The sequence below is a fragment of the Pseudoclavibacter helvolus genome (assembly GCF_049707175.1).
In the GTDB taxonomy this organism is placed as follows: Bacteria; Actinomycetota; Actinomycetes; order Actinomycetales; family Microbacteriaceae; genus Pseudoclavibacter; species Pseudoclavibacter helvolus_A.
Window position 1 is genome coordinate 1 of record NZ_JBNAFM010000010.1, and the last position, 56,848, is coordinate 56,848.

Genomic DNA, 56,848 nt, shown 5'->3' on the forward strand with positions numbered 1-56,848 from the left:
TTGGGCCCAGCTGCGGGCGGCGCCCCCCCCCCACCAAAAGGCCCCCAAAATTTTTATCGGCGGGGGGGGGGGGGGGGCGCCCCCCCCCCGGGGGCGGGGGGCCCCCCCCCCCCGACCCCGACCTCGGCGCCCAGCCCCACGGTTTCGGGATGGGTTTCTCATTTCAGGATGGGTTGCAAGTCATCCCGAGATGAGAAAGCCATCCCGAGACCTACCGCGGGCAGGCGCGGGCAGGCGCGCTACTGCGCGAAGACCTTGCCAGGGTTGAGGAGGCCCCGCGGGTCGAAGAGCCGCTTGATGCCCCGCTGCAGCTCGTACTGGCGCTCACCGAGCTCCTCACCCAGCCACTGGCGCTTCAGCACCCCCACCCCGTGCTCACCCGTGAGCGTTCCCCCGATCGAGATGGCGTACGTGAAGAGCTCGTCGGCCGCATCCCACACCGCCTGCGGAACCACTGGCTCGCCCCGGTCGTAGATGAAGGTCGGATGCAGGTTGCCGTCCCCGGCGTGCGCGACGGTCACGATCGTGGTCCCGGTCCGCTCGGCGACCTCGTCGATCTTCGCGAACATGTCCGGCAGGCGGTCGCGGGGTACGGAGACATCCTCGACGAGCACCTTGCCGAGCGCCTCCTTCGCCGCATACGCCTGGCGGCGCACATCCACGAGCGTGAGCGCCGACTGCGGATCGGTGGTCATCGACGCCGTGCCGCCGTTGCTGCGCAGCACCTCGACGATCGACTCCGCCTCAGCGACCGCATTCGCCCCGTCGGTCTGGATGAGCAGGTACGAGTCGCCGTGCGAGGCCAAGTCCACCCCCGTGTACGCCGAGACCGCGCGCAGCACTCCCCCGTCCATCAGCTCCATGATCGCCGGCTGAATGCCAGACGCCGTGACCGCAGCGGATGCGCGCGCCGCGCTCCCCACATCCGCGAAGTACGCGCCGATCGTCGGCACGACCCCCGTCACCAGCGGACGCAGTTTCAGGGTCGCCTCGACGATCACGCCGAGCGTGCCCTCGGAACCGATCATGAGCGCGCACAGATCGAGCCCCGTCACGCCCTTCACCGTGCGGTGTCCGACATCGATGACCGAGCCGTCAATGAGCACAACCTTGAGCCCGAGCACGGCCTCGCGCGTCACCCCGTACTTCGCGCACAGCAGACCGCCCGCGTTCGTTGCGATGTTGCCGCCCACCGACGAGATGTGCTTCGACGCCGGGTCTGGAGCCCACCAGAAGCCGTGACCCTCGAGCTCCTCGTTGAGGGCGCCGTTCAGGATCCCGGGTTGCACGACGGCCAGCTGGTTCGCCGCGGAGATCTCGAGAATGCGGTTCATGCGCAGCGTCGACAGCACGATCTCGCCCTCGCCGCCAGCACCGCCACCCGCGAGACCCGTCCCGGCTCCCCGCGTGACGAGGGACACCCCGAACTCGCTCGCGATGCGGCACACGGCCTGCACATCCTCGACCGACTCAGCCTCGACAAGCGCAAGCGGTACCCCGGTCGCGACGACACCCGAGCGGTCAGTCCGCAGCGGCTGGAGCGCGGCTGGGTCCGTCACCACCCTGCCGGGAAGATCGCGGGCGAGAGCTTCGAGAGCACGAGCCGGCGCAGAAGTCTGGGCTGCTTCAGGGACTCCATCGACATCGACAGTCATGCGCTCGATCGTAGGCGACAGGCATCGAAGCGGCGAGGACACCCGCATCCGTTCGCGCATCCCTGCGAGGGTCGCACAGCCGCGCGACGGCTGGGCTCACAGCCGTCCAAGTACGGCCACTCCCAGCGACCGGTCTGCAACGTTGATGGATCTTGCGGATACGCGTGATGGGTTTCTCCAACCCGTCATGGGGAAAAAACCATCACGGTCAGAAAAAGTCCGCAATGTCGGTGAACGGACTCGCTCGGAACCTCACAACTGATCAGCGCGACCTCTCCAACCCGTCGGGTTTCGCGGATACGCGTGATGGGTTTCTCCAACCCGTCATGGGGAAAAACCCATCACTGTCAGAAAAAGTCCGCAAAGTCGACGGGCGCCCGCGCGACCCGATGTAGTCGACTCGAGAGGCTGGTTTGCACGGTGCCTGACCAACGAGAGTGCAGAACCGCAGCCTGAAACTTTTCAATCACTCCAGGAGTCCAAGATCGCACGGTGGTTGGACAGTCGAAGCTCGAACCACCCCGGAGGCGTCGCGCGAACTACCCGCGGGACTTGATGGGGCCTTGCGTGATGGGCGCGTCGGGGTCGATGGTCTGCTCGTACGGGAAGAGCTGCTGCATGCGCCCGTCGGGATGCCCGTTCCGGTGCGCGGTGATGGAGATCGCCTGCTCGCGGAGGAATGGCAGTGCCTCGATGCGGCCGGCCGGGGTGACCTCGTCCGACCAGATGGAGATGTCGGGGTCGCCTTGGAGGGCGTCGCAGAACTCGCGCCGCTTTCCGCCGATGAGGCGCACCCGAAGTGTCTCGATGCCGCCACCCCTGGCCCGTTCCGCGAACTGCGCGTCGGTCTCGCGCTGCACGGTGAGGTCTTGCGCCTGCAGTTCGGCGAGTACCTCGTCGGGCACCTCGATGCCTGACGTGATGATGGGTTTGGACCGCACGATGCGGGCGGCGACGATGACGCGGATGAGGTCGGCGAGCGTCGCGTCCTCGGCCGCGCGGATCGTGGCGCGCGCCGGGATGTAGCGCATGAGGTTGCGTTCGAACTTCAGGTTCGTGACGTCGGAGACCTCGCCGAACTCCTCGTTCCACGCGATCTGGTCGCTGAGGGATGCGCGGCGGAGGCGGTCGAAGGTCTCGTAGTCCATGAACGGCGCCGCCGATTCGATGAGCGCCGTCGCCTGCTCGTCGATGCCTCGCAGGTGCAGGGTCTGCGACTGCTCGCCGTGGTTCGCGCGCCACGTGCCGAGGGAGAGCAGCGAGTTGGGACCGCCGAACTTGTTGGCGGTGCCGACCATGGAGCGCAGCCAGCCCCCGAATGGCTGTCGCTGGGGCGTGTTGCCTAGGATGTCGCGGTTGACGTACAGGTTGCCGGCTTCGACGCGGCGCAGCCATTCGGCGATCTCGGTGCGGTCGAGCGAGTGGATGCCCGCGGTCAGTCCGTACTGCGTCGAGTTCTGCAGGCGGATGGCGTCGTCGAGGGTGTGCGTGTGCATGACGCTGAGCACTGGCCCGAAGAACTCGGTGACGTGCTGGTAGCTGCCCGGCTTGACGCCGACGCGGATGCCCGGCGACCAGAGGCGACCCGTGTCGTCGAGCTGGCGTGGCTCGACGAGCCATGACTCGCCCTCGCCGAGCGAGGTGAGCGCGAAGCGCAGCTGCGAGTCGGGCGGGGAGACGAGGGGGCCGACGACGGCGCCGGGGTCGCTGGGGTAGCCAATGCGGAGGGATGCGACGGCGTCGGCGAGCTGCTCGTGGAATCGCTTCGAGCGGGCCACGGACCCGACGAGGATGACGGTGCCGGCGTGACCTGGGCGCTGCCCGGCGCTGAGGAACGCGCTGCGTGCGACGTCGAGGGCGGCGCGGTCGAGGTCGGCGCTTGGCGTGATGATCATCGAGTTCTTGCCGCTGGTTGCCGCGATGAGCGGCAGGTCGGGACGCCAGCGCAGGAACGAGCGGGCCGTCTCCCAGTTGCCGCTGAGCAGCACCCGCTGCACGCGGTCGTCGGTGATGAGCATCTGCCCGAGCTGCTCGTCGGAGAGCAGGCTCTCGTCGCAGATCGCGAGCTGCACGAGGTCGCGCGGAATGTCGGCGTCCCACAGCACTTCGGCGAAGACCGCCGCTGTGCGGCGCGTGCGCGGTGACGGCTTCAGCACAACCGCGCTGCCGGCCGCGAGGGCCTGCGCGGTATGCCCCGCGCTGCCGGCAACCGCGGGAACCCAGGACGGCGTGACGACAGTGACCGCGACGGGTTCGAAGTCGGCTCCCTGCATGCGGTCGAGCTGGCGTGCGAGGTGCGCGTAGTAGTTGGCGAGGTCCACGCAGCGGCTCACGTCGGCGTCGACGTCGGGCAGCGGCGTCCCAGTTTCCGAGACGGCCACTTCGATGAGGCGCGCCCGGTTCGCTTCGAGCGCTTTCGCCACCTTCTCGAGCACTGCCGCCCGCTCCCAGCCGGGCTTCTGGCCCCACGGCTCGGCGGCACGCTCCGCCCGCGAGAGCAGCGCATCCACGTCGCTGGGTTCGTGCAGCAGGTGACGCTCGACCTCGTCGATGCCGAGCTCGCTGCGCGGCACCCGCCGCTGGATCGAGAGCAGCCACTCTCGGTTGCTGGCGAGCGACGGGTCGGTGCCCGGCGCGTTCCGGAACGTGTTGCGCAGCAGCCTGCCGCGCTTCAGCCCAAGCACCACTTCGGTGAGGCGGGGGCTCGGCCCCGTGTCCGCAGGGTTCTCGGTGACCTCTTCGTCGTCTTCGATGATGGGCTTCGATGCCGGCTTGAGCCGCTTCACTCGTGCTGGCCGCTCGGCGGCGGGCTCTTCGTCTTCGAAGAGCCCCTCGGGGAAGAGCTCCAGCTGGATGCTCGCGGTGACGGTCGCGGCGTCGTCGGCGAGCACGCGGTCTTGCTGTCGATTCGGGCCGGAGTCGATCTGACGCATGCGCGCTGTGGCGCTGAGCAGGCGTTCGTCGTCTGGATGCAGGGCGTCGGCGCCGACGCCAGGAGCGGTCGCCGGAGTCACCTCCGCCAGTTCGGTGTGCAGCTGTCCGGCACGCACGTCCACGCGGTGTTGCAGATAGCTGGCCGCGTGCCGCTGCGTTGGCTCCACGACTGCCGGCGTGCGCTCCACGAGTTCAACCCCGGCCGAGCGGATGCGCTGGAGCGTGGCCTCGTCGGTCGAGCGCGGCACGACGACTCGCACGGGCTTCGGCAGCCCGCGCGCCTTCGCGATGGCGGCGGCGAGCGCGACGTCGCGGCGTGCATCCGCTTCAACCTCGACCCGGAACGCCGCGACGTGGTCGATGGCGAGCGCCTCGTCGAGGAGACGCGCGAAGTTGGCGTCGACATCGGCTTCCGAGGCATAGGTCGCGAGGCGCCAGCCGTTGATGACGGCGTCGGCGCGCTCGAGCTCGTGGTTGGCGTCGCGGGTGATGGCGACCGTGATGTCAGAGCCGAGATCTTCGCGCCGCATGTGCGCCCACCCGCCAATTCGGCGGAGCAGGCCCGGCGTCTCGGGGAACTGGGCCGGCAGGGCGATACCGACGTGCAACCCGCGCAGCTCTTCCTGTTCGAAGGCGCGCATGAACGCCTGCACCGTCAGCTCGAGATCGGCGGACGACTGAGCGCGCAGCATGATGAGCGGTGTCTTCGGGGCGGTGAGCGCGGCGCGTCCGAGCGCGGACAGCTTGAAGACGACGCGCTCGAGGGTGCCGTCGAAGTCCCAGAGGGCCGGCTGGGCTTCAATGTCAACGACCCGCAGCTCGACCTCCTCCACGTCGCCCGACGCGAGGAGCTGCGTGTAGGTCTCGAGGCTCGCGTTGGATCCCCGCTCGCCGAGCACCGCATCCCCGAGCAACCGGATGCGCGACGCGGCGCCCCGAGCTCGTGCACGCTCGGTCGCCGCAGCAATCTCGGCCGGCGCGCTGCGCACAGTGTCGTCGCCGAAGAACGCGGACGTCGCCCGCCGCATGAGCGGAACCGCAAGCCAGGGAACACCCGGACCCGCGAAGGCGCCCAATTGGAACGCGCGCTTCGTCCCGGGCGAGAGGCTCGCGGGCAGCTTCGGGGCGAGATCGCCGAGCCCGTTGCCGGCCGCGATGGCGTCGTCGGGGCGGATGACGTCGTCGATCAGTGAGCGCAAGAACTCTTCACCGTCGGGTCCGCTGAGGACGCGGTCGAGCTCGGAGGTCGTATCGGCGCGGCGCTTCGCGCGGGCACTCGACGCCGCTTCGACCGCGGCGGCCCGCTGCTCGTCGGCGGCAGCGACCTGCTCGCGCCAGCCGCGCAGCAGGGACAGCGCATCCGGCAGCGCCTCGGAAACCGGAACGTCGCGCAGCTGCGTCACCACAGGAATCGCGGCGGTGGGCGGCGCCGCGTCGACGGGTGGCTTGGCGTTGGGATCCGGCGCACGAACCGGCCCTCTGGCGCCGGCGACGGATGCGTCAGCGGATGCGTCAGCGGGTGCACCGGCCGCGGGTGCGCTCGCGGATGCGCTCGCGGAGTCGCGGTCGCCCGTCGCCAGGCGACCTTCGGCGCGAAGGGCGGAGACGATCGAGTCGTCGACGGCGACGGTCTCGTCGGCGCGCGGGGGCTGGTCTGCGCGCGGGGTAGCCGCGGCGGCGTCTGCGTCTGCGTTGTCGGCGTCGCGGTCTGCGGATGCGGTCCGGCCCTCCGCGCGCAGCGCCTCGACGATCGAGTCGTCGACGGTCACCGTCTCGTTCAAGCCGGGCGAGGTAGTAGAGGTAGCAGCGGGCGACGCGTCGCCCGCGGGTGCCGCATCCGTCGGCGCGCCGTGAGCCGAGGCAGCCTCAGGCGACGCATCAGCACCGGCATCGGCATCGGCATCGGGTGATCGGCTCGCATCCGCCCCGCCCTCGCGCTTGGCTAGCACCTGCTTCACGAAATCGGCGCGCTGCACCCGACGGGCGTCGACCTCCTCCAGCCCGCGAGCGCGGCGATCGAGGTCGCCACGGCCACCTGCGCCGCCGGCCCCGGCGCTCGCACCAGTACCACCGGCCGCACCGCCTTCAGGAGGAGTCGCGCCGTCTTGCCGTGATTCTTCACCTGGGTCCGACGGGATGCGCATGCGAACGAGAGTAACCAGCGCACCTTCGGGGCAACCCGAGCCGCGCCGCGACACGCCGCAGTGATCGGGGCAACGCCAATACGATCAGAGCGTCGCTGATCTTTCCGAGAGGAAGCACCATGCCCCAGCAGAAACAGTCGAAAGTCGCAATCGTCGGGGCCGGCAGCGTCGGCACGTCACTGGCCTACGCGTGCCTCATCCGCGGCGTCGCCCGCGAGATCACCCTCTACGACATCGACACCAAGAAAGTGGAAGCCGAGGTCCTCGATCTCGCCCACGGCACCCAGTTCACCGGGTCGAGCGTCATGACCGGGTCGAGCGACATCACGACCGTCGCTGGAGCCGACGTCGTCATCATCACCGCAGGCGCCAAGCAGAAGCCGGGCCAGACCCGCCTCGACCTCGTCGGCGTCAACGTCAGCATCCTCGAATCGCTGATGCCCCAGCTCGTCGAGCTCGCCCCCGACGCCGTGTTCGTGCTCGTCACCAACCCGTGCGACGTGCTCACCGTCGTCGCACAGCGCATCTCAGGGCTGCCACCCGGCCGCGTCATCTCCTCTGGCACGGTGCTCGACACGTCGCGCCTGCGCTGGATCATCGCGAAGCTCGCGGGCGGCCTCGCGCCCACCAGCGTGCACGCAACCATCGTCGGCGAGCACGGCGACAGCGAGTTCGCCCTCTGGTCGCAAGCCACGATCGGCCCCATCCCCATCCTCGACTGGGAGCGCGACGGCGAGCGCCCCTTCACCGAGGAGACGCTCGAGAGCATCACCCACGACGTGCGCACCGCCGCCTACAGGGTCATCGAGGGCAAGGGCGCCACGAACTACGCCATCGGCCTCTCCGGGGCGCGCATCGCCGAGGCGATCATCAACGACGAGCACGCCATCATGCCCGTCTCGACGCTCCTGCAAGGGCAGTGGGGCATCGATGACGTCGCCATCTCCACGCCCGTGATCGTGAGCGCCAAGGGCGTCGAGCGTATCCTCGACACCCCGATGTCACCCAGCGAGCTCGAGAAGTTCCTCGCGTCGGCGGAAGAGATCCGTTCGACGGTGCGCTCCGTCAGCTGACCGCGCGGCGACACGGAGCCGCCGCCCGGATCCGCCGCGCCGATCCGCTCCCGCCGAGCGCGCGCGCCAGACACGTCCACCTCTTGCGGAGTGGACCGAGAGGCTCGCGGCCCCGACGGGCTTAGATGAGCGGATGCGCTCCATCGTCCGTCTGCCACGTCGCGCCACGCAGCTCGTCATCGGCATCCTGCTCTACGGCCTCGCCATCGCCATGATCGTGCGCGGCCAACTCGGCGTCTCGCCGTGGGACGTGCTCACCCTCGGCATCCAGGTCCAGTCCGGCCTGCCCTTCGGGCTCATCACGGTGCTGATCAGCGTCGTCGTGCTGCTCATCTGGATCCCGCTCCGGCAGCGCCCCGGTTTCGGCACCCTCTTCAACGCGCTCCTGGTCGGCCCCTGCGCCGACCTGGGCCTCTGGCTGATCCCCGAAGACCTCGACCTCTGGTGGCGCATCCTGCTGCTCGCCGGCGGCATCCTCACCCTGGGCCTCGCGACCGGCCTCTACATCGGCGCCCTCTTCGGGCCCGGCCCGCGCGACGGTCTCATGACCGGCCTGCACCGGGTGACGGGCTGGCGCATCTGGATCGTACGGACCGCCCTCGAGGTGACCGTTCTCGCCGTCGGATGGTTCCTCGGCGGCGACGTCGGCATCGGCACCGTCGCCTTCGCGCTGCTCATCGGCCCCATCTGCGGCGTCACGATCCGCTGGTTCACCGTGGACACGAGCGGCGCCAGAGGGGCAGGCAACGGCCCGGAGGCGGAGGGCCACGCCGAGCGAGAAGTGCGCGGCAACGTCGCCCCGAGCGACCCCGAGACCCTCCCAGGAGACTCGCCCGCGAGCTGAGCCCGCGACGGTGCAGGACGCGCCGCACCCCGTGCGCACCCGGATGCGCCCCCTCCGGCAGCGCCCGCACCGCGCATCCGCCGCCCCGCGTCACTTATGAACACAAGGTGAACGGCGCGCGCCACACGCCCTACCCTTGCTCAGTACCGACCCGAGGCGACCGCCGCGCCCCACCCCCAAGTGCTGAGTCTTCAGCGAGCGCGCGTCGCCCGGTTCCCTTTCCCAGGAGAAACGTGATCCATGACGTCCCCAAGCGCTGACGGCCAGACACCAGAGGGCGCAGCAGCGCCACACACCGAGGCCGTCTTCACCGAGAAGAGCCGCGACCTCAGCGAACGCGGCCACCAGCCCGGCCGCGGCCCAGCCGTCGAGCAGGGCGAGGCCCTCGCCAACACCCTCAAGCCTCGACACCTGTCGATGATCGCCCTCGGCGGCGTCATCGGCGCAGGCCTGCTCGTCGCCTCCAGCACCGCGATCCTCGCCGCCGGCCCCGCCGTGATCCTCGCCTACGCGCTCGCCGGCGTCGTCGTCGTGCTCGTCATGCGCATGCTCGGCGAGATGGCCTCCATCTCGCCAGAGACCGGCTCGTTCTCGGCGTACGCGACGCGCTTCATCGGCCCGTGGGCAGGCCTCTCCATCGGCTGGCTCTACTGGTGGTTCTGGGTGGTGGTCGTCGGCATCGAAGCCACCGCGGCCGCCGTCATCATCAGCGGCTGGCTGCCTGAGGTTCCCCAGTGGATCCCAGCGCTCGTCATCACGCTCGTCTTCCTCATCGCGAACCTCATCAGCGTGAAGTCGTTCGGCGAGTTCGAGTTCTGGTTCGCGTCGATCAAGATCGTCTCGATCATCATCTTCATCATCGTCGGCGCGCTCCTCATCGCGCACATCATCCCGAACAACACGGCGACGTTCGGCAACCTCGCCCCGGCCGACGGCGGCTTCGCGCCGTTCGGGGTCGCCGGCATCCTCGCGGCCCTCCTGCCGGTCATCTTCTCCATGTTCGGCGCCGAGGTCGCGACCATCGCCGCCGGTGAATCCGAGCAGCCAGCCCAGGCCGTCCGCAAGGCCGTCAACTCGGTCGTGTGGCGCATCCTGCTCTTCTACATCGGCTCGATCCTCGTGGTCCTCATCGTGCTGCCCTGGAACCAGATCACGGCAGGCGTCAGCCCGTTCGTCACCATGCTCAACGCGGCGGGCATCGGCTGGGCGGCCCTCGCGATGGACATCATCGTGCTCTCCGCGCTGCTATCCACCCTCAACGCGTCGCTCTACACCGCCTCCCGCATGGCCTTCTCGCTGTCGCGCCGCGGCGAAGCGCCCAAGGCGTTCCGCAAGGTCTCGAAGCGCGGCACCCCCTACGTCGCGATCCTCGCATCCGCGGTCGTCGGCCTCCTCTCGGTCGTGCTCAACTACACGACCCCCGAGTACGTCTTCTCGTTCCTCGTGAACTCGACCGGCGCCGTCGCGATCTTCGTGTGGATCGTGATCGCCGTCTCCCAGCTGCGCTCGCGCCGCATCCTCGCCGAAGACGCCATCGCGGCCGGCAAGGACCCTGTCGAGGCGACCAAGGGCGGCATCCGCATGTGGGGCTTCCCCTGGCTCACCTGGGTGGTCATCGTCGCGCTGTCGGCGCTGCTCATCTACATGTTCTTCGCCGGAGAGACGCGCCTCATCGAGGTCACGACGAGCTTCATCATCGCCGGCCTGTCGATCGTCGCCGGCGTCTACGTGCAGCGGAAGCAGAAGCGCGAGCGCGCAGCCGCGGAGTAGGTGCGCTTTCGGGATGGGTTCGTCATCTCGGGATGGGTTGAAAGCCATCCCGAGATGAGAAACCCATCCCGAAACCTCACCACCAGGCGGTCGGCCGGGGCTCGGTTAGGCGTCGGCGGCGGGCGGCAGGTCGTCGTCGGCAGCGAGGAAGCTGCCCGTGACGCGGACCGTGGCGGCGGCGACGGCCATGGCCCGCTGCAGGATGCGCCGCGCATCCGCAACCTCGCTCGGAACACCGCCTTGGACGATCGACGCGACGGCCGTTGCGAACACGGCGTCCCCCGCCCCCATCGTGTCGACGATGTCGCCCGGCAGGTCGACGATGGGCTCGGCGACGTCGATGCCGGCCCGGTTGACCCAGCGCCCGCCCCGGTTGCCTTCGGTGGCGAGCACGTGTGTCGCGCCGAGGTCGAGCAGGTCGCTGGTTGCCTCGTCGAGAGGCGCTTCGAAGAGCAGGTCGGCGTCGTTGTCGGAGAGGTGCGCGAAGAGGGCGCTCGAGACGTGGCGTTCGAAGTTGTCGACGAACGCGACGGGGTCTTCGACGAGCCCGAGGCGTGGGTTCGGGTCGAGGAGCAGTCGCTCTTGCGGGCGAATCACGGCTTCGAGGAGGCGCCGGTGCTGCTTCTTGTCGTCGAACGCGAAGCCTGAGATCGCGACGAAGGGGGCCGAGCGGATGAGCGCGACCTGCTCGTCGTCGAAGCGGATGCGCCGCGCCCTCGCCGCGTCGTCGAACGTGTACAGCGGCTCGTCGTCTGTGGGCTCGCCGACGGCCCGCCCAGTGCCCGCGAGCGACACCGACGGGGCGAAGCGGATGCCGTGCTTGCGCAGGTGGTCGCGGATGCGCAGCCCGTCCGGGTCGTCGCCGATGCTCGAGATGAGCGCGACGGGAACGCCGAGGCGCGCGAGCGCCATCGTGACGTTGAGCGCGGAGCCGCCCACGTAGCTGCGGCTCGTGAGGCCGCCACGTGCCTCCGTCTCCCGCAGTTCCGTGACGATGGCGTCGCCGATGACCACGACGGGCGCGTCAGACGTGGGGCGGGCCTTCGCTGTGGGTTTGCTGCTCATGTGTCCGATTGTGCCTTGCATGGATGGACCCTGACTGTCCGTTCGAAGTGCGCGTTTATCCTCGTTGCATGTCCACTCCAGCAACCAGCCGGGAAGCCGCGCATGTGCTCCTTGACGCCGTCTCCGTCACGGAAGTCTCGCCAGATGCCGCGGCGCTCGCATACGAACGGCTCGTCGAGGTCGGTGCGTTCGTCGTGAAGGTCGAGCAGGGCCAGGGGCTCGATGCGGATGCGGACGCCGAGCTGCCGGCCGACGGCGGCCCCAACCAGGTGAAGGTCAACATCGAGCTCTCGAACCTGCTGCACGCCAACTACATGACCCTCGATTGGCTCATCGAGGAGCTGGCGCACGCCCGCAACACGACCCGCGACGACATCATCATCGCGCTCCGCGAGCACCTCGACAGCGTCGCGGCCAAGTAACCTCGCACCCCTCTCCTCTCCCTCCCTCCTCTCCCCCTCCAGCCCAGGGCGCATCCACACGGGGAAGACAGGCTCGTTCCGCCACGAACATGGATCTCTCGTGTGGATGCGCAGAGTGAAGTGGGCGAGAAAAGGCGGGGCCAGTGAGCGCCGCCTGAACTCAGGCGGTGCGGCGACGCAGGGTGAGCGAGCCGAGCACCAAAGCTCCGATCGCGAAGGCAGCGATCACGAGCACCGGACCCCAGAGGTCCCAGCCGGATTCGGCTGCGGTGACGGCGTTGATCGCGTCGATGGCGTAGCTGAGCGGCAACCAATCGGAGATGGCGCGTAATGCCTCCGGCATCTGGTCGCGCGGCATGAGGACGCCCCCGAGCAGCACCTGCGGGAACACGAGTACGGGCATGAACTGCACGGCCTGGAACTCGGTGCGCGCGAACGCGCTGGCCAGCAGGCCGAGGGCTGTGCCGAGCAGCGCATCCACGACCGCGACCAGCCCGAGTTGCCAGAGCGGCCCGTCAACGGCGAGTCCACACACGAGCACCGCAAAGGCGACCGTGACCACCGCCTGCACGATCGCCGCGACGGCGAACGCGAGCGCGTAGCCGACGATGAAGTCGCCCTTCGCGAGGGGCGTCGTCATCAGGCGCTCGAGCGTGCCGGATCGGCGCTCCCGGAGGGTCGTGATGCTCGTGATGAGGAACATGATGATGAACGGGAAGAGGGCGAGGATGGCGGGACCGAGCTGCTGGAAGACGCCGTCCTGCTCGGAGAAGAGCCACGAGAACAGGCCAACGAGGAGGCTGGGCGCGACGACCATGAGGGCGATCGAGCGGGGGTCGTGGCGGATCTGCCTGAGCACGCGGCCGGCAGTGGCGAGCGTGCGCCGCGGGCTCACGACGCCGCCGCTTCTTGGTCGCCAGCATGCTTGCCCCGGTGGCGAGCTCGCCCGTGACCGCCGCGTTCGATGAGCGCGAGGAACGCGGCGTCGGCGTCGTGTGTCCTCGTCTCGCGGAGCAGCTCGGGCGGGGTCGTGTCGGCGATGATGTCGCCGTCTCGCAGGAGAATGAGGCGGTCGCAGCGCATGGCCTCGTCCATGACGTGGCTGCTGACGAGCAGCGTCGCGCCGCCGTCGGCGAGCGAGCGGAACAGGGTCCAGAGGTCCTCGCGCAGCACCGGGTCGAGTCCCACAGTCGGCTCGTCGAGCACGAGCACCTCGGGGCGCCCGAGCATCGCGACGCCCAGCGAGACGCGGTTCTTCTGCCCGCCGCTCAGCGACTCGACCTTCTGCTTCGCCTGCGCCGAGAGCCCCACCCGGTCGATGACCGCATCCACGTCCGAACGCCCCACACCGAGCACGCTCGCGAAGTAGGTGAGGTTCTGGGTGACGGTCAGGTCGTCGTAGACGGATGCGGACTGCGTCGCGTACGAGACACGCGAGCGCAACTGCCGAGAACCAGCCGGCTCCCCGAGCACGGTCACCGATCCGCCGGCGGTCTTCTGCACTCCGACGATCGCGCGCATGAGGGTCGTCTTCCCGCACCCGGAGGGGCCGAGGAGGCCCGTGATCTGGCCACGAGGAACCGACAGCTCGAGCCCGTCGAACACCGCCTTCGCGCCGCGATCGACGCGCAGTCCACGCACAACGACGGCCACCCCGTCCGTCGCCGCCAATCTATTCATCATGCGATGAATAATCCTCGCGAGGAGGGATGGTGTCAAGCAGATCCATAGACAGTGCACCCGCGGACGACCCGCACCATCACTCCTCGAACAAGTACCGGTCGATGGTCGGTCCGACAAGGTCCGCGACCTCGTCGAGCGACGCAGAGCTCAAGGGTTCCAGGTGCAGGATGTGCCGCGCGAGGAGCACTCCGATGATCTGCGAAGCGACGGCGTTAGCGCGCAGTTCGGCGTCGGCTCGGTCACCGACCGCTTGGACCATATGCGGCAACACCTCTCGACTCAGAAACCCTGCCAGCAGCGGAGTCACCTTGCGGCTGCCGAGGGCGGAACGCAGGAGCAAGATGCCGCCACGCTGCACTTCGGGCTTCTCCCAGACGCCGAGTATGAAGCGGAGAAGCCGGGCACCCAGCCCCTGCCGAGGCCCCGCAAGGAGCCGGGGCAACTCGAGGTCAGGCCGCGCCGGGAAGCCGAGCGCGGTCGCGAAAAGCTCTGCTTTCGTACCGAAGTAGTGGTGCACAAGAGCCGAGTCGACCTTGGCCCGTGCCGCAATCCCTCGTATCGATGTGCCGTCGTAGCCGTGGTCGCCAAACTCCACGACCGCGGCGCCGAGGATCTCACTCCGTGCATTCGACGAGCCGTTCCTCGGTCGCCCGCGGCCGCGCTTCTTGGCGCCTTGCGACGATGGATCGCCAGTCGAGGTCATACCAGAACCCTACGAGGCGCGCCGAGCACAAACCGAACGTTAGCGCGCGTGCCCGAAGTACATGAGCTCCCACACACCGTCATCAGTGGCCTGATCGATCAAGTCAGAGCGACGATACTGCTCGACAGTCACGTCGCCAGCAAAGCGTAGGTAAGCCCCATCGAATCGGGCGAGTTTGGCGGCGATCTTCTTGGGGCCACTGAGCGTGTCAATGAGCCGCTCCCCTGCAATCGTCTTCCGGCGGCGGAAGCTCACGACGTACCTATCGTCACCGTCGGTGTAGATATAGCGCGTGATGTCAGCCACAGGCTTGCCCGTGTGCTCGTCAGTGGCTACCGCTTCACGAACAAACTCGACCTTGTCGGCATCATCGGCGATGACCTCGCCATCCTTTGCAAGCATGAACAGCGGAATAGTGTCGTACCCGTAGTCCTCAGCAGCCGTGATGAACGAAGCAATGACCGAGTAGGGCCCGGCTTCGCCGCGCGCCCAATACCAGTCGTGCACCAGCGTGGAGAGCGCCGTGTTTCCCCAGTTGTGATCGTGATACCCGACACCAGTGGTCTCCGCGACAGCCCCGTCAACCGTGTATCGCGCCACGACCTCACCTTGAGGCACCGAGGGGAGCCATCCGAACTCCTGCTCCTGACTCGCCCCGAAGCGCATGATGCCAGTCGCGGGTCGCCAGGCGGGCACTTGACCATGGATCTCGACCTCGGCGCTCACATCACCGAGATCTACCGAAATTCGATAGGTGTGGAGGTCTCCCACGAAGCGGTTCTTCGCGCCAATTCGCACGTCGGCTCCGTCTGTCGCAGCACTCCATTCCGCGGGGTCGAAGCGCTGCAACCTATTGATCTGGCGCCCATCCGGCAACGTCAGTTCGAAACGGATGAGTGGGTCCAATCCCTTCCTTGGCACTGTGAAGTCCTTGTTCTGGAACACGATCACGAGGACCGATCCATCAGCGAGGTGCGCATCGAAGTACCACCACTCGTAGGTGCCGGCCCGATTGTCAGTGCGTGCACCGTCCTCCCACGCCGCAATGTCTCGCGAAAGCCCAAACTTCGCGTACTCACTGTCAGAGTTGGCCAGCCTGGCCAGTCGTGTGCTGCTCACCGATTCCACCCCTTTCGGAAGGCAACCCCTGCCACCTTCCTGAACATTTGTACCGAACTGAAGCTACGGTACATTTGTACCGAATGCAAGGAGGGTTCATGGGACCGAAGCTGAGCAAAGGCGAAATCCGAAGACAAGCGATCCTGACCGCCGCCGTCACCGTCGTCGCCGAGTCAGGCGCCGGTAGCCTCACGCACCGAGCCGTAGCCGCGGAAGCTGCTGTCTCGCTCGCCTCGACGACCTACCACTTCGCGAGCATTGACGAGCTCCGCCAGATGACGTTCATCCACGCCGCCGATATCGTCGGGGAGCAGTTCGAAACTGCGCTCAACAGCGCCCGTTCACCAGCACAGCGCCTCGATGACGCCGCGACCAGGTGGGCAGAGGTGCTCATCGAACAACGGTCCGCATTTGTCACCGTGCTCGAGATGCTCGTCGCCGCAACTCGAGACACCGAACTTCAGGCGGTCTCAGCCGAGCTGCTGGCACAATCAGGTGCAACGTTAGAGCGTGCCGGCTTCACAGCTGCGCAAGACCTCGCGTCAGAACTCATCGGCCTCGCTCTCGTTCACCTGACCGATCCTGATCGCCACGAGCGAGCCTTCCGAAACGCGGCGCTCGCCTCCATGCACAGACACGCCGCGTCGCACTCGATCACGACCGGCTGAACGCACCAAGACCTCCGGCACATCGCGGGCCTAAACTTGCTCCGCCATGGCCGAGTCCCGCGCGTCCCGCGTCGCCCCCATCGTCGCCACCGTCGTGCTTGTCGTCGCGGCGGTCGTCGTCGCGGCCACCGGCGTACTGCCAGCTCCCGAGCTGCTGGAACTCGGCGAGCGGGTACTGCCCGTGCTCGCCTTCGTCGTGGCCATCACGATCGTCGCCGAGCTCGCGAGCGAGGCAGGCGTCTTCTCGGTGCTCGCCGACCGTCTCGCGAAGCTCGGGCGAGGTCGGCTCTGGCTGCTGTGGCTCTTCGTGCTGGTGCTCGCCATCGTCAGCACCGCCTTCTTGTCGCTCGACACAACGGCGGTGCTCGTGACGCCGGTCGTGGTGCTCCTGGCGGTGCACGTCGGCGTCTCCCCAATCCCGTTCGCCCTCGCCACGGTATGGCTCGCGAACACCGCCTCCCTGTTCCTGCCGGTCTCGAACCTGACGAGCCTCCTCGCGGCACGCTCCTTCGAGGGCGGGCCGTTGCAGTTCCTGGCCCTCACCTGGGCCCCCGCCCTCGTCGGCGTCGCTGCGAGCGCCGCCATTCTGTCGTTCGTGTTCCGCCGTCAGCTCGACCGCAGGTACCGGATGCCCGTGCCCACGAGCATCCCGGACCGGCCGCTGCTTATCTTCGCGGCGGTCGTTACTGCGTTGCTGCTGCCGTTGCTCGTGTCCGGCATCGAGGTGGCGGTTCCGGCCGGCGTCGCGGCGGCCCTGCTGCTGCTGGCGTTCGCCGCCCGCCGGCGCGAGTCGCTGAGGTTCGGGCTCGTGCCCTGGCAGGCGCTCGGCATCGCTGGTTCGCTGTTTGTGCTCGTCGAGGCAGCACACGCGCACGGTCTGAGCGAGCTGCTGGCCTCCGTCTCGGGTCGCGGCGATGACCCCCTGAGCCTCCTCCAGCTCGCAGCGATCGGCGCCGCGAGCGCCAACGGCATCAATAACCTGCCCGCCTACCTGGCGCTTGAGCCTGTCGCCGACACCCCGGCCAGGCTCGTGGCGCTGCTCATCGGCGTCAACCTCGGCCCACTGGTCACGCCGTGGGCGTCGCTCGCGACGCTGCTGTGGCACGAGCGGCTCGTGGCGCTCGGCGTGACCATCTCGTGGTTGCGATTCGTGGTGCTCGGGATGCTCGGGGTCGCGATCATCGTGCCCCTCGCGACCCTGGCGCTCGCCGCAACCGTCTGATCGCTACCGCTTCTTGCGCGCCATATCGTCGAAGGCTGCCTGGAGAGCGATCGCGAAGCCGACGCCAATCGCGACGCCCACCACGATGAACGCGACGGCGAAGACGGCGCCCAGGTCGAACATGAACGACATCAGTACGCCGAATCCGATGCCAATTACGATGCCGAGCGCCCACGGCACAAGCCTGGGCCGGTAGCTGCTCACGGGGTCTTTGCCTTGCTTCGGTGCGGTCACGGTCGTCTCCGGTCCTCGTCGAAAGCGGTGCTGTGCGCCAATTCTGGCGGGACCGTCGCGGCAGGAGCGCACAGGAGGCGAACAGTCAGGTGTTCTGGGGCCGATCCACAGGCGCGCGCGAAGGCCACCGCCCGAGCAACAGGATCGCGGCGCTCAGCAGCACGGTGCCGATCGCCGCGAGGGTCAGGTCCATGAAGAACTGCAGCACGAGGAACGACGGCACAAACGCGCAGACGACGGCGAGCGCCACGACCCAAGCTGGCGGGGTGCTGCCCACTTCGCGCGGCGCCTCCCACCGCCCGACCACGAACGACAGCCCGTACACGGCCACGAGTACGACAACGAAGTACGGGATGCGGCTCCACCACCAAGCGGTCGACCCCGGCTCGGGCGCAGCGCCGGGAATCATCAGGCCCACGCCCGAGACCAGCAGGATGACGGGTAGGTGCCAGAGGTAGATCGTCATGAGCCGCGAACCCACGAGGAACACGACCGCGCGGGCCGCAGTCGTCTCCATGAGCCTCGCCAGCGCGGGTTTCAGCAGGCGCAGGATGCACGCCTGCGCGACCGCGAGCACCACGAGCGGAAGCGTCGCCGGGTTGAGGTTGAACAGCATGTCGGGCGAGTACGGCCCGAGCGTGGTGAGCGGCACGAGCGATGCGTAGGCCAGGACCGCGATGCCCGCGAGCGTGGCCGGGTGCCGCCGGTCGAACCACCCGTCGGCGTACCAGAAGCCCAGCTGCTGCACGAGGACCCAGACGAAGAACAGGTTGAGGAGCCCGACCTCGGTGATGCCCGTCGCGAAGCGAGCAGCGTCGACGAGGACCACCCCGGCGAGCAGCACCAGCAGCGTTGCGCGAGGTGCGCGAGCGTGCCAGCCCGCCATCCACGGCACCACCGCCTGGCAGAGCGTGTACGCGGCGAGGAACCAGAGCGGCGTCGCCGCGCCCGACGCGGCCATGTCGACCAGCGCCGGGTCGAGTCCCGCAAGCGTCGCCCCGCCGAGAGCCACCAGGTAGAAGGCGTAAAGGGGCAGCGCCGGCTGCGCGAGCCGAAGCACTCGGGAGCGCACGTAGTCGCTCGCCATCGACCCGCGGCGTACGGCGCTGCGCCACGCGGTGATCGAAGCGAAACCACCGACAACAAAGAAGAGCGGCATGATCTGCCCCGCCCAGGTGGCGAGCGCGAACCACGACTGCGCCTCGAGCGGCCGCGTCGCAACCAGCTGACCGGATGCATCCACCCCGATCGCGACCATGAGGAGGTGGATGACCACCACGAGCAGCACACAGAAGACGCGTGCGAGGTCGAGGGTCAGGTCGCGCTTCGACAGGTCGATTGCCGCCGCTGGCTGTCTCGTCTCGGCCACGTCGCCGCCCCTTCCCCTCGTGCTGCTGAGTCCAGAACCTACCGGCAACCACCCCCGAACGGGATCGACCTGTGGATGCGCGGCACACGCCTCGGGTAGTTTCGCGTCATGCAGAAGACCAGGTGGGCGATCCTCGGGCCGGGCGCGATTGCGGAGTCGTTCGCGAAGTGGCTGCCGGTCTCTGAGCACGGCGAGCTGCGGGCCGTCGCAAGCCGCGCCCCGGAGCGCGCGGCCGTCTTCGCTTCCCGATACGGCGCCGAGATCTCCGGCACGTACGCCGAGATCCTGGCGCGCGACGACATTGACGCCGTCTACGTCGCGACCGTGCACACCACCCACGCGGAGCTTGCCATCGCCGCCCTCGAGGCAGGCAAGGCCGTGCTCTGCGAGAAGCCGCTCGCCCCGAGCGCCGCCGACACGGAGCGTGTGCTCGCGGCCGCGGAGCGCGCAGGGCTTCCCGTCGTGGAGGCGTACAAGCACCGGTTCAGCCCCTTCGCGCGGGCGATCGACCGCAGGCTCAAGTGGGGCCAGATCTCCACGCCGATCCAGGTGCGTACCCAGTTCGGCTTCGCCGCCGGCAGCAACGACACGCGCCTCTTCGACCCGGAACTGGCAGGAGGGGCGATCTTCGATGTGGGCGGCTACCCCGTCGCCTTCGCGGTCGCCGCCGCGGCATCAGCTGGCATCGCGCTCTCTGGGCTGCACGTGAAGGTCGCTCACGGGCGGGTCGAACATGGCGTCGACGTCTACTCCTCGGCCCAGCTCGAGGCCGAGGGATTCACCGCCTACGTCGAGTGCTCGATCGACACGCAGCTCACGAAGCGGGCAGACATCGTCGGTGAGGGTGGCTGGATCACCCTCGACAACGCGTACGGCGACCGGGACTCCTCACCGGCCGTGCTCCACCACATCCACGAAGGGCAGCGGCACCGCATCGAAGTCGAGCAGATTCACCCGTTCGCTGCCGAAGCGGATGCGGTCTCACGCGCGCTCAGGGATGCAGCGCTCGAGGCGCCCGAGATGCCCTGGGAGCAGACACGCACGGTCGCGCGCCTCCTCGACGCCTGGCGCGACGGCGTCATGCCCGCGATGGACAGATGACAGATGGACAGATGAAAAATGACGCGAGGCATCTTGTGGATGCCTCGCGTCATGATGGTGGCGAGTGAGGGATTCGAACCCCCGAATGCAGAGCAGTCTGATTTACAGTCAGATCCCTTTGGCCGCTTGGGTAACTCGCCAATGCACAGCGCGGAGCGCAAACGTGCAGGTGAGAGACTACCGACTTCCACCCCGTTTGTCGAAACGACGCGACGCCGCACCGCGCTCGCGAGATTGTCGGCCGTCCTCGCTACCATGGTCGGCATGGCAGATTCCTCGTTTGACGTTGTTAACAAGGTCGACAAGATGGAGGCGGACAACGCCGTCAACCAGGCGCGCAAAGAGCTCGAGACGCGCTACGACTTCAAGGGCGTCGGCGCCTCGGTCGAATGGTCTGGCGAGAAGCTCCTCCTCAAGGCCTCCAGCGAAGAGCGCGTGAAGGCGGTGCTCGATGTGCTGCAGACCAAGTTCATCAAGCGCGGCTTCTCGCTGAAGACGCTCGATGTCGGCGAGCCGTACCCCTCCGGCAAGGAGTACCGCATCGAGGCTTCCCTCAAGGAGGGCATCGACCAGCCGAGCGCGAAGAAGCTCACGAAGCTCATCCGCGACGAAGGCCCCAAGAGCGTGAAGGCGCAGATCCAGGGCGACGAGCTCCGCGTCTCCTCCAAGAGCCGTGACGACCTGCAGGCGACGATGGCTCTGCTGAAGGGCGCCGACGTCGACGTCGACCTTCAGTTCGTCAACCGCCGCTAGTGCCGCCCGCTGCCGGTCGCGCCGGGGTCGACCCCGGCACGGCCGTCGGCGCGCTCATGCCCTGGTATCCAGAACTCGGGCTCACCGGATTCTGGTTCGCGGCCGTCGCGACGATCTATGTGCTCATCGTCTTGACGGCCCTCGTCGTCATTCCACGCAACCGACGCCCCACCACCGCGCTCGCGTGGATCATCACGATCATGCTCATCCCCTACCTCGGGGTCATCCTCTTCTTCCTCTTCGGCACCAACCAGCTGCCCACGCGCAGGCGCCGCATGCAGGCGCAGGTTGACGGCATCATCCGCGACGCCACCGACCAGATCGCCCCCGCAGACCAGGTCATCACGAGCCCCTCGTGGTTCCCGCAGGTCACGAAGCTCGGCGAGCACCTGACCGCGATCCCGCTCGCCGACGGCAACCGGCTCGAGCTCCACGGCACCTACAACCGCGCCATCAGGCGGATGGCCAGCGAGATCGACGAGGCCGAGAGCTACGTCAACGTGCTCTTCTACGCCATGAGTCACGACGACGCCACCGCGCCGTTCTTCGACGCCCTCGAGCGGGCCGTGCAGCGCGGAGTCGTCGTGCGCGTGCTCTTCGACCACATCGGGTCCATGCGCTACCGCGGCTACAAGAAAATGAAGCAGCGTCTCACCGAGATCGGCGCCGACTGGCATCGCATGCTGTCGCTCTACCCCTGGGAAGGGGGCATGCAGCGCGTCGACCTGCGCAACCACCGCAAGCTGCTCGTGGTCGACGGCCGCGTCGCCTACCTGGGCTCGCAGAACCTCATCTCCCGCGACTACCACCGCGGCCCGAAGCCAGGGGGCGACGCCCTCAAGTGGAAAGACCTCATGCTCCGCATGGAGGGACCCATGGTGACGGGTGTCAACGCCGTCTTCATCTCAGACTGGTACGCGGAAACCGAAGAGCTGCTCACCGACGTCTTCGAGAACGACCCGGTCACCCCCGAGCCCGACGAAGCCGAGGCCGAGGTCGAGGCCGGCGACCTGCACGACGTGTTCCCATGCCAGCTGGTGCCGAGCGGCCCCGGCTACGAAAACGAGAACAACCTCCGCCTCTTCAACCAGCTGCTCTACGCGGCACGCGAGCGCATCGTCATCGTCAGCCCGTACTTCGTGCCGGACGACTCACTGCTGTACGCCATAACCACCGCCGTACAGCGGGGTGTGAGCGTCGAGCTCTTCGTGGGTGAGATCGCCGACCAGTTCTTCGTCTTCCACGCGCAGCGGTCCTACTACGAAGCGCTCCTCCGCGCCGGCGTCAGAATCTGGCTCTACCGCCGCCCGTACATCCTGCACTCGAAGCACATCACCTTCGACGACTCGGTCACGCTCATCGGGTCGAGCAACATGGACATGCGCTCGTTCACGCTCAACGCCGAACTCATGCTCATGGTGCACGGCGAGGAGTTTGTGCAGCGGATGCGGGAGGTCGAGAACGGGTACCGCCAGCGCAGCTTCGAGCTCACGCTCGAGGAATGGCGGCAGCGCCCGATCCTGACCCGCGCCTTCGACAACGTCGCACGCCTGACGAGCGTCATCCAGTAGCCGGCGCCCCACTCACAGGCAGCGCGGACGGCGGAGCCAGGCCAGGCAGCACAGACAGGCCAGGCAGCACAGACAGGCCAGGCAGCACAGACAGGCCAGGCAGCACAGACAGGCCAGGCAGCACAGGCAGGCCAGCACCGACTCGGTACTGGCCTGCTGAACCTGTCCGGCGTTCTCGGCCGCAGGTATCTTCAGCCGACGGCGAGCTCCCCCAGTATCGCGCCGCGGTCAGAACGACCATCTCGACGCGGCTCAGCCGCCGACTGAAGCCTCGACTCGGACCGGTTCAGGTCCGAAATCTTCGACGCTCTCTGTGCGTACTCAGAGCGTACGAGGTGAATGCGGGTTCCGCGATGGGGAGAACTCCCCATTTCTTGAACGCCGACCAAAACCCCTATTCGGCGCGGGAAATGCGCGTCATCTCGTCGCGGTCCACAACCTTGATTCGCTCACGGCCATTCGCCGCGCCGAGCGCGAGCTCGTGGGCGTCGAGACGACGCCAGCCCTCAAGGTCCGTGAACTTCACGCCGCGCGATTCGAGCAGCGCGACGACGGATGCCTCGCTCGGGTCGGCCGGGGTCCACCAGTTGCCCTGATCGGCGACGAGGTGGGTGACGGTCTCCAGTGCGTCGGACTTCGTGTGTCCGATGAGCCCGATCGGGCCGCGCTTGATCCAGCCCGTCGCGTACATGCCGTTGACCTGCTGGTTGTCGTCGTCCCACACCTGACCTTCGTGGTTCGGGATGACGCCATGGTGCTCGTCGAACGGCACGCCCGGGAGCGGCGAACCGAAGTAGCCGATGGCCCGGTAGACCGCCTGCACCTGGTGCTCGACGAACTCGCCGGTTCCACGCACCCCGCCCTCGGCATCCGGCTCGGTGCGCTCGATCCGGATGGCACGCACACGCTCGCCGTCCGGGCCCTCTTCGGTGAGCACTGCATCCGGCTTCGAGTAGAAGTGGAGGTGCAGTCGACGCGAGGCGGTCAGCTCGCGCTCGCCGCGCCACTTGCCCATGATGCGTCCGATCACCATGAGCTGCTTGTTGGTCTTCGCGAGTTCCGCCGCGGCGGGGTCGCGGTCGAAGTCGTCCTCGTAGACGATCACGTCAACGTCGGGCACCTCGCCAAGCTCGCGCAGCTCGAGCGGCGTGAACTTCACCTGTGCCGGTCCTCGGCGCCCGAAGACGTGCACGTCGGTCACGGGGCTCGCCTCGAGGCCGTCGACGACGTTCTGCGGCACCTCCGTCGTGAGGAGATCCTTCGGGTGCTTCGCGAGCATGCGCGCGACGTCGAGCGCCACGTTGCCGTTGCCGATGACGGCCACCTCGCGCGCCTCGAGCGGCCAGGTGCGCGGCACATCCGGGTGCCCGTCGTACCAGTTGACGAAGTCGGCCGCGCCGAAGCTGCCCTTCGCGTCGATGCCCGGGATGTCGAGCCCGGCGTCGCGGATGGCGCCCGTCGAGAAGATCACCGCGTGGTAGTGCTGCTTGAGGTCGTCGAGGGTGATGTCCTTGCCGAACTCGACGCCGCCGAAGACGCGCATGACCCCCGATTCGAGGACCTCGCGGAGGGCGTTGATGATGCCCTTGATGCGGGGGTGATCGGGGGCGACGCCGTAGCGCACCAGCCCGTACGGGGCCGGGAGCTTGTCGAACAGGTCGATCGAGAGATCGAACTGGCGCTCCATCTTCTGCAGGATGTCGGCGGCGTAGATTCCGGCCGGTCCGGCACCGACGATGGCGAGGCGGAGCGTGGTCACATGTCCTCCAGGACGGGTTCGGGGTGGAGGACCGCTGGTGTCGTCCTCCGGACGGACTCGAGGGGCGTTCGGCGAGCGCGTTGGTCAGCGGTCGCGGTTGACGACGTCCGCGGCGAAGCGCTCGAGCGCGTTCTTCGCGGGGCCGGCTATGAGTGGGCGTAGCGCTTCGACGGCGAGCGTCACCCAGTTCTGGGCCTCGTCGATCGTGAGCTGCGTTACCCGGTGCTCGCGGAGTTCACGGATGATGCCCGAGATCTCCTCCTCGCTCGCACGAGTCTCCTCGGGCTGCTCGTTGACGCCGGAGACTCGGGTGCGGATGCGCTCCAGCAGGTCTCGGCTCGCGTCATCGGTCGCCGCCTGGCGTTCGAGGAGCAGCACGGGAAGCGTCTCAACGCCGGCACGCAGGTCGGTGCCGGCGAGCTTGCCCGTCGTGTCTGGGTTCTGCTGCAGGTCGATAACATCGTCCGCCAACTGGAACGCGACGCCGACGCGCTCGCCGTATTCGGCGAGCGCCGAGACGACCGCTTCCGGCGCGTTCGACACGATGGCGCCGAACTGGGCGGCCGCCGAGATGAGCGATCCCGTCTTGTCGGCGAGCACACCGACATAGTGGTCGATGCGGTCCGCGCCGGCCGCAGGGCCCGTGGTTTCCCGCATCTGGCCGAGCACGAGTCGCTCGAAGATCGTCGCCTGCAGGCGCACGGCGCGCAGACCCAGCTCGGAGAAGAGCAGGCTGGAGCGCGCGAAGAGCAGGTCACCGGCGAGGATGGCGATGGAGTTGCCCCACTGGAGGTGCGCGGCGGTCACGCCTCGGCGCAGCTCCGCCTCGTCCATGACGTCGTCGTGGTACAGCGACGCGAGGTGGGTGAGCTCGACGGCCGCGGCCGCGGTGATGACGTCGTCGGAGCCCGGCGTCTCACCGAACTGCGAGGCGAGCACGGCGAGCATCGGGCGCAGGCGCTTGCCCCCGGCGTTGAGGAGGTAGCTGGCGGTGACGTCGGCGATCTCGTCGGCGTACTGCACCTCGGCACGGAGACGCGCTTCGACCGCGGTCAGTCCGGCATCGAGGCGTTCGCGCAGCACGTCGGAGTTTGGACCGTCGAAGAGGTCGTCGGTTCCGCCAGGCACCACGGTGCTGCGCGCCTTGCGGCGCTGTTCGGTCTTGGGGAGCTCCACGCTCATGTCTCCTGGTGGTTCAGGTGTTCCGTCTGGAGGTTGGCCTCCGCACGAACTGGGTTGGGGGTACAAGCCGGCGTTCGGCCGGTGCCTGCTGGGGCGTCTCGCCTCAGCTGGCGGAGCCGGAATCCTCCGCAAGCGGCACGAACGCCTTGTGCAGTGCGACGACGCCGGCGGAGAGGTTGCGGTACTTGACGCGCTCGAAGCCCGCCTCGCGCAGCCAGGAGGCGAGTTCGCGCTGCGCGGGCCACGCGATGATCGACTCGTTCAGGTACGTGTACGCCTCGGGGTCGCTGCTCACGAGCTTCACGATGGTCGGCATGGCGAGCTGCATGTAGGCGCGGTAGCCGGTGCGGATGAGCGCCTGCGGCGGCGTTGAGAACTCCGCGATGACGAGGCGGCCGCCCGGCTTCGTGACGCGCAGCATCTCCTGCAGCGCGAGCTTCGGCTGCTGCACGTTGCGCAGGCCGAAGCTGACGGTCGACGCGTCGAAGGTGTTGTCGTCGAAGGGGAGCTTGGTGGCATCACCCTGCACGAACTCGATGTTCGGGTTCGCACCGTGGATGCGCTTGCCTTCGTCGATCATGCCCGCAGAGAAGTCGAGGGCCGTGACCTTTGCGCCCGCGTCGGCGAGGACCTTGCTGACCGTGCCGGTGCCGGCGGCGACGTCGAGGATTTTCTCGCCCGGCTGCGGTGCGATGGCGTGGCGCGTCTGCACACGCCAGCGCGGTGCGTTGCCCATGCTCAGGATGTCGTTCGTCTCGTCGTATTTCTTGGAAACACGGTCGAACATCGACGACACTTGCTCGGGTCGCTTGTTCAGGTCGGCTTTGGTCACCACATCATCCTACGTTGCGGCGCACGGCTCGCCCTGGCCGCATCCAGGCGGTTGGCTGGGGATAGTCTTGCCGTCGTGCCAGCCGTCAACACCCCCCGCTTGCGCGTGCGGACGATTGCAGTGCCGGATCCCGGCGATCTCCTCCGTTTCGCGTCGTCGACCGCACCGCTCGTGTGGCTTCGGCAGGGCGACGGTATCGTCGCGACGGGCAGCGCCTGGCGGGGTGAATTCGCGGGCGAGACGCGCATCCCCGACTCCGCGGCCGCGTGGCGTGAAGTCGTCGCAGCTGCCGAGATCGACGAGGCGGTCGACGCGACGGGCTCTGGCCTGGTCGCGTTCGGAGCGTTCGCGTTCGCCGCGGAGTCTGGGGCGCGCAGCGTCCTCGAGGTTCCAGAGCTGATCGTGGGCCGCCGCGGTGCGGTCTCGTTCGTGACGGCGATCACCGCCGACGGCTCCGAGCCGAGTCCACGGTTGCCCGACGACCGGGCACTCGGCCGGGTCGACGCGACCGCAACCCTCGAGGACGGCGTCATGTCGGCCGACGAGCACCGCCGCGCCATCGACCGCGCGCTCGACCTCATCCACACGGGCCACCTTTCGAAGGTCGTGCTCGCCCGTGAGCAGATCGGCGCACTGCCGGAGGGTGCTGACCGGCGCCGGCTGCTCGCGCGGCTCGCGGACGCGTACCCCGAATGCTGGACCTACGCGGTGGACGGCCTGACCGGCACAAGCCCGGAGACGCTTGTGCGCGTGCTGGAGGGCCAGGTCTCCGCCCGCGTACTCGCGGGCACGGCCCCGCGCGGCGGCGACGATGAGGCGGATGCGCGTGCCGAGGCACGGCTGCGCCACAGCGAGAAGAACCTCGCGGAACATCGCTACGCGGTCGAGAGCGCGCTCGCCTCGCTCGAGACGCTCGACACGCACGACGACCCCGGTACCGGCCTCACGAGCAGCCGCATCCCGTTCACGCTGAAGCTGCCGAACCTCTGGCACCTGGCGAGCGACATTCGCGGCACCCTGCCCGCAGGCGTGACCGTGCTCGACCTGGTGGACGCGCTGCACCCGACGGCCGCCGTCGGCGGCACCCCGACCACTGCCGCCCTCGACGCGATCCTCGCCCTCGAACCGTTCGACCGCCGACGCTACGCGGGCCCCGTCGGCTGGGTCGGCGCGGGCGGAGACGGCGAGTGGGCCGTCGCGCTTCGAGGAGCTGAGATCGACGCCCGCGGGGCGATCACGGCATACGCGGGCGGCGGCATCGTGGCCTCCTCCGACGCATCCGACGAGTACCGCGAGACGCAGCTGAAGTTCCGCCCGATCATCGAGGCCCTCCGCGGTGACTGACGCAACTCACGCCAACAGCAACAAAGCGCTCGGACGCACGGAGCTCCCCGAAGTCAACCGAGCGGCCGCCGCCGCGATGTGGGAGGACTACCGAGCAGCCCACCCGGGGGCCGCCGCGTCCGCGTCCGACTACACCGTCGAGTTCTTCGGCGACAGCGTAGAGCTCGCCAACGAGCTACTGGCGCTCGTGACACACGGACCAAAACGCGCCACGGCGAGCCTCGTCGAAGAGTTCGCCGAGGAGGACGAGCCACTGCCGCGCATCGGATCTCACTGGATCGCCTGCAACGGCAGCGGCTCACCGGCCGTCATCATCCGCAGCACTGAGCTGCGGATCGGCATCTTCGACAGCGTCGACGCGGCCTTCGCCTACGACGAGGGCGAAGACGACCGCAGCCTCGAGAGCTGGCGCCGCGAGCACCGACGCTACTGGGAGCGCACACGGGCCGCGGTCGGCCGCGAGTTCACCTCTGCGCACGAGGTGGTCTTCGAGCGCTTCAGCGTGGTCTGGCCACCCGAGCTCGCCGACTGAGCGGCGCGACCCACGCCGCGCAACCGCGCTCGCTTCGCCTACGCGCTCTCCGCGAGCCGCTTCTTCTCGACCTCAACGTCGAAGTCGGCGGCCGGCCACTGCAGGTCGAACCCACGCAGCGCATCCAGCAGCAACCCCTTCACGACAAGACGCGAGTACCACTTGCGGTTGGCGGGCACGCAGTACCAGGGCGACACCTCCGTCGACGTGCGCGTCAACGCGATGTCGTACGCCTCCTGGTACTCATCCCAGAGGAGCCGCTCGTCGACATCACCCGGGTTGTACTTCCAGTGCTTGTCAGGACGGTCGAGCCGCTCAGCGAGGCGAGCGCCCTGCTCGGCCTTGGAGATGTGCAGCATGACCTTGATGAGCTTGGTGCCAGAGTCCGCCAGCTCGCGCTCGAAGTCGACGATCGCCCCGTAGCGACGCTCGATCTCCTCCGGTGGCGCGAACGCGCGGACCCGCTGGATCAGCACATCCTCGTAGTGCGACCGGTCGAAAACGCCGATCTTGCCCGCGCCGGGCAGCTGCTTGCGGATGCGCACGAGAAAGTCCTGCTCGCGCTCCTCGGCAGTCGGCGCCTTGAACGAGGCGATCTGCACACCCTGCGGATCGACGCCGCCGATGACGTGACGCACGATTCCGCCTTTGCCTGAGGTGTCCATGCCCTGCAGGAGGAGCAGCACAGAGGGCGCCTCGTGTCCCGCGCGCGCGTTCGCGAACATGCGCTCCTGGAGTTCAGCGATCTCGTCGTCGTGCTCGGTAAACGCGGTCGCCGCGTCCGCCTTCTTCCCGCTGAAGCCGGGGGTCGAGTCTGGGTCGATCGAGCGCAGATCGAAGTCGGAGGAGACGCGCAGCACTGCTGCGTCTTCGGTGGTGAAGTGAGGCATGAGACCAGGCTAACGCCACCGACTGGCGCTATGCTTTGGCACCGCGACCGGCTCCCACGAAGCAGCGGGAACGGCGCTCGACAGAGGGAGAACCATATGGGCATCGAAGACATCACGGGCAAGGCGCAGGAGTTCCTGAAGGACCCGCGCGTCACCGAGGCGCTCAAGAGCGAGCAGGCCGAGGACATCAGCGACAAGATCCTCGACGGTGTCGCGGATGCGGCTCAGAAGGCGACCGGTGACAAGTTCACCGACCAGATCCAGGGTGCACGCGAGGCTGCCGACAAGCAGGTCGGCAACCAGTAGCAGCCTGCAGAGCGTTCGGAGGGCGTCCGGGACACCGGGCGCCCTCCGTCGTCGTTCTCACTCAGCGAAAGGTCGTTTGTCGTCGAGGCGACGTTCCTCCTCGCCCGAGTTCGGCACCGCGATGGTGCCGGTCTTGGGGTGCGTGGTGGGCATCCGGTCGCGCGCGTAGGTGATGCTCGAGTAGCCGTGCGGCTCAGGGAGGCCGTCGTCGCCGAGGCTCACGAAGACGATCTTCTCGATGGACAGGATCGTGCGACGCGTGATCATGTTGCGCACCACGGCGCGCATCGTCATCGAGGTGCGCCCGAAGTGCGTCGCGACGAGGCCCATCTCGATGAGGTCGCCCTGCTGCGCCGAGGCTTCGAAGTTGATCTCCGAGATGTATTTGGTCACGCACCGGTAGTTGCCGAGCTGGATGATCGCGTAAATCGCGGCCTCTTCGTCGATCCAGCGAAGCAGGCTGCCGCCGAAGAGCGTCCCGTTCGCGTTCAGGTCTTCCGGCCGCACCCACTTGCGGGTGTGGAAGTTCATGTCACCCTCGGCCGCGGCGAGCGTCTCAGGGTTGGTGGATGTGGGGGGCATCGTTCCTCCGTGGGTCGCGTCGGTGCCGTCCCGAGTCAGCATATGTCCTGACATTCGAAGATCGGTCGGCGCAGAGTACTCAGGCTCGCCGTCGTGCACCGCCCGACCGTTCCCGGGCAGCGCGATCCATCGGACCAAACACGGTCACCCGCGAGAGAGGGGCACCTCGATGAGCACGCGGTCGTGCTCCCGGGAGACGAGCGCACTTTCGAGCTCGGCGCGCGTTGCCGCGCGGAGGTAACTCCACCCGTACGCGGTCGCGAGCGCCTCGAGGTCGACCGCGGCAGGCGTGTACAGTACCCGCGCGTGCGCCTCCGCCGCGGCGGTGCGTGCGACCTCGAGGTCGTCGAAGATCGTGCCCCCGCCGTCGTTGCCGACGATGAGTTGCACTCGAGGCGCCCACTCGCCGCCCTGCCCCACCAGCAGCGACGACGCGTCGTGCAGCAATGTCAGGTCGCCGATGAGCGCGCGAGTCACGCCGCCCTGCGCGGAGACGGGGCCCGCGAGCTGGCTGCCGACGGCGATACCGAGTGTGGTCGCGACGGTGCCGTCGATGCCCGCAAGGCCGCGGTTCGAGTGCACGCGGATCGGCTTGCCCGGCACCAGGCCGTCGAGCACACGGATGAGCGTGGATGCGCCGAGCACCAGGCGGTCGTGGGGCCAGGTCGCGCTCCACACGGCCTCAACGAGCATCCGCCGGTCGACCTTCGTTCGGGCGACCGCGAGCTCCTGTCGCGCGAAGCGGCTCCGCACGGCCGTGTCGCTTGAGCGGGACGCCTCGATGTCGGGCGCCGGCGTGTGCTCGGACTCGGCTTCGACGATCTCGCGGCTCGCGAGCACCCACTCGCGGAGCCAGGCCCGCGACTCGGCGCGAGCATCCGCCTCCGCTGCTGGCACCGGATGCACCTGCACGGCGTCGACGCGCCTCGCGACCGCGTGCCCCGGGTTGTAGGGTTCGCCGCCCGTCGGACCGACCACGACGGCGTGCACCCCCTCGCGCGCCACGAGCTGAGGCACCTCGCGGCTGAGCGTGGGGTGGCCGAAGACGATGACCCGTTCGATGGCGTCGCGGAGGTCAGGGCGCGGCGAGTCCGCGCCGAGGAGCTGGCGGTACGCGAGCACGAGGTTGCGACCGAAGCGCGAGCCGCTCGTCGCCTCGGCGATGAGCGGCCAGCCGCCCTCGTGCGCGACCTTCTCGGCCTCAGCGCCAGCCGCGGCGCCGGCGATGACGATCGTGCGGGGCCAGGCGGCGGCCTCGATCTGGAGCGGCTCGGCGGGCAGCGAAGGCTGAGGGCAGGTGGCGGCGGGCTCCCCCGCGTTGACGGCCGATGCCCACGCCTCGAGCGCCGGCACCGCAACGCTCAGCGGCGCTCGGAACGCGAGGTTCAGGTGCAACGGGCCCTGCGACGTCGCCGCCGTTCGGGCGAGGGTCTCCGCGAGCGTCGGCTCGTCGGGTGCGCTGGTCGGTGCAGGCACCGCCTCGTGCGGCACGTTCGGGCCGAAGATGCCGGGCTGCGTCGTCGCCTGGTTCGCGCCAATGCCCAGTAGTTCCTCCGGGCGGTCGGCCGTCACCGCGATCAGGGGGATCTGGGCGTGGAAGGCTTCCAGCATGGCGGGGTGGAGGTTCGCGACCGCGGTCCCCGAGGTGGTGATCACCGGAACCGGGCGGCCCGTCTCGGCGGCGAGTCCGAGCGCGAAGAACCCGGCCGAGCGTTCGTCGATGCGCACATGCAAGCGCGCAGCGCCGACCCGCTCGAGCTCAGCCGCAACCAGTGCGAGCGCCTGCGAGCGGGAGCCGGGACAGACCACGAGATCGGTGACGCCGAAGCGCACGAGGCTCGTCAGGACGTCGAGGCTGAAGTCGGTCGCGGGGTTCCCGGTGCGTGGGAGCCTGACGGCGGGCGACGCGTCGCGCGCGTCAGCGGACGCCGCGGCAGGCTGAGAACTTGGAGCTTCCGGGTCGACGTGCCGGTCAGGCACGGGGCGACCCGTCTCCGTGCGTTCGGTCGTCCTTCTGCTCGATGGGCTCTTCGCCGTGCTCGGCGTCGTTCACCTCACCCTTGCGCGGCTTCTTGCCGCGTGGCTCCGGCTTCGCCGACGTTTCCGGCTTCGGGGGCTGCTCGCCCTCCGATGGCTCGTCGCCCGCGTCCTCGAGCGCGGTCACCGCGCCGCCCTCCGCGACGGGGCCCTTCGGCGCTGCCGACGGGAACTCCACGTCGTCGAGCGCCTTGAGCTCCTCCTCGAGCTTGCGGATGCGCTCTTCACTGTCGGACTCGATGCCGATGGAGCGGAGGAAGGTCTCGTCGTCGTCCGGCGTCGTCTGCACGGGCTTCGCCGCTGCACCGTTACCGCGCACCTTGCCGAAGAACAGCCACAGGAGGGGGCCGACCACGGGGACCAGCAGGATGACAACGACCCAGACGGGCTTCGGGAGTGCACGCGTGCGCTTCGCGTCCGTCATCGCGCAATCGACCACGGCGAAGATGGTCACCGCGACGACGATGACTGCGGCAGTAATGAGGAGGCGAGACATGGTCCCCCGAGGATACGCGACTTGGCTCCGCCCGACCTGGTGATGCCTCAGCCCTGCGCGAACCGGCATGCACCGACGCGGGGTGCCTCCCGCCGCCGGGCGGCCCGCATCCACACCGCTCGTAGACTTGCAGGATGAACTCGAAGCGCGCCTGGCTCGTCTACACCGTCATCAGACTGCTCGCGTTCGCCGTGCCATTCGCGGTGGTCATGCTGGCCCTGCCCGACTGGCAGTGGAACTGGCTCGCGGGCGCGGCCGTCGGCGCGATCATCAGCGCCTGCATCTCGGTGATCTTCCTGCGCGGCACGCGCCAGCAGATGGGTGCCGACCTGCAGCGCCTCAGCGAACGCAAGGATGCGCGCACCGCTGACGACAAGGACGAGGACGCCGCGCTCGACTCGAGCGAAGGGGCTCAGGCCGCGGAGGCGTCCGAGGAAACTTCCGAGGACCCGAACCCGGACGCCGCCCCAACGCGCTAGCGCACGTACCCGCTGAAGACGATGCCGAGCCCAAGCAGTAGCGCGTAGGCGAGCGTCGCGAAGCTCGTGAGCATCAGCGCGAGGATGAGCTCCTTCGGCTTGCGCGCCGTCGACGCGATGAGCACAGCCGGAGCCGCGAGCAGCAATGCGAAGAACGTGAAGATCGCGTTCCGGTAGGAAATGGCGAAGAGGATCGCGAGCACAAACGGCGCGAGCGTGAAGACACCGAAGAGCCAGCGCGCCACGACCGGACCCACCAGCACGGCGAGCGTGCGCTTCCCGGCGAGGCGGTCCTGCTCGATGTCGCGGATGTTGTTGACCATGAGCACGGCACACGCGAAGAGGCCGACTGCGGTGGCCATGACCCACACGTTCGTGGAGACGCTCCCGATCTGCACGAACGTCGTGCCTGCCGTCGCGACGAGCCCGAAGAACACGAAGACGAAGACCTCGCCGAGACCTGCGTAGCCGTATGGCCGCTTCCCCCCCGTGTAGAACCAGGCGGCAATGATCGCGGCCGCACCCACCGCAAGCAGCCACCAATGGCCGGACCTGACGACCAGGAAGAGGCCCGCGAGCGCGGCAAGGCCGAAGAAGATGAACGCCACGAGGCGCACGCGCTTCGGGTCGACGAGACCAGAACCCGTGAGGCGCGCGGGCCCGACCCGGTACGCGTCAGTGCCGCGGATGCCGTCGGAGTAGTCGTTCGCGTAGTTCACGCCGATCTGCAGGCACAGTGCGACCGCGAGGCACGCGAGCGCGCGCACCCAGTGGTACTCGCCGACCGGCCCGTCGACGATGGCCCCCGCAGTGCCGAGCACCACCGGGGCGACCGCGAGCGGCAGGGTGCGCAGGCGAGCGCCGGCGATCCACGCACGCGCATCCACCTTGCGGACCTCGCTGGCCTTCGGCCGGGGTCGCTGCGTCGGGTTCGGTCGCTGCTTGCTCCGCTGCTTCTGCTTCTGTTTCTGCGCCACGGAGCGATTCTAGATGGCGGCGTGACGCGGCCGTCCTGCGCCATCGAGGCGAATACCCCGCAATCAAGTCCGTCAAGCCATTCCCTGCCGGGCCGTGCGCTGGCACTATGAGGTCAGCGTTTCCCCAGACTCGAGCAACGTCCGCTTCAAAGGAGAACCATGACCTCTCGCTCACGACCGCGCGTGCGCGCAGCCGCCGTCGGCATCGCAGCAGCCGGCGCCGTACTGCTCGCGGCCCCCGTCGCCCTCGCCGCACCCGCCGATGACCCCGACGCCACCGCGACCGAGTACGTCGCGCTCGGCGACTCCTACTCCGCCGGCTTCGGCCTCGTGCCCTTCAGCGACGAGCCTGCCGCCGGATGCTTCCAGGCACTCGCCAACTACCCTCACCGCATCGCGGAGTCACTCGGCCTCGCCCTCGACGACCGCACCTGCAGCGGCGCCGTCACGGCGAACATCCGCGACGTTGAGCAGGTGACGGCCACCGGTGCCACCGCGCCCGTGCAGTCGGACAGCCTCTCCGAGACGACCGACGTCGTCACGCTCACCATCGGCGGCAACGACCTCGGGTTCGCGGACATCGCGACCTCCTGCGTCGCGGCGAGCCCCGTCGGCCCGCTGCTCCTCGACGATTCCGCGGCCAACTGCCGGTCGCTCTACGTCGTCGACGCTGGCGGCTTCGAGGTCGACATCCTGAAGGACCGCATCGACACGATCGTCGCGCCCGCGCTCGACGCCACGTTCAAGCTCATCGCCGAGAAGGCCCCGAACGCCGAGGTCGTCGTCGTCGGCTACCCGGCGATCACCCCCAACGCCGCGAACACGCCAGCAGGCGGCTGCTTCACACCGGCCATCACGCAGACCGGCTACACCGAGAACTCGTTCCCGTTCACCGACATCGACACGGCGTACCTGCACGAGACCGAGGCGCGCCTGGACGCGGCCATCAAGTCCGCGGCTGAGCTCAACGGTGCCACGTTCGTCTCGACCTTCGCGGAGACCGCAGCCAACTCAGCGTGCTCGACGACGGAGCCGTACGTGAACGGCATCACTCTCGAGGCCGGAACCGGCACCCCCGACGCCCCCGGCGTCTCGCTCAAGCTGGGCGCGCTGCACCCCAACGAGGCGGGCGTCGCCTACCTCGCGGCGACCGTCGGCGCAGAGGTGCAGGCGCTGCTCCCCGGCACACCGGAGCCCACGCCGACCGACCCGACCACCACGGAGACGAGCACGCCGACCCCGACCGCGACCGCAACCGCAACGCCGACCCCGACCGCAACCGCGACCGCTGAGCCGACCGCCACGGCGACCACCACCGCGAGCGCAACGGCCACGGCGACCTCGACGACCGCCCCGGCAACGGGCGGCAAGACACCTCCGGGTGCCCTCGCGACAACCGGCGGCGAGCCGATCGCTCCGATGGTCATCGCCGGAGTGCTCATTCTGCTCGGTGCCGGCCTCGGCACAACGATGCTGCTGCGTCGCCGCCGCTCCGACAGCTGACGCATCGCTGGCTGCGTCTCCCACCCACGAGCATCCACTGCGGGGTGGGAGACGCAGGCAGCGCCGAGCGGATGCGCGCACGTTTCCAACACGTGACGCGCCGCTCTCCGACACCCCGGGCGCGCGTGATGAAGCAGTTACTCCCCTGCAACCGCCGCAGCGTCCGCCGGCAACACACGCCGCCTAGCGTCGAACCACTGCTCACCTCCCCTAGGAGTCGCAATGGCAACGACAGTCGGCACCACGGCGCCCAGCGCCCCCGTCACCGAGCTCCGGCACCGCCCCGGACGGTGGATCGACAACTGGAATCCCGAGGACCCAGTGTTCTGGGCGAACGAGGGCAAGGCCATCGCGCGCCGGAACCTCGGCTGGTCGATCTACGCCGAGTTCCTCGGCTTCATCATCTGGCAGCTCTGGAGCATCGTCGTCGTGCTACTGCCGGCCGCGGGGTTCACACTCAGCACGAGTGAGTCGTTCTGGCTCATCTCCCTGCCGAGCCTCGTGGGCGCGACACTGCGCTTCCCGTACACGTTCATGGTCGCTCGCTTCGGCGGCCGCAACTGGACCATCATCTCCGCCTCGCTGCTGCTCATCCCGGCGGTGCTCCTCGGGTTCGTCGTGCAGGACCCGCAGACCCCGTTCTGGGTGCTGCTCACGGTCGCGGCCCTCGGCGGCTTCGGCGGCGGCAACTTCGCCAGTTCGATGGCGAACATCACCTATTTCTTCCCGCAGAAGGAGAAAGGGTGGGCGCTCGGGCTCAACGCGGCCGGCGGCAACCTCGGCACCTCCGTCGCGCAGCTCGCCGTGCCCATCGTGGTCTCGCTCGGCGCCGTCTTCGCGCTGGGCCTCCCCCTGGCCGGGTGGATGTGGATCCCGCTGATCCTCGTCTCGATCTGGGGCGCGTGGCGGTACATGGACAACCTGTCTTCCGCGAAGGCCGACTTCGCGGCGGCCGCGGCGGCACTGCGCGAACCGCACCTGTGGGTGCTGTCGCTCCTCTACATCGGCTCCTTCGGCTCGTTTATCGGGTTCGCGAGCGTGTTCCCCAAGCTGATCTCCGACAACTTCCCCGACTTCTCCTCGTTCCAGGTGGGCATGGCGTCGCTCTCCTTCGCCTTTGTCGGGGCCCTCGTCGGCTCGCTCTCCCGCCCCTACGGCGGCCGACTCGCCGACCGCTTTGGCGGCGCGAGGGTGACGATCGCCGCATTCGGCGTGATGATCGTCGGCTCGCTCGCCCTCATGCTGACCGTCGACTCGGGGTCGTTCTGGACCTTCCTCGCCTGCTTCATCCTGCTGTTCGTCGCGGCCGGCGTCGGCAACGGCTCGACGTACCGAATGATCCCCAACGTGTTCGCTGCGCGGGGCGCCGCGACCGCGGGAGACGCGCTCGCCGTGAACACGCAGCGCAAAGCGGCGGCCGCGCTCGGGCTCGTGTCGGCGATTGGGGCCTACGGCGGGTTTGTGATCCCCCAGGTGCTGGCCGCGGCGAAGAACGCCACCGACTCCTACGTGCCGGCCTTCGGCGGGTTCGTGGGCGCCTACGTGGTGCTGCTCATCCTGACCGTCGTCGTGTACGCCATCCCGCGTGCCTCGCTGGCCGGGCACCGGATCTGACATGACCGAGCGCATCGTCGTCATCGGGGCGGGCCCCGTCGGCATCCGCTTCGCCGAGGAGCTCCTACCCGCCGTCGAGGCCGGCAGGGTCAGTGTGACCGTGGTCGGCGCGGAGGCGACGGAGCCGTACAACCGGGTGCTCGTCGCCGAGTACGCGGCGGGCGAGATGGATGCGGACGGCCTGGTGATCGCCACTGCCGACGAGTTGCGGCGAGCGGGCATCGACCTGCGCCTCGCGGCCCGAGCGGTGCGCATCGACCGCGCCGCGGCTGCCGTCGTCCTCGACGACGGCGGCCTGCTCGGCTACGACCGCCTCGTGCTCGCGACCGGCGCCAGGTCGGTGGTGCCGAGACTCGACGGCCTCGACGAGCTCGGCGTCGACGCCAGCGGCCTCGACGCGCGGCTCACGACCGGCGTCTGCGTGCTGCGCAGTCTCGAGGATGCGGCCCACGTGCGGTCGGTCGTCGACGCCGGGGGTCGGGTCGTGGTGCTCGGCGCCGGGGTGCTCGGCATCGAGCTGGCCATGCTGCTCGCCGAAGCCGGCGCCACCGCGACGGTCGCGCACTTCGGCCCCATCCCCATGCCGCGCCAGCTCGACCGCGGTTCCGCATGGGTGCTCGGCGCCGCGCTCGCTTCGGCCGGTGTGACCGTGGTCCCGCACACGCGCGCCGAAGCCGTCATCGCGCGGGAAGACGAGGACGGCGTCCGCCGCTTCCGGGCGCTGGTCAGCGCCGACGCCAGACAGATCGAGGGCGACCTGCTGGTGTTGTCCTGCGGCACCAGGGCGCGCACCGAGCTCGCCGAGGAGGCGGGGCTCCGCGTCGGCCGCGGCGTACTCGTCGACGCGCAGCTGCGCAGCTGGAGCGACCCGCGCATCCACGCCATCGGCGACTGCGCGCACGTCGCCGACCCGTCGCTCCACCTGCACGAGCGCGAGGTGCCAGGCGGCCCGAATGGACTCATCGCGCCGGGCTGGCGGCAGGCCGAGTCGCTCGCGGCCGCCATCATCGCCGAGCTCGACGGGGTCACACCGCAGCCCCTCGCCGAAGAGCAGCCGGGTGTGGTCGCCCTCAAGGCCGACCGGGTCGACCTCGTGTCGGCCGGCGACGTCTCGGCCGAGCCGTTCGCCCCGGTCCCAGCTGGCGAAGAGGCGCCCGGCATCGCCGTGTGGTCAGACCCGCAACACGGCAGCTACGTGAAAATGGCAACCCGCGACGGGATCCTCACCGGCTTCGTCTGCGTCGGCCTGCCGCGCACCGGCGCCGAGCTCGGCGTGCTCTACCTGCGCCGCGGCGAGCTGCCCGCCGACCGGTCCCTGCTGCTGCGCCTCGACAGCGCAGACGAGCCCGAGGCACGCGCGAGCGGACGCGAGGCCACAGTCTGCATCTGCAACGCCGTGACCGTCGGAACCGTCGAAGACGCCATTGCCGACGGATGCGCCACCGTCGCCGAGGTCGGCGGCTGCACGCGGGCGGGCACCGGCTGCGGCGGCTGCCGGGCGCGCATCACCGAGCTGATCAACGCGGCGGCAGGGGTGCCCGCATGACCGCCACGCACTGCCCCTACTGCGCCCTCCAGTGCGCCATGACCCTCACTCCCACACCCGACGCCCGTCTCCCCGTCGAGGTGAGCGGACGCGACTTCCCCACCAACCGCGGAGGCCTGTGCAAGAAGGGCTGGACCTCCGCGGAACTCCTCGCCGACACGGGGAGGCTCACAACCCCGCTGCTGCGCGGGGCCGACGGCGAGCTCCACCCGGCCTCGTGGGACACCGCCCTCGACCTGATCGCCGGACGCCTCCGAACCATCGCCGAGGAGAGCGGCCCGGACGCCATCGGCGTCTTCGGCGGCGGCGGGCTCACCAACGAGAAGGCGTACCAGCTCGGCAAGTTCGCACGCATCGCGCTGCGCACCTCCCGCATCGACTACAACGGGCGCTTCTGCATGTCATCGGCCGCTGCCGCCGCGAACCGAGCCTTCGGCATCGACCGGGGGCTCCCGTTCCCACTCAGCGACCTCGACACCGCCGAGACCGTGCTGCTGCTCGGATCCAACGTCGCCGACACCATGCCGCCGTTCGTCTCCCACCTCCAGGGCGCACGAGCCCGGGGCGGACTCCTCGTCGTCGACCCGCGACGCAGCTCAACGGCCAGACTCTGCGACGACGGCGGCGGCATCCACCTGCAAGCCGTGCCGGGCAGCGACCTGCCGCTGCTGCTGAGCCTCACCCACGTCGTGCTCGCCGAGCGTCTCCACGACGCCGACTACGTCGCCGCACGCACCACCGGGATCGACGAGCTGCGCCGATCAGTGTCCGCCTGGTGGCCGGAGCACGCGGAGACCGTCACGGGCGTGCCCGCCACCCGCATCCGCGAGGTGGCCCGCGCGCTCGCCGCCTCCCGCTCCACCTACATCCTCACCGGGCGCGGCGTCGAGCAGCACGTCGACGGCACCGACACCGCGGGCGCCGCGATCAACCTCGCCCTGCTCCTCGGCCTGCCGGGCACGGCCGGGAACGGCTACGGGACCCTCACCGGACAAGGCAACGGCCAGGGCGGCCGAGAGCACGGGCAGAAATGCGACCAGCTGCCCGGCTACCGGAAGATCACCGACCCCGCGGCGCGCGCCGCCGTCGCCGAAGTCTGGGGCGTCGACCCGAAGCACATTCCCGGCCCGGGCGTGCCCGCCGTCGAACTCCTCCAACAGGCGGGAACCCCCAGCGGGGTCCGGGCGCTCCTCGTGCACGGCTCGAACGTCGTCGTGTCCTCGCCGAACGTCGACACCATCCGTGCCGCGCTCTGCCGCCTCGACCTGCTCGTCGTCGCCGACTTCTTCCTCTCCGAGACGGCCCGCATGGCCGACGTCGTGTTGCCGGTGCTGCAGTGGGCCGAAGAGGAAGGCACCATGACCAACCTCGAGGGGCGAGTGCTCAGACGCCGCAAGGCCGTGACCCCACCCGAGGGTGCCCGCAGCGAGCTCTGGCTCTTCGCCCAGCTCGCCAGACGCCTCGACGCACCCGGCACGTGGAGCCTCGTGCCGTCCGAGGTCTTCGACGAACTCGCGCGGGCCTCCGCTGGCGGCCCCGCCGATTACTCCGGGCTCAGCCACGAACTGCTCGACACCGGCATCGAAGCCCACTGGCCCTTCCCCGCGGGGTCGACGGGCACGCCGCGTCTCTTCGCCGACCGCTTCGCGCATCCCGATGGCAAAGCCCGCATGTTGGCCGTGCGCGCCCGCCCCAGGAAGCAGGCCAGCGGCCACGACCTCAACCTCGTCACCGGGCGCCTGCTCGAGCAGTACCAGAGCGGCACCCAGACGCGTCGAGTCGGCGAGCTCACCGAGAAACGACCGGCACTCGTCGCGCAACTGCACCCCGCCACCGCCCGCGACCGGGCACTGAACGACGGCGACCGCATCCGCATCACCAACGCACACGGCACCCTCTACGCGCGCGCCGAGCTCGACACGAGTATCCGCCCCGACACCGTCTTCCTGCCGTTCCACTACCCACACGGTGAGAGCGCGAACCTGCTCACCAGCTCAGCCACCGATCCCCACTCGGCCATGCCCGAGTTCAAGCACGCCATCGTCTCCGTCACCGCCGCCTGACCAGAAGGCCGAGGCGAGGGATGCTCGCCGCGGGTGCACGGGATGCTCGCCGCGGGGTGCCCGACGCGGCTCGCCTGCGGAGGGCCGCGACGCCGCCGACGTCAGGCCGGAGCGACGAGCCGCTCGACGAGCTTCGCGAGGGAGCGACGGTCGGGCTTGCCGCTCGGTAAGTACGGGAGACGCGGCACGACCACCAGCAGCGCGGGGCGTGCGGCCCGGCCAGCGGCGGCCGTCGCCTCGCGCACCGCGCTCCAGCGAACGTCGGCCGCGAGCTCTCGCGCCTGCAGCACCCTCGGTGCCTCCCCGGCACCGGCCGTTCCCAGCCACGACCCGCCCTCCACGACCAGCGCGGGCACCTGCCCCCACTCCTCAGATGGCGCCGCGACCACGACCGCTGCCTCGAGCCCCGGCTGGCGGCGCACGATGCCCTCGACCGTGTCGAGCAACACCTTCTCGCCCCCGGACACGATCACGTTGTCGAGCCGCCCCGTCACCACGAGCCGCTCCCGGCCGGTCGCCTCGTCGACCTCGAGGCGGCCGCCATCGCTCGTGCGATACCAGCGCTCACCGTCGTCCTCGACGAAGGCCCCGGCGGTGCGCTCCGGATCGCCGAGGTACCCGGCGGCGAGCACCGGGCCAGCCAGCTGCACCTCGCCGTCGCGGATGCGCACCCTGACCCGGTCGAGCGGCTCCCCGTTGTAGAGGCTCCCGCCGCTCGTCTCGCTCGAGCCGTAGCTCGTGACGAGCTTCCAGCCCAGCGCTGCCGCACGCGCACGGAGCGCCTGCGGCAACGACTGCCCGCCCACGAGGATCGCGTCGAAGCGAGCCACCGCGCGGGCCACGGGCGTGTCAGCGGGGGCCGCTGCCAGCTCCGCCTCTGCGGCGTCGAGGAGTCGCGCAAGCTGCGCGGGAACCAGCGAGACATAGCGCCGTTCGCCGGTCAGCCGCGCTGCGGCTCGAGCGAACCCTTCCGCGGTGAAGTGCTCATCGGCGAGGACGACTGGTCGGGTGCCCGCGAGGATCGACCGCATCACCACCTGCGCGCCCGCGACGTAGGACGCGGGGAGCGTCAGGAGCCACTGGCGGGAGGGGCTGTCGGCCGCTCCGGTCCCCGCGGCCACTTCGGCCCCGGCTTCGGACCCAGCTCCCCGACCGAAGAGCTCGTCGAACCTGGCGTAGGTCGCCGTGGCGGATGCGCGCAGCGCCTCGGCCGTGAGCATGACGCGCTTCGGCGCGGCCGTCGAACCGCTGGTCTCAATGACCAGGACCACGTCGTCAGGCACCCCAGGGAGCGCCTCTGCCGGGGCACCGGGAGCGGCAGGTGTGCCCGCCGTCGGCAGCACGGCGGGCCCCTCGCCGCTCAGCGCGCGCTCGAGCGCCGCCGCGACCTCGGCAGGGTCGCGCGCATCCACCCGCACCAGCAGACGAGGGCCGTGAGTTGACCCTCCTAGAACTGCCACGGGAACGGCGACCAGTCGGGCTCGCGCTTCTCGAGGAACGAATCGCGCCCCTCGACCGCCTCGTCCGTGCCGTACGCGAGACGCGTCGCCTCGCCCGCGAAGACCTGCTGGCCCACGAGGCCGTCGTCGACCGCGTTGAACGCGAACTTCAGCATGCGGATCGCCGTCGGCGACTTCGTCAGAATCGTCTCGGCCATGCGCACGGCCTCGACCTCGAGCTCCGCGTGCGGCACGACGCGGTTCACGGTGCCCATCTCCATGGCACGCTCGGCCGAGTACTCCTCTGCGAGGAAGAACACCTCGCGGGCGAACTTCTGCCCGACCTGCTTCGCGAAGTACGCGGACCCGTAACCCGCGTCGAACGACCCGACATCCGCGTCCGTCTGCTTGAACTTCGCGTGCTCGCGCGACGCGATCGACAGGTCGCAGACCACGTGCAGCGAGTGCCCGCCACCCGCGGCCCAGCCGGGAACCACGGCGATGACAACCTTCGGCATGAAGCGGATGAGCCGCTGCACCTCGAGGATGTGCAGGCGGCCGTTGCGGGCCGAGTCGATCGTGTCCCTCGTCTCACCGTCGGCGTACTTGTAGCCGTCGCGGCCGCGGATGCGCTGGTCGCCGCCCGAGCAGAACGCCCAACCGCCGTCCTTGGGGCTCGGCCCGTTGCCGGTCAGCAGAACCACGCCGATGCGCGGGTTCATACGCGCGTCGTCGAGCGCGCGGGCGAGCTCGTCGACGGTCTGCGGGCGGAACGCGTTACGCACCTCGGGTCGGTTGAAGGCGACCCTGGCGATTCGACCCGTCACGTCGTGGTGATAGGTGAGGTCGGTGAGCTCCTCGAAGCCCTGGACGGTGCGCCAGCGCTCGGCGTCGAAGAGTTCGGAGACGAAGGCAGTCATGCCACAACGCTAGCCGACTCCGCGCGGGTCACCCGGTGCGGGTGCCGTGCCGGTGCTGTGCCGGTGTCGGTGTCGGTGTCGGTGCGCTCGGGGAGGGGCTACCAGAGCGGCGGCGCGACGGGCAGCGTGCCACCGTTGGCCATGAGCTGCACGAGCGTGTTGCCCACGAGCCACGCCGGCGGGGCACCGAACGGCAGGCCCAGGATGAACGCGAAGATCGCCGCGCCGCGTGCGCTGTTGAAGATGATGCCCCAGAGGGCGAGCACGATCGTCAGGAACCCGGCGATGCCCGCCGTCAGCAGCCACATCTCGATCTCGAACTTGCGGTCGATGCCGAAGAGGTTGGAGGCATAGAAGAACACGAAGACGTCGGCGAGCACCGTGATGAGCACACCGAGCAGCGCCCAATGCCCGGCAGACCAGCGGCGGGGGTTGAACGCGATCTCGTACCAGGTGCGCTGCACGACCGTGCCGTGCCGATACTGCGGCTTCTCGTAGCCGGGTCGTCCCGCGCTCGACACCGGGCGGACGGGCTGCCGCGGCGCCGGGGCAGCACCCAGCAGGCCGTCGTCGAAGTCCTCGTCGGCCGGCGGTGGGCTGAAGCGAGGTGCTGGGCTGGAAAGATTCGTAGACATAAGGGTTTCCGCGTCGGTGAGACCGATCGATGCCTCAGCCTAGCGCGCTCCGCGCTGATCGCATCCAGCTCGAGATGCGCTCCCGAAATCGGTTCGCCGTCTCGGGACTCGCACCTCGCCTCAGGACCCGCGCCGCATCTCGGAACTCCCCCTCGGAACTCCCGCTCTCGTCTCGGGATGGGTTTCTCACTTCGGGATGGGTTGCAAGCCATCCCGAAGTGAGAAAGCCATCCCGAAACGCAGAACCTGTCGGTGCGAGACGGTGCGAGACGGTGCGAGACGGTGCGAGGCGGTGCGAGACGGTGCGAGGCGGCAGGCGGGGCGCGAGTGGGTGCGGGGCCAGGCAGCACGCGAGACAATGGGCCGATGCAGCTGCCCGAGATCGACGACCTCCTCGCCCGCACGCACGTGGTGACGCTCCCGCTCGTCACACGATTCCGCGGGGTGGATGCTCGCGAGGTGGCGATCATCCGGGGGTCGGTCGCGTGGAGCGAGTTCTCGCCCTTCCTCGAGTACGAGGACGTGGAGGCGGCGAACTGGCTGCGCGCCGCGATCGAGTTCGGCTTCGACGCGACCCTCCCCCGGCGCGCGGAAGGTGAGATCTGGGTGAACGCGACGGTGCCGGCCGTCGATGTCGCGGCGCTCGACGGCGTGCTCGCCCGCTTCGACGGCTGCCGAACCGCGAAGATCAAGGTCGCTGAGCGGGGGCAGACGCTGGCCGACGACGTCGCGCGAGTGGCGGGAGTTCGCCAGCGCCTCGGCGCGGATGCTCGCCTGCGGGTCGACGCGAACGGCGGGTGGTCGGTGAGCGAGGCGGTCGACGCGCTCCGCGCGCTCGCCGGCTCAGAGCTCGAGTACGCCGAGCAGCCGTGCGCGACCACGGCGGAGCTCGTGGAACTGCGTGCGCGACTGCTCGAGGACGGCATCTCGGTGCCGATCGCGGCCGATGAGTCGATCCGAAAGGCCCAGGACCCCCTCGAGGTGGCTCGCCTCGGCGCAGCCGATGTGGTGGTCGTGAAGATGCAGCCCCTCGGCGGCGTTCGCCGCGCGGCCGCCATTGTCGAGTCCGCCGGGCTGCCCGCGACCGTCTCGAGCGCCCTCGACTCCTCGGTGGGAATCGCGATGGGCGCGCAGCTCGCCGCCGCGCTCCCCGAACCCCGCCACGACGCGGGGCTCGGCACCGCGTCCCTGCTCGCGGAGGACGTCGTGACCGAACCGCTCCGCCCGCGCGCCGGGCGCATCCCGCTCTCCCCCGTCACGGTCGACGAGGAGGCGCTGCGGCGCCTAGCCGCAGCCCCGGGGCGTCAGGACTGGTGGCGCGAGCGCATACGCCGCTGCCACGCACTGCTGGCGGAGCTTGACTGACACCACGCTGCGCCGCCGCGCAACTGTCGCTGCGGCCGCGGGGGCCTACAGGCCCGAGTAGGCGTGCAGGCCCTTGAAGAAGACGTTGACGATGCCGAAGTTGAACATGACGGTCGCAAAGCCGGCGATGGCGAGCCAGGCCGAGGGGGTGCCACGCCAGCCACGGGTTGCGCGGGCGTGGATGTAGCCGGCGTAGACCACCCAGATGATGAAGGTCCACACCTCCTTGGTGTCCCAGCCCCAGTAGCGTCCCCACGCGCGCTCGGCCCAGATCGCGCCGGCCATGAGGGTGAAGGTCCACAGGATGAACCCCACGATGTTGATGCGGTAGGCGAGGTTCTCGAGGCGTACCGCGTCTGGGAGCGCCGAGAGCAGCTTGAGGCGCGACGGAAGCCCGGCGCGGACGCGGGCAACGCGGCGGGTCTGCAGGAGCTGGGCGATGCTGAGGCCTGCACCGATCGCCAGGCAGCCGGTCGCGAGCGAGGCGACGAAGACGTGGATGACCAGCCATACCGACTGCAGCGCGGGCGCGAGGGGCACGACGTCGACGTAGAAGCCGAGCGTGGCGATGCCGAGCGTGATGACGGTGAAGCCGGTGATGAAGGTGCCGAGGAAGCGCACGTCGGCCCAGAAGCGGGCGAGGAGGAAGACGAGCACGATGAGCAGCGTCGAGGTCATCGAGTACTCGAACATGTTCGACCACGGCACGCGGTCGGCGGCGATGCCGCGGAGGACGGTGGCGGCGAGGTGCACGAGGAACGCTGCAACGGTGAGCCACATCGCGATGCGCAGCGAGGGGGTCGCTCGGGTGTCGCGCCAGGCGTCACCCGACTCGGTGCGGGTGGCGGCGAGCGAGACGGCGCTCGCTGGGTCGTCGCTGGTGTAGCTCGCCGGCTCGGACATTTCCCGGTCGCGGGCGTCGGCGTCGTAGGCGCTCGCCCCCGCCGTGGCGCCCGCCCCGACGAGCGTGCTGCGTCGCGCCGCGGTCGCTCCGACGGCGGACTGCCGCTCGGAGCGCTCGGCCGCCCTCGCGCTGCGGCCTGCCAGGTCCATGGAGAACGCGATGAACGCGATCGAATACACGGCCATGGCGACGTAGAGGAGCAGGTTCGACCAGCTGGACAGCGTTTCGATCATGGAGCTTCCTGAGTGGGAGAAGAGGCGAGCGACGCGCCGCGGGTTCCGGCGTCGCCGTCAGGGCCTTGGGTGCCTCGTGCGTCGCGGGCAGGCGACGCAGCTTCGGCTAAGCCTACGATTTTTCTGGTGTGCACGTCGAGGAGGTCGTTGACGGCGGCGGCCAGCTGCGGGTCGTCGCCGCGGGCCAGGCCTGCGTACTCGATGAGCACGGTGCCGTCGGAGCGTGTGGTGGCCTTCACCCAGAGGCGACGCCTCGGCACGAGCAGCGACGTGAAGAGGCCGGCGATGATGAGCACCGCAAAAATGAGCACCGGAATCTGCGTCGGGTCTTCGTGCACGTCGAACGACGCGTAGCGGGGGACTTCGCCGAGCTCGATCGTGCCGAGCCCGTTCGGCAGCTCCGCGGTTTCGCCCGGACGCAGCTCGATGGGCTTCACGTCGAGGTCGCGCGCCGCGATCGGCGTGAGGCTGTCGGTGTCGAGCGTGTAGACCGACCTGGGCACGCCCTCGTCGAGGCCGAGGTCTCCCGAGTACACGTTGAGTGTCAGCATCGGGTCGCGCAGGTCCGGGTGGTTGGAGGTGAGCGCGCCCGATTCGAGTTCGACGGCAGACGGGTAGAAGAAGCCGAGCATGCCGATCTGCTCGTCGAGCCCATCCGGCACCTTCACGACGCCCATGGAGGTCAGGAAGGCGTCTTGCGGGAGGAACGGCACGAAGTCGGAGAAGACGGCGTTGCCTTCTGGGTCGCGCACGGTGATTTCGGGGGCGTACCCGTTGCCGAGGAGGTAGCTGTCGGTGCCAGCGAAGCGGAGTGGGTCGTTGACGCGCACCGTCTTCGACTCGGGCTCGCCGCCCGGAGTGTTGACGGTGACGTTCGCCGCGTAGTCGGTTGCCTGTCCGATGGCGTTCGGGTTCTCCTCCTCGTACGTGATGTCGAAGGAGTCGAGGCGCATGGAGAAGGGCGCGAGCACCTCGGGCGTGAAGAAGCGGCCCGGGTTGAAGGAGGAGTAGCTGACGAGCCCGTTCACGAAGGTCTGGCCTTCGACGAGCACACGCTGGCCCGACCAGGTGAAGCCTCCGCCGATTCCGACGGCGACGATGATGCCGACCATCGCCGAGTGGAAGACGAGGTTGCCGGTCTCACGCATGTAGCCGCGCTCGGCGGAGACGGAGACGCCGCGCTTGCCGTCGTCGAAGATGACGGTGCGGTATCTCTTGTCGCGCAGGACCTTGGCGGCCTCGTCGATGACGGCGCCCCGCTTGGGGTCGAGCGCGGGGTCGAGCACCTGCGTGGAGTAGGCGTCGAGGCGCGAGAGTCGTGCCGGCGTCTTCGGCGGCTTCGAGCGCAGCGCGTCCCAGTGGTGCTTGATGCGCGGGATGATGCAGCCGATGAGCGAGACGAACAGCAGCAGGTAGATGGCCGTGAACCACGGCGAGCTGTAGACGTCGAACATGCCGATGTCGTCGAGGAACGGCGCGATGTCGGGGTACTGGTCTTGGTAGACGAGGACGCCGTTCGGGTCGCTCGAGCGCTGCGGCACAAGCGAACCCGGCACGGCCGCGATCGCGAGGAGCAGGAGGAGCAGGAGCGCCGTGCGCATGCTCGTGAGCTGCCGCCACGCGGTGCGCAGCCAAGCGATAAGCGCGGAGGCGCGCCCGGGCTTCTTGGCGCCCGCCGACTTGTTCGGCATGCTCGCGCGGGCACCGCCGGCCGCGGTCTTCTTCGAGTCGCGGTCGCGCGCCTCGAAGCCGTCCTTGCCGGCGTCGAAGTGGTCAGAGGGCCGGGACATATCCGCCGATCGTCGCCGCGAATGCGGACATGAAGTGCTGCCAGACGCCGATGAGCATCAGGAACCCGATGAGGATGAGGAGGCCCCCGCCGACGAGGTTGATCGTGCGGATGTGCTTCCGCACCCAGTTGATGCCCGTCGTCACCCTGCCGATGCCGAGCGCGACGAGGATGAAGGGCAGGCCGAGGCCGATGCAGTAGAAGAACGCGAGGAGCGCGCCGCGGCCCGGCGAAGCGAACTGGTAGCTGAGCGAGTTGATCGCGATGAGCGTGGGGCCGAGGCATGGCACCCAGCCGACCCCGAAGACGATGCCGAGCAGCGGCGCCCCCAGCAGGCCGGACGGCGCGAACCGCATGCGTGCCGTGCGCTGGAGGAATGACACCTGCCCAATGAAGACAACGCCCATGACCATGACGATGACGCCGAGCACCCGCATGATGATGCCCTGGTACTCCATGAGCCAGAACCCGAGCATGCCCGAGGCGGCCCCTGACAAGACGTAGACGATCGTGAAGCCCAGCACGAAGAGCGTCGCTCCGAAGGCGACTCGGCCGCGCCCGGTCGTGAGGCGGGCGAGGAAACCTGGCTTTGCGTCTGCGTTCGAGGCCGCGGACGCGGACGCGGACGCGGAGACCGCGCCCGCCTCTTGCGGGGAGGCACCTGCGGAAACCCGGGCTGGCGTCTTCGTCGGCGCATCCTGCGCCACGGCCCCGACGAGCCCGAGGTAGCCGGGCACGACCGGCAGCACGCAGGGCGAGGCGAACGAGATGAGGCCCGCGAGCAGGGCGAGGGGGATGGCGACGAGCAGCTGCCCGCTCACGATGGTCTCGCCGACGGCGTTGCCGGGGGCGATTGCGGTGAGGGCTGAGGCAGCGAGCAGTGCAGAGGTCAATTGCTGCTCTCTGCGAGGGTGTCAGTGATCATTGACCCGAGGATTGACGGGTCGATGGGGCCTCGGATGACGGAAGCGACGCGGCCCTCCGCGTCGAGCACCAGCGTCGAGGGGATGGCCTGCGGCGGCACATTGTCGGCGAAGGCGAGGCGCACGCTGGCGTCGTTGACGTCGAGAATCGACGGGTAGGTAATGCCCTGCGTCTCGGCGAAAGTTTTGGCTGTGGCGGCCTGGTCGTAGATGTTGACGCCGACGAACTCGACGCCGTCGTCTTGGTGCTCCTCCCAGAGCGCCTGCAGGTCTGGGGCCTCGAGGCGGCACGGCGGGCACGAGGCGTACCAGAAGTTCACGACCGTGACGGAGCCGGCGAGGTCGTCGCTCGAGAGCTCGTCGCCAAACTCGGTGACGCCGCCGAACTCGATGGGCGCCTGACGCTCTCCCGGAGCGAAGAGCTCGTAGCTGCCGTCGCCCGCGACGTAGCCCTGATCGCCACTCGCGGCGTAGTCCTCAGCGAAGGGCTCCTCGCTCGAGCACGCCGACAGCAGCAGCATCGTCGCAACACCCGCCGATGCGAGGGCCACACGAAGGGGTCGGGGGAAGCGCGACATCTTCACGCTCTCTGAGCGGCTGGTCACACGGCTCCCTCATCAGTGGCGGCGTCGAGCTCGTGGGCCGCCGGCTCACGGTAGTCGGCTTCAACGAAGCCGGTTGCGGGGTGGTACTCCAGCGTTGTGATGCTCGAGAGCGAGCACCGCCGGTGCTTCGGGTTGTGCGCGAGCGGTTCCTTCGAGAGCGCGCGGTGCACCATCCAGATCGGCAGCTGGTGAGAGACCACGATAACATCGCCGCCGTCGGCGAGCTCGGAGGCATCGAGCACCGCTTCGCGCATGCGGGCGACGATCGACTTGTAGGCCTCGCCCCAGCTGGGACGCAGCGGGTTGACGAGCTTCGGCCATGATCCAGGGCGGCGCAGTGCGCCGTACTTGCCGGTCATGCGCCGGCCCTCGAAGGCGTTGGTCGGCTCGATGACGCGCTCGTCGATGACCGGGTCGAGACCGAACAGCTCGGCGATGGGAGCCGCGGACTCACGCGTGCGCTGGAGCGGCGAGACCACGAGGCGCGTGGCGGGAACGGCTCGAGCGTGCAGGTCTTCCGCGGTGACGCGCGCCATGCGGGCCCCGAGCTCGGAGAGGCCGAAGCCTGGGAGTCGCCCGTAGAGGAGCCCGTTCGGGTTTTCGACCTCGCCGTGGCGGACGAGGTGGATTCGCTGTGCCGCCATGCGCTCCAGTCTACGAACCGCCACCGACATCGAGGCTCAGGATGCGCATCCGTCGCCGCGCTCGTGCCTTGTTGTCTGCACGCTCGCACGCGCCTGCGCCTCGGGTACCCTTGACCGGTGACTGATCGCGCCCTTATCTCCGCCCTTTCCACGCTCGAAGACGGCCCCGTGCTTGTGCAGGGGTGGGTCGATACGGTTCGAGACCAGAAGAAGGTGCAGTTCGTCGTGCTGCGCGACGAGAGCGGCGCCGTCCAGCTCGTGAACCCGCGCGCCGAGGGCCGCGAGGCGATCTCCGACACGATCTCCGCCCTCGCCCAGGGCAGCTTCATCTCGGTTCGCGGCCAGAAGAAGGCCGACGAGCGCGTGAAGCTCGGCGGGCTCGAGGTCAAGGTCGACGAGATCGTCGTCGAGACCGCCGCGCTGCCCGAGACGCCCATCGCCGAGGACACCTCGATCGACAAGCGCCTCGACTGGCGCTTCCTTGACCTGCGCATTCCACGCAACGCCCTCATCTTCCGCATCCAGACGACGTTCGCGCACGCGTTCCGCACGTATTGGGTCGAGAACGGCTTCGTCGAGCTGTTCACGCCGAAGCTCATGGCATCGGCCTCCGAGTCGAAGGCCGAGCTGTTCAAGGTCGACTACTTCGAGACGAGCGCCTACCTGGCGCAGAGCCCGCAGTTCTTCAAGCAGATGGCGATGAGCTCCGGCCTCGGCAAGATCTTCGAGATCGGACCCGTCTTCCGCGCCGACCCGTCGTTCACGTCGCGTCACGCGACCGAGTTCACGGGCATCGACGCCGAGGTGAGCTGGGTCGAGTCGCACGAGGACGTCATGCAGATGCAGGAGCAGCTCATGGTCGCCGGCCTGCAGGCGGTGAAGGATGCGCACGGCGAGGAGATCAAGGCGCTCTTCGACGTCGACATCGTCGTGCCTTCCCTGCCGTTCCCGCGCATCCCGCTGCTCGAGGCGCGCGAGATCGTGGAGGCACGCGGCCACAAGCTGGAGCGCAACGACCTCGACCTCGACCCCGAGGGCGAGCGCCAGATCGCGGCGCACGTGCAGGAGACGTTCGGCCACGAGTTCGTGTTCCTCACGGACTACCCGGCGTCGATCCGGCCGTTCTACCACATGCGCCACGAGGGCGACGAGTCGCTCACGAAGAGCTACGACCTCATCTGGAACGGCGTCGAGATCTCGACGGGCGCGCAGCGCGAGCACCGCGTCGACGTGCTCGAGGAGCAGGCGAAGCAGAAGGGCATGGAGGTCGACGAGCTCGGCTTCTACCTCGACTTCTTCCGCTACGGCGCCCCGCCCCACGGTGGCTTCGGTATGGGCTTCGCGCGCATTCTGATGCTCATGCTGCACCAGACCACCCTGCGCGAGGTCACCTACCTGTTCCGCGGCCCGAACCGCCTGCAGCCGTAAGGCGACGGCCGCCTGAGCGCGGCCGACAATTCCTCAGAGTCGCCCACGATCACTCGTGGGCGGCTCTGCTGCGTGGTGCAACGGGCAGGCGTGATGCCGTCACCTCGTGACCTCGTGGCCGGGCGGCGGCGGCGCGCATGGCAGGTCGTCGCCGCGGCGGTTGGTGCTGTCGCGCACGTCGGGGCTCGACTCGAAGGGGCCGTCGGGGCTGAACAGGACTGCCAGGTGGTAGTCGGCGTGGTCGCGGAACCAGAGCGACGCACCGCCAGGTGCCTCGCTCAGCTCCTCCCACGCCTCCCACAGTCCGCCGAGGCGCAGCACGGCTTCCGGCGAATCCCACCAGCGCGCTGACCAGACGCGTGTGCGCCCGTCCACTCGCCGCGCGCACGAGCGGGCGAGGAATTGGCGCACGAAATCGTCGAGGCAGGCGTACTGCCGCGCGCGCGAGGCGCCCCCGGCCGGTGTCGCTCCCCCGCCGTTCATTGCGCTCTCCTCGGGGCCGTGGTCGTGACGTGGCCGGGATGCGCGCCTTCCGGTGCGGTGTCGCGGCCCGGGCCGTACTTCGCGACGGAGGCGCGGATGCGCGTCGCGTGCGGGCCGTGCATCCACGACCTCGTCTTGATCAGCGTCGGGCGACTGCCGGAGGCGAGCACGAGCGCGCGCCCGCGTGGCAGGCCTGCGAGGTCGGCGACGTCGAGGATGCGTTCCCGGTGCAGCTGCTTCGAGACGCTGCGGTGGCCTCGCCCGTAGCTCAGGGAGGAGAGCACACGGTCGTGGTCTCCGACGAGCTTCGACAGCTCGTCGAGGAAGGCGGCCTCGCTCACGCCGCCTCCGTAGACCTTGATGTTGGCGGCCGACCAGAGCTTCCGCATGCCGCTCTCGCCCCACACGTCGACGCCCTGAGACCAGGACTGCAGGATGGTGATGAGCACGATGCCTCTGGAACCGTAGTGGCTGTAGAGGTCGGGCAGGTTGCGCCAGCGGCACACGTTGGCTGCCTCGTCGAGCACTCCGAGGAGTGGGCGGGCGAGCCTGCCCGCGGGTGACGCGGCCGCGAACTCCTCTGCTGCCTCGGCGACGGCGACGGTCAGCGCGGTGACGAGCGGACCGGCGGTCCCCTGGCCTTCTCGTGACAGGGAGTAGAGGGTGTCAGCGCCGCGGACGAACTCGTGGGGGTCGAAGCGTCGCCGTCCCGGGTCGCGGGGGTCCGACGTGATCCACGGGGCGAGGGAGCTGCTCGTGAGGCAGGAGGCCATCTGCTGGGCGGTGCCGTAGATGCCGCCCCGTTGCCGGTCGGGCGCGCCGATGACCCCTTCGAGCTGGTCGGCGATGAGCCGGTAGCCGGCGTCGTGGAGGATGCCGACGGCTTCGTCGTCGCCGGGTCTTGTCACCCATCGGTACACCTCGATGATGGGCTTGCGCGCGAGCGCACCGGCGAGGAGGAGCGCCGCGAGGAGGTCTTTGGCCGCCGGATCGAAGAAGGCGTCGCCCCTCGCTCCCGGCTCCCTCGAGCCGCTGGCGAAGTGGTCGGCGAGTTTGCCTGCCTGCACTTCGTCGGTGACGTAGCTGAGCGGGTCCCACCACCAGTTGGCGGCTTCACCGGCCACGCCCTGCGGGTCGAACACCCAGACCTGGCCCGACTCGGCGCGTAGGCCCCGGGTCGCGTCGACGACGTCCCGCTTGTTCGACGTGACGACGACCGCCCCTGGCGCTTCGACGATGGCGGGGATGGCGAACGCGGTCGACTTGCCCGTGCGGGGGCCGCTGATGTTGACCTGCATGTCCTCCCATCCGCCGAAGACGGGTGCACCGCCGGGGATGGTCTCGCCGAGCCGCACACCGATCGGCCCGTCGACCCCGAGTCGTCTGCTGCTCGCGCGGGCGCCTCTGGCGCTGATGGCTGCGATCTCCTCCCCTCGGCCGAGCAGTGGCGCTGCTCGGTCGAGCCTCCGACCCCCGGTCCTCCGTCGACGCAGGATCAGCGCGGCCGCGAGCCCGGCGAGCACGAGGCCGACGCCGAGGGCAGCGGCGAGCGCGGTCGCGGTTTCGTTCCATTGGATGCGGCCCCGGAGGACCGCGAAGAACAGCGCGAAGGGGTTGTCCGGCAGCGTTGCTCCTGTGTCGTCGATCGCCGCGGCGCCTCGCACGCTGAGGTTGACGCCACCAACGCTAACGGCGGAGACCGAGAGCGCGACCCAGAGGAGGACCGCCTCGGTGGAGAGCCCTCCCGGACCCCGCTTCCTGCCTGCGTTCACGGTCGCCTCCGCGTCGGCACTGCCGGAGCATCGGCGGCTGGGGCGTTCGGTTCGACGCCGACGTGCGGCGCCTCGTGCCAAAGCCGGTTGGTGTCGTTGATGCTCGCTTCGGCGCTTGTCAGCTGCACGTCGACCGGAATCCCGGGCCGTCCGCCGACCTTCACGAGGAACTTGCCCCGGCCGGGCGGTTCGGCCTCCCGGCCGCTGACCGGGTCCCACGCTGGCGGGTCCTGCCAGCCGATGAGGAGCTCCTGCTCGGCCAGCGAGAGCGGCACGGCAGAAGTGAGTCGCGGCATCTCCGCGCCTGGCAGTCCGCCGCAGATCACCATGCCGGCGCGTTCAACGAACCCCTTGGCCTTCATCCGCTCGGCCTCGGTCGGCAGCGCGAGCAGGTCGCTCATGGTGTGCGAGATCATGGCCATCCCGACGCCGCGCTGCCGGTTGAGGCGGGTGAGGGCGTCGACGCGGTCGACCATGCCCTTGCCTGCCCGCAGTGCTCGCCAGAGTTCGTCGAGGATGACGAAGTAGTGCCTGCGCGGCTCGAGCCCCGCATCCGCGAGCACGTTCGCGACGTTGACGGTGCCGAAGCCTGCGGACCAGCAGGCGAGGAGCGCGGCAGCCTGCAGGTCGACGTCGGAGTCGTCGATTGAGGAGACGTCGTAGACGACGGGCGCGTCGCGCCGCATGGGGTTCGTGGTGTGCCTCGAGAACGTCTCGCCGAGCCGGCCACCCCCGACGAGCCCGATGAGCGACGCCTCGAGGTCTTCCGTGATGGCCTTGTACCTGCTGTCGTCGCCCCGGTCGAGGGCGACCGCGCGCACCTCAGGTGGACCTGCCCGCACGACTTCGAGGAGGTCGCCGAGCACGGGCACGCCGTCGTAGTGCTCATCGAGCCATTTGAGGGCTCGGTCGATGATGGTCTCCTCTCGGTCACTCGGTGGTTGAAGACGCGTGATAGTGAGGAGCGCGGACACCATCGTGTGCCGGCGGCCGTGCGCGTCGGCGAGCACCTGACCCGCCTCGGCGTGGAAGCCGTGCGCCCTGAGCGTCTGAGCGGCCTCCGTGGCTTCGCCGGGGTCGAGCACGTTGAGGTAGCCCCGACCTCGCCCGAGCGAGATGACCTGGCCGCCGAGGGCGCCGATCATGTCGACGTGGTCGGGCTTGAGGTCGCCGAGGACCAGCGGCATGACGCCGTAGCCGGCGAGCCCGGTCGCCATGCGGCGCACGAGCGAGGACTTGCCGAGGCCCGGCTTGCCGAGCACGAACACCGATGGGTTGCTGATGAGCTTCGCCCGCTGGAACCACGAGATTGGGTCGCAGCAGAGGGTCGCGCCGGTCTGCGTGTGTCTGCCGAGCGGCACCCCGATCATGGGCGTCCCGGTCCCGACGGCGAATGGCCACAGTCCGCAGACCTGGACGGTCGTGCCGCGCCACTCGTCCGGTGCCTGAAGGTACGTGGATGCGCCTCGTCCGGCGCCGCCCCAGCCGCGCATCCCGGGGCGTTCCGGCGGTCGCACATGCCCCTTGCCCGAAGTCCGCGGCCGCCGCCCGTTTGGTGCGCTCATAGCTTCTCTCGCAGTTCACTCGGCACTCGAAGGTGCTTGCTGAGGACCAGGCCGAGCGGCAGCGCCGCGGCGAAGGCCGAGTCCTGGGATCCGTAGACGGGACGCAGTCGGAGGCGGGCCGTCGCGGCGAGGTTGTCGATCGCCGCCCGCGCGTCGAGCTCGTGCTCCGCGTCGAGCACGGTAGCCGTGACGAGCGCCCCGAAGTTGATGAGGCCAGCCCCGGAGGCCTCCTCGCTGGCGGTCGCCGCGGCGGCGCGCACCGCGAGTGTGTCTCGTGCGGCCGGCTTGGAGGTCGACGTCTGCCGGAACTGCGCCGCGCTGAGGTCAGCTTCGACGAGCGCCGCCGCGCGTGCGGCGTCGATCGGCCGGTAGAGCAGCGTCACCCGCTTGCGGGCGATGTCGCGGTGCGGCGCGAGCAGCCGCGCGAGCACGCTCGATTGCACGCTGCCCCGGGGCGCGACCGTCATGGCCCAGGTCGTCGAGTAGGCGGAATCGTGTCGGTACCCGTCCCAGCTGGCGCGGGCGGCGGCGGGGCCCACATCGGTCCACGCGAGCTCGGGAGTCTCACCCGCGGCGTGGGCCTCGTCGATGAGCGCAGCCACGGCGGGGTCGAACGCGACCCGCACCACTTCGCAGACCTCCTGCGCCGTGAGCGGCTGCGCGGCCCCGGCACCCGTCGCCTGGAGGCCCGCGGTGATGCCGGGCAGGCGGGCTCCGAGTTCGCGGGCGAGCTCGTCGGGACCGCGGCGCCTGCCCCCGGTCCGGAGTGCGCTCTGGAACGTGAGTGCGACGAACGCCTTCACCGTGGATGAGCCCTCCGGGTAGGCGGCGACGGTCTCCTCGAGCACGGCCCGCGCGAAGGCGGGTGCGTTCGCGTCGAGGTTCATGGCGACCTCGCGCTTGAGCCGGGTTCCGGAGTCTGGGGCCGTCTCGATGGTGACCGATGCGGCCTCGATGCCCTGCTCGTCGCCGAGGCTCGACAGCCAGTGCCCCCATTCCGCCACCCAGGCGTCGATCTGCTCCTGGTCCACGAGCGCGGCGCCGTCGGGTTCTGCGCCGAGCACGACGGTGCAACTGCCCACCGCTGGTGTGAGGAGCAGCGCGAACGGGCGTCCGTGCGAATCGACGTGCTCGCTGAGTCTTGTCGGCGCTGCGATGCCAGGGAGCTGAAAGGTCGCCCAGGGGACCCGGCCGATGGGCCCGGAGCGGTAGCTCGCCTCGCCCCGCGCCCGTGACAGCGCCCAGCCGGAACGTGCACCGATGCGCGCCAGCGCATTCTTGCCGTGCGCATCCCGCACCACCAGCAGGAGCAGCGCGACGCCGAGCACCGCCGCGACGATGAGGGCCGCGACGATACCGGAGAGCATGACGGCAACGACGACCACCACCAGCCCGCCCAGCAGGAGCGCCGTGCCGATCGAGCCGAGGCCGAGCAGCCCGGCCGAGGTCGGTTTCCGCCAGTTTCCGTACGTGCGCACCTGTCGTGTCATCGAGCTATCGACCACCGGTCGGGTCCTCTCCTGTCGTGCGCTCCGCGACTGCGATCGCGGAGTCCGTGCCGTAGTGGATCGCCTTCTTGAGGGGCTGGACCGCGGCGACCGCCGCCGCGACGTAGGGCCCGCCGACGGCCTTGCCAGCACCCGCGGCCGCGGCGGCCCCTGCCCCGGAGGT

Annotated in this window: 49 protein-coding genes and 1 tRNA gene (1 of these 50 cut by a window edge); 19 read left to right on the plus strand and 31 right to left on the minus strand. The window is 69.3% G+C overall.

Annotated features, from left to right (window positions below):
* Positions 1-239: 239 nt before the first annotated feature.
* Together ACPYN9_RS09485 and ACPYN9_RS09490 are read right to left on the minus strand one after the other, a co-directional pair.
* On the minus strand, positions 240-1,655 hold the full coding sequence (locus tag ACPYN9_RS09485; protein ID WP_424466007.1) for an FAD-binding oxidoreductase: 1,416 nt from the start codon (positions 1,653-1,655) through the stop codon (positions 240-242).
* A 539-nt stretch (positions 1,656-2,194) separates the two neighbouring features.
* Positions 2,195-6,733, minus strand: a complete 4,539-nt coding sequence (locus tag ACPYN9_RS09490; protein ID WP_424466009.1) for a proline dehydrogenase family protein — start codon at positions 6,731-6,733, stop codon at positions 2,195-2,197.
* Between the two features lie 119 nt (positions 6,734-6,852).
* On the opposite strand from ACPYN9_RS09490, the gene ACPYN9_RS09495 reads away from it, so the two are divergent.
* The 3 genes from ACPYN9_RS09495 to ACPYN9_RS09505 all read left to right on the plus strand — a co-directional run bounded on the left by ACPYN9_RS09495 (position 6,853) and on the right by ACPYN9_RS09505 (position 10,420).
* Entirely contained in the window at positions 6,853-7,806 is a 954-nt protein-coding gene (locus ACPYN9_RS09495) for an L-lactate dehydrogenase (RefSeq protein WP_424466010.1), read from the plus strand.
* A 133-nt stretch (positions 7,807-7,939) separates the two neighbouring features.
* Positions 7,940-8,650 carry a YczE/YyaS/YitT family protein gene (locus ACPYN9_RS09500; protein ID WP_424466011.1) on the plus strand — a complete coding sequence of 237 codons (711 nt, stop codon included), beginning with the start codon at positions 7,940-7,942 and terminating at the stop codon, positions 8,648-8,650.
* A gap of 240 nt (positions 8,651-8,890) precedes the next feature.
* Positions 8,891-10,420 (plus strand): amino acid permease, encoded by a 1,530-nt coding sequence (locus ACPYN9_RS09505; protein WP_424466013.1) that lies wholly within the window; start codon positions 8,891-8,893, stop codon positions 10,418-10,420.
* Positions 10,421-10,525: 105 nt separating this feature from the next.
* Here ACPYN9_RS09505 and ACPYN9_RS09510 read toward each other — a convergent pair whose 3' ends face one another.
* Positions 10,526-11,485, minus strand: coding sequence for a carbohydrate kinase family protein (locus tag ACPYN9_RS09510; RefSeq protein WP_424466014.1), 960 nt, complete (start codon positions 11,483-11,485; stop codon positions 10,526-10,528).
* Positions 11,486-11,553: 68 nt separating this feature from the next.
* Here ACPYN9_RS09510 and ACPYN9_RS09515 point away from each other — a divergent pair, with 68 nt between their 5' ends.
* The gene (locus ACPYN9_RS09515) at positions 11,554-11,907 is read left to right on the plus strand and encodes a hypothetical protein (protein WP_424466016.1); all 354 of its coding nucleotides are present in this window, start codon (positions 11,554-11,556) and stop codon (positions 11,905-11,907) included.
* Between the two features lie 160 nt (positions 11,908-12,067).
* On the opposite strand, the gene ACPYN9_RS09520 is transcribed toward ACPYN9_RS09515, so the two are convergent.
* The 4 genes from ACPYN9_RS09520 to ACPYN9_RS09535 all read right to left on the minus strand — a co-directional run bounded on the left by ACPYN9_RS09520 (position 12,068) and on the right by ACPYN9_RS09535 (position 15,412).
* Positions 12,068-12,802: an ABC transporter permease gene (locus tag ACPYN9_RS09520; protein WP_424466018.1), complete on the minus strand. Its 735-nt coding sequence runs from the start codon at positions 12,800-12,802 to the stop codon at positions 12,068-12,070.
* On the minus strand, positions 12,799-13,590 hold the full coding sequence (locus ACPYN9_RS09525) for an ABC transporter ATP-binding protein (RefSeq protein ID WP_424466019.1): 792 nt from the start codon (positions 13,588-13,590) through the stop codon (positions 12,799-12,801). Before ACPYN9_RS09525 ends, ACPYN9_RS09520 begins: the two co-directional genes overlap by 4 nt.
* 76 nt (positions 13,591-13,666) lie before the next feature.
* Positions 13,667-14,293, minus strand: coding sequence for a TetR family transcriptional regulator (locus tag ACPYN9_RS09530; RefSeq protein WP_424466021.1), 627 nt, complete (start codon positions 14,291-14,293; stop codon positions 13,667-13,669).
* A gap of 39 nt (positions 14,294-14,332) precedes the next feature.
* On the minus strand, positions 14,333-15,412 hold the full coding sequence (locus ACPYN9_RS09535; protein ID WP_424466023.1) for a hydroxyneurosporene dehydrogenase: 1,080 nt from the start codon (positions 15,410-15,412) through the stop codon (positions 14,333-14,335).
* Positions 15,413-15,510: 98 nt separating this feature from the next.
* Between ACPYN9_RS09535 and ACPYN9_RS09540 the strand changes: the two genes are divergently transcribed.
* Together ACPYN9_RS09540 and ACPYN9_RS09545 are read left to right on the plus strand one after the other, a co-directional pair.
* Complete coding sequence (locus ACPYN9_RS09540) at positions 15,511-16,080, plus strand: TetR/AcrR family transcriptional regulator (RefSeq protein WP_424466025.1); 570 nt, start codon at positions 15,511-15,513, stop codon at positions 16,078-16,080.
* A gap of 46 nt (positions 16,081-16,126) precedes the next feature.
* Positions 16,127-17,302: an SLC13 family permease gene (locus ACPYN9_RS09545; protein WP_424466027.1), complete on the plus strand. Its 1,176-nt coding sequence runs from the start codon at positions 16,127-16,129 to the stop codon at positions 17,300-17,302.
* Between the two features lie 3 nt (positions 17,303-17,305).
* On the opposite strand, the gene ACPYN9_RS09550 is transcribed toward ACPYN9_RS09545, so the two are convergent.
* Entirely contained in the window at positions 17,306-17,536 is a 231-nt protein-coding gene (locus ACPYN9_RS09550) for a hypothetical protein (protein WP_424466029.1), read from the minus strand.
* Positions 17,537-17,621: 85 nt separating this feature from the next.
* A complete protein-coding gene (locus ACPYN9_RS09555; RefSeq protein WP_424466031.1) occupies positions 17,622-18,905 on the minus strand; it encodes an acyltransferase family protein in 1,284 nt (427 codons plus the stop codon).
* A 108-nt stretch (positions 18,906-19,013) separates the two neighbouring features.
* Between ACPYN9_RS09555 and ACPYN9_RS09560 the strand changes: the two genes are divergently transcribed.
* Entirely contained in the window at positions 19,014-20,006 is a 993-nt protein-coding gene (locus ACPYN9_RS09560; protein ID WP_424466033.1) for a Gfo/Idh/MocA family protein, read from the plus strand.
* 55 nt (positions 20,007-20,061) lie between these two features.
* On the opposite strand, the gene ACPYN9_RS09565 is transcribed toward ACPYN9_RS09560, so the two are convergent.
* Positions 20,062-20,146: transfer RNA gene (locus ACPYN9_RS09565), tRNA-Tyr, on the minus strand.
* Between the two features lie 124 nt (positions 20,147-20,270).
* Here ACPYN9_RS09565 and ACPYN9_RS09570 point away from each other — a divergent pair.
* The gene (locus ACPYN9_RS09570; RefSeq protein ID WP_424466035.1) at positions 20,271-20,759 is read left to right on the plus strand and encodes a YajQ family cyclic di-GMP-binding protein; all 489 of its coding nucleotides are present in this window, start codon (positions 20,271-20,273) and stop codon (positions 20,757-20,759) included.
* A 56-nt stretch (positions 20,760-20,815) separates the two neighbouring features.
* Positions 20,816-22,330 carry a cardiolipin synthase gene (gene cls, locus ACPYN9_RS09575; protein ID WP_424466217.1) on the plus strand — a complete coding sequence of 505 codons (1,515 nt, stop codon included), beginning with the start codon at positions 20,816-20,818 and terminating at the stop codon, positions 22,328-22,330.
* Positions 22,331-22,724: 394 nt separating this feature from the next.
* Here the strand turns inward: cls and ACPYN9_RS09580 are convergent, their stop codons facing one another.
* The 3 genes from ACPYN9_RS09580 to ACPYN9_RS09590 form a co-directional block, all read right to left on the minus strand.
* Complete coding sequence (locus tag ACPYN9_RS09580) at positions 22,725-24,089, minus strand: FAD-dependent oxidoreductase (RefSeq protein ID WP_424466037.1); 1,365 nt, start codon at positions 24,087-24,089, stop codon at positions 22,725-22,727.
* 84 nt (positions 24,090-24,173) lie between these two features.
* Positions 24,174-25,271: a polyprenyl synthetase family protein gene (locus ACPYN9_RS09585; protein ID WP_424466039.1), complete on the minus strand. Its 1,098-nt coding sequence runs from the start codon at positions 25,269-25,271 to the stop codon at positions 24,174-24,176.
* A 103-nt stretch (positions 25,272-25,374) separates the two neighbouring features.
* Entirely contained in the window at positions 25,375-26,103 is a 729-nt protein-coding gene (locus ACPYN9_RS09590) for a class I SAM-dependent methyltransferase (protein ID WP_424466041.1), read from the minus strand.
* 75 nt (positions 26,104-26,178) lie between these two features.
* On the opposite strand from ACPYN9_RS09590, the gene ACPYN9_RS09595 reads away from it, so the two are divergent.
* Together ACPYN9_RS09595 and ACPYN9_RS09600 are read left to right on the plus strand one after the other, a co-directional pair.
* Positions 26,179-27,447, plus strand: coding sequence for an isochorismate synthase (locus ACPYN9_RS09595; protein WP_424466043.1), 1,269 nt, complete (start codon positions 26,179-26,181; stop codon positions 27,445-27,447).
* Positions 27,448-27,523: 76 nt separating this feature from the next.
* Positions 27,524-27,979 (plus strand): ASCH domain-containing protein, encoded by a 456-nt coding sequence (locus ACPYN9_RS09600; protein WP_424466219.1) that lies wholly within the window; start codon positions 27,524-27,526, stop codon positions 27,977-27,979.
* A 38-nt stretch (positions 27,980-28,017) separates the two neighbouring features.
* Here ACPYN9_RS09600 and ACPYN9_RS09605 read toward each other — a convergent pair whose 3' ends face one another.
* On the minus strand, positions 28,018-28,869 hold the full coding sequence (locus ACPYN9_RS09605; RefSeq protein WP_424466044.1) for a PPK2 family polyphosphate kinase: 852 nt from the start codon (positions 28,867-28,869) through the stop codon (positions 28,018-28,020).
* Between the two features lie 96 nt (positions 28,870-28,965).
* Here ACPYN9_RS09605 and ACPYN9_RS09610 point away from each other — a divergent pair, with 96 nt between their 5' ends.
* Entirely contained in the window at positions 28,966-29,175 is a 210-nt protein-coding gene (locus ACPYN9_RS09610; protein ID WP_424466046.1) for an Rv0909 family putative TA system antitoxin, read from the plus strand.
* Positions 29,176-29,232: 57 nt separating this feature from the next.
* Here ACPYN9_RS09610 and ACPYN9_RS09615 read toward each other — a convergent pair whose 3' ends face one another.
* The 3 genes from ACPYN9_RS09615 to ACPYN9_RS09625 form a co-directional block, all read right to left on the minus strand.
* Positions 29,233-29,757, minus strand: coding sequence for an acyl-CoA thioesterase (locus ACPYN9_RS09615; RefSeq protein WP_424466048.1), 525 nt, complete (start codon positions 29,755-29,757; stop codon positions 29,233-29,235).
* Positions 29,758-29,901: 144 nt separating this feature from the next.
* Positions 29,902-31,737, minus strand: a complete 1,836-nt coding sequence (gene menD / locus ACPYN9_RS09620; RefSeq protein ID WP_424466050.1) for a 2-succinyl-5-enolpyruvyl-6-hydroxy-3-cyclohexene-1-carboxylic-acid synthase — start codon at positions 31,735-31,737, stop codon at positions 29,902-29,904.
* Positions 31,730-32,290 carry a PLDc N-terminal domain-containing protein gene (locus ACPYN9_RS09625; RefSeq protein ID WP_424466052.1) on the minus strand — a complete coding sequence of 187 codons (561 nt, stop codon included), beginning with the start codon at positions 32,288-32,290 and terminating at the stop codon, positions 31,730-31,732. Before ACPYN9_RS09625 ends, menD begins: the two co-directional genes overlap by 8 nt.
* A 134-nt stretch (positions 32,291-32,424) precedes the next feature.
* Here ACPYN9_RS09625 and ACPYN9_RS09630 point away from each other — a divergent pair, with 134 nt between their 5' ends.
* The gene (locus ACPYN9_RS09630; RefSeq protein WP_424466054.1) at positions 32,425-32,769 is read left to right on the plus strand and encodes a DUF4229 domain-containing protein; all 345 of its coding nucleotides are present in this window, start codon (positions 32,425-32,427) and stop codon (positions 32,767-32,769) included.
* Here the strand turns inward: ACPYN9_RS09630 and ACPYN9_RS09635 are convergent.
* Positions 32,766-33,746, minus strand: a complete 981-nt coding sequence (locus ACPYN9_RS09635; RefSeq protein WP_424466056.1) for a 1,4-dihydroxy-2-naphthoate polyprenyltransferase — start codon at positions 33,744-33,746, stop codon at positions 32,766-32,768. The two genes, ACPYN9_RS09630 and ACPYN9_RS09635, sit on opposite strands and share 4 nt — an antisense overlap.
* Before the next feature lie 159 nt (positions 33,747-33,905).
* Between ACPYN9_RS09635 and ACPYN9_RS09640 the strand changes: the two genes are divergently transcribed.
* The 4 genes from ACPYN9_RS09640 (at position 33,906) to ACPYN9_RS09655 (ending at position 40,472) form a co-directional block, all read left to right on the plus strand.
* Positions 33,906-35,249, plus strand: a complete 1,344-nt coding sequence (locus tag ACPYN9_RS09640) for an SGNH/GDSL hydrolase family protein (RefSeq protein WP_424466057.1) — start codon at positions 33,906-33,908, stop codon at positions 35,247-35,249.
* A gap of 222 nt (positions 35,250-35,471) precedes the next feature.
* Positions 35,472-36,863, plus strand: a complete 1,392-nt coding sequence (locus ACPYN9_RS09645) for an MFS transporter (protein ID WP_424466059.1) — start codon at positions 35,472-35,474, stop codon at positions 36,861-36,863.
* A 1-nt stretch (position 36,864) separates the two neighbouring features.
* Positions 36,865-38,409, plus strand: a complete 1,545-nt coding sequence (locus ACPYN9_RS09650) for an FAD-dependent oxidoreductase (protein WP_424466061.1) — start codon at positions 36,865-36,867, stop codon at positions 38,407-38,409.
* Positions 38,406-40,472, plus strand: a complete 2,067-nt coding sequence (locus tag ACPYN9_RS09655) for a molybdopterin oxidoreductase family protein (protein WP_424466063.1) — start codon at positions 38,406-38,408, stop codon at positions 40,470-40,472. The genes ACPYN9_RS09650 and ACPYN9_RS09655 overlap by 4 nt, the downstream gene beginning before the upstream one ends.
* Positions 40,473-40,573: 101 nt before the next feature.
* Here ACPYN9_RS09655 and ACPYN9_RS09660 read toward each other — a convergent pair whose 3' ends face one another.
* The 3 genes from ACPYN9_RS09660 to ACPYN9_RS09670 form a co-directional block, all read right to left on the minus strand.
* Positions 40,574-41,884 (minus strand): AMP-binding protein, encoded by a 1,311-nt coding sequence (locus ACPYN9_RS09660; protein WP_424466065.1) that lies wholly within the window; start codon positions 41,882-41,884, stop codon positions 40,574-40,576.
* Positions 41,885-41,919: 35 nt separating this feature from the next.
* The gene (locus tag ACPYN9_RS09665) at positions 41,920-42,831 is read right to left on the minus strand and encodes a 1,4-dihydroxy-2-naphthoyl-CoA synthase (RefSeq protein ID WP_424466067.1); all 912 of its coding nucleotides are present in this window, start codon (positions 42,829-42,831) and stop codon (positions 41,920-41,922) included.
* A 98-nt stretch (positions 42,832-42,929) separates the two neighbouring features.
* Entirely contained in the window at positions 42,930-43,466 is a 537-nt protein-coding gene (locus ACPYN9_RS09670; protein WP_424466069.1) for a hypothetical protein, read from the minus strand.
* Positions 43,467-43,832: 366 nt separating this feature from the next.
* Here ACPYN9_RS09670 and ACPYN9_RS09675 point away from each other — a divergent pair, with 366 nt between their 5' ends.
* A complete protein-coding gene (locus tag ACPYN9_RS09675; RefSeq protein WP_424466070.1) occupies positions 43,833-44,831 on the plus strand; it encodes an o-succinylbenzoate synthase in 999 nt (332 codons plus the stop codon).
* Positions 44,832-44,876: 45 nt separating this feature from the next.
* Here the strand turns inward: ACPYN9_RS09675 and ccsB are convergent, their stop codons facing one another.
* The 5 genes from ccsB to ACPYN9_RS09700 are packed head-to-tail and all read right to left on the minus strand — an operon-like array spanning position 44,877 to position 49,929.
* Positions 44,877-45,968, minus strand: a complete 1,092-nt coding sequence (ccsB, locus tag ACPYN9_RS09680; protein ID WP_424466072.1) for a c-type cytochrome biogenesis protein CcsB — start codon at positions 45,966-45,968, stop codon at positions 44,877-44,879.
* Positions 45,965-47,758 carry a cytochrome c biogenesis protein ResB gene (gene resB, locus ACPYN9_RS09685; RefSeq protein ID WP_424466074.1) on the minus strand — a complete coding sequence of 598 codons (1,794 nt, stop codon included), beginning with the start codon at positions 47,756-47,758 and terminating at the stop codon, positions 45,965-45,967. The genes ccsB and resB overlap by 4 nt, the downstream gene beginning before the upstream one ends.
* Positions 47,742-48,611 (minus strand): cytochrome c biogenesis CcdA family protein, encoded by an 870-nt coding sequence (locus tag ACPYN9_RS09690; RefSeq protein WP_424466221.1) that lies wholly within the window; start codon positions 48,609-48,611, stop codon positions 47,742-47,744. The genes resB and ACPYN9_RS09690 overlap by 17 nt, the downstream gene beginning before the upstream one ends.
* A gap of 35 nt (positions 48,612-48,646) precedes the next feature.
* Positions 48,647-49,285, minus strand: coding sequence for a TlpA family protein disulfide reductase (locus ACPYN9_RS09695; protein ID WP_424466076.1), 639 nt, complete (start codon positions 49,283-49,285; stop codon positions 48,647-48,649).
* On the minus strand, positions 49,282-49,929 hold the full coding sequence (locus ACPYN9_RS09700) for a histidine phosphatase family protein (protein ID WP_424466078.1): 648 nt from the start codon (positions 49,927-49,929) through the stop codon (positions 49,282-49,284). Before ACPYN9_RS09700 ends, ACPYN9_RS09695 begins: the two co-directional genes overlap by 4 nt.
* 117 nt (positions 49,930-50,046) lie before the next feature.
* Between ACPYN9_RS09700 and aspS the strand changes: the two genes are divergently transcribed.
* Positions 50,047-51,357: an aspartate--tRNA(Asn) ligase gene (gene aspS / locus ACPYN9_RS09705; RefSeq protein ID WP_424466079.1), complete on the plus strand. Its 1,311-nt coding sequence runs from the start codon at positions 50,047-50,049 to the stop codon at positions 51,355-51,357.
* Positions 51,358-51,456: 99 nt separating this feature from the next.
* Here the strand turns inward: aspS and ACPYN9_RS09710 are convergent, their stop codons facing one another.
* The 5 genes in view from ACPYN9_RS09710 to ACPYN9_RS09730 are tightly spaced (at most 4 nt apart) and all read right to left on the minus strand, a layout consistent with a single transcriptional unit that may run on beyond the window.
* Positions 51,457-51,840, minus strand: coding sequence for a DUF4913 domain-containing protein (locus tag ACPYN9_RS09710; protein WP_424466081.1), 384 nt, complete (start codon positions 51,838-51,840; stop codon positions 51,457-51,459).
* Positions 51,837-53,612, minus strand: a complete 1,776-nt coding sequence (locus tag ACPYN9_RS09715; protein ID WP_424466082.1) for a type IV secretory system conjugative DNA transfer family protein — start codon at positions 53,610-53,612, stop codon at positions 51,837-51,839. Before ACPYN9_RS09715 ends, ACPYN9_RS09710 begins: the two co-directional genes overlap by 4 nt.
* Entirely contained in the window at positions 53,609-55,177 is a 1,569-nt protein-coding gene (locus tag ACPYN9_RS09720) for an ATP/GTP-binding protein (protein WP_424466083.1), read from the minus strand. The genes ACPYN9_RS09715 and ACPYN9_RS09720 overlap by 4 nt, the downstream gene beginning before the upstream one ends.
* Positions 55,174-56,667 carry an SCO6880 family protein gene (locus ACPYN9_RS09725; protein WP_424466084.1) on the minus strand — a complete coding sequence of 498 codons (1,494 nt, stop codon included), beginning with the start codon at positions 56,665-56,667 and terminating at the stop codon, positions 55,174-55,176. The genes ACPYN9_RS09720 and ACPYN9_RS09725 overlap by 4 nt, the downstream gene beginning before the upstream one ends.
* A 4-nt stretch (positions 56,668-56,671) precedes the next feature.
* Positions 56,672-56,848, minus strand: partial view of a hypothetical protein gene (locus ACPYN9_RS09730; protein ID WP_424466086.1) — the 3' portion only. 1,371 nt of this gene lie beyond the right edge of the window; only the last 177 of its 1,548 coding nucleotides appear in the window; its start codon lies off the right edge, out of view; the stop codon is at positions 56,672-56,674.

Bases quoted from the DNA above. Each gene is read 5' to 3' on its own strand.
- ACPYN9_RS09485 (WP_424466007.1), bottom strand. From the start codon at position 1,655: ATGACTGTCGATGTCGATGGAGTCCCTGAAGCAGCCCAGACTTCTGCG.
- ACPYN9_RS09490 (WP_424466009.1), bottom strand. From the start codon at position 6,733: ATGCGCATCCCGTCGGACCCAGGTGAAGAATCACGGCAAGACGGCGCG.
- ACPYN9_RS09495 (WP_424466010.1), top strand. From the start codon at position 6,853: ATGCCCCAGCAGAAACAGTCGAAAGTCGCAATCGTCGGGGCCGGCAGC.
- ACPYN9_RS09500 (WP_424466011.1), top strand. From the start codon at position 7,940: ATGCGCTCCATCGTCCGTCTGCCACGTCGCGCCACGCAGCTCGTCATC.
- ACPYN9_RS09505 (WP_424466013.1), top strand. From the start codon at position 8,891: ATGACGTCCCCAAGCGCTGACGGCCAGACACCAGAGGGCGCAGCAGCG.
- ACPYN9_RS09510 (WP_424466014.1), bottom strand. From the start codon at position 11,485: ATGAGCAGCAAACCCACAGCGAAGGCCCGCCCCACGTCTGACGCGCCC.
- ACPYN9_RS09515 (WP_424466016.1), top strand. From the start codon at position 11,554: ATGTCCACTCCAGCAACCAGCCGGGAAGCCGCGCATGTGCTCCTTGAC.
- ACPYN9_RS09525 (WP_424466019.1), bottom strand. From the start codon at position 13,590: ATGATGAATAGATTGGCGGCGACGGACGGGGTGGCCGTCGTTGTGCGT.
- ACPYN9_RS09530 (WP_424466021.1), bottom strand. From the start codon at position 14,293: ATGACCTCGACTGGCGATCCATCGTCGCAAGGCGCCAAGAAGCGCGGC.
- ACPYN9_RS09540 (WP_424466025.1), top strand. From the start codon at position 15,511: ATGGGACCGAAGCTGAGCAAAGGCGAAATCCGAAGACAAGCGATCCTG.
- ACPYN9_RS09545 (WP_424466027.1), top strand. From the start codon at position 16,127: ATGGCCGAGTCCCGCGCGTCCCGCGTCGCCCCCATCGTCGCCACCGTC.
- ACPYN9_RS09560 (WP_424466033.1), top strand. From the start codon at position 19,014: ATGCAGAAGACCAGGTGGGCGATCCTCGGGCCGGGCGCGATTGCGGAG.
- ACPYN9_RS09570 (WP_424466035.1), top strand. From the start codon at position 20,271: ATGGCAGATTCCTCGTTTGACGTTGTTAACAAGGTCGACAAGATGGAG.
- cls (WP_424466217.1), top strand. From the start codon at position 20,816: ATGCCCTGGTATCCAGAACTCGGGCTCACCGGATTCTGGTTCGCGGCC.
- ACPYN9_RS09585 (WP_424466039.1), bottom strand. From the start codon at position 25,271: ATGAGCGTGGAGCTCCCCAAGACCGAACAGCGCCGCAAGGCGCGCAGC.
- ACPYN9_RS09600 (WP_424466219.1), top strand. From the start codon at position 27,524: ATGTGGGAGGACTACCGAGCAGCCCACCCGGGGGCCGCCGCGTCCGCG.
- ACPYN9_RS09605 (WP_424466044.1), bottom strand. From the start codon at position 28,869: ATGCCTCACTTCACCACCGAAGACGCAGCAGTGCTGCGCGTCTCCTCC.
- ACPYN9_RS09610 (WP_424466046.1), top strand. From the start codon at position 28,966: ATGGGCATCGAAGACATCACGGGCAAGGCGCAGGAGTTCCTGAAGGAC.
- ACPYN9_RS09615 (WP_424466048.1), bottom strand. From the start codon at position 29,757: ATGCCCCCCACATCCACCAACCCTGAGACGCTCGCCGCGGCCGAGGGT.
- ACPYN9_RS09625 (WP_424466052.1), bottom strand. From the start codon at position 32,290: ATGTCTCGCCTCCTCATTACTGCCGCAGTCATCGTCGTCGCGGTGACC.
- ACPYN9_RS09630 (WP_424466054.1), top strand. From the start codon at position 32,425: ATGAACTCGAAGCGCGCCTGGCTCGTCTACACCGTCATCAGACTGCTC.
- ACPYN9_RS09640 (WP_424466057.1), top strand. From the start codon at position 33,906: ATGACCTCTCGCTCACGACCGCGCGTGCGCGCAGCCGCCGTCGGCATC.
- ACPYN9_RS09645 (WP_424466059.1), top strand. From the start codon at position 35,472: ATGGCAACGACAGTCGGCACCACGGCGCCCAGCGCCCCCGTCACCGAG.
- ACPYN9_RS09650 (WP_424466061.1), top strand. From the start codon at position 36,865: ATGACCGAGCGCATCGTCGTCATCGGGGCGGGCCCCGTCGGCATCCGC.
- ACPYN9_RS09655 (WP_424466063.1), top strand. From the start codon at position 38,406: ATGACCGCCACGCACTGCCCCTACTGCGCCCTCCAGTGCGCCATGACC.
- ACPYN9_RS09665 (WP_424466067.1), bottom strand. From the start codon at position 42,831: ATGACTGCCTTCGTCTCCGAACTCTTCGACGCCGAGCGCTGGCGCACC.
- ACPYN9_RS09670 (WP_424466069.1), bottom strand. From the start codon at position 43,466: ATGTCTACGAATCTTTCCAGCCCAGCACCTCGCTTCAGCCCACCGCCG.
- ACPYN9_RS09675 (WP_424466070.1), top strand. From the start codon at position 43,833: ATGCAGCTGCCCGAGATCGACGACCTCCTCGCCCGCACGCACGTGGTG.
- ccsB (WP_424466072.1), bottom strand. From the start codon at position 45,968: ATGATCGAAACGCTGTCCAGCTGGTCGAACCTGCTCCTCTACGTCGCC.
- resB (WP_424466074.1), bottom strand. From the start codon at position 47,758: ATGTCCCGGCCCTCTGACCACTTCGACGCCGGCAAGGACGGCTTCGAG.
- ACPYN9_RS09700 (WP_424466078.1), bottom strand. From the start codon at position 49,929: ATGGCGGCACAGCGAATCCACCTCGTCCGCCACGGCGAGGTCGAAAAC.
- ACPYN9_RS09710 (WP_424466081.1), bottom strand. From the start codon at position 51,840: ATGAACGGCGGGGGAGCGACACCGGCCGGGGGCGCCTCGCGCGCGCGG.
- ACPYN9_RS09720 (WP_424466083.1), bottom strand. From the start codon at position 55,177: ATGAGCGCACCAAACGGGCGGCGGCCGCGGACTTCGGGCAAGGGGCAT.
- ACPYN9_RS09725 (WP_424466084.1), bottom strand. From the start codon at position 56,667: ATGACACGACAGGTGCGCACGTACGGAAACTGGCGGAAACCGACCTCG.